This window comes from Paenibacillus sp. P4_E11 (genome assembly GCF_056401635.1).
The window spans coordinates 1-57,671 of the sequence record NZ_JBFUIX010000024.1 but is presented as its reverse complement, the minus strand read 5'-3'; the positions used below and the strand labels follow the sequence as shown (position 1 = coordinate 57,671).

51 protein-coding genes and 1 pseudogene (1 of these 52 running past the window's edge) are annotated in these 57,671 nt (G+C 50.7%); 17 read left to right on the top strand and 35 right to left on the bottom strand.

Translation table 11 applies throughout. The features are described from left to right. Positions 1–1,497, top strand: partial view of a cache domain-containing sensor histidine kinase gene (locus AC1DWB_RS12110; RefSeq protein WP_477541315.1) — the 3' portion only. 387 nt of this gene lie to the left of the window's left edge; the window shows 1,497 of its 1,884 coding nt (coding positions 388–1,884); the start codon falls outside the window, past its left edge; its stop codon occupies positions 1,495–1,497. 27 nt (positions 1,498–1,524) lie between these two features. Beyond that, positions 1,525–2,592, top strand: coding sequence for a response regulator transcription factor (locus AC1DWB_RS12105; RefSeq protein WP_477541314.1), 1,068 nt, complete (start codon positions 1,525–1,527; stop codon positions 2,590–2,592). A gap of 572 nt (positions 2,593–3,164) precedes the next feature. Here the strand turns inward: AC1DWB_RS12105 and AC1DWB_RS12100 are convergent. The 18 genes and pseudogenes from AC1DWB_RS12100 to crcB (AC1DWB_RS12015) all read right to left on the bottom strand — a co-directional run bounded on the left by AC1DWB_RS12100 (position 3,165) and on the right by crcB (AC1DWB_RS12015) (position 26,632). After that, a pseudogene (locus tag AC1DWB_RS12100) lies at positions 3,165–4,444 on the bottom strand (RNA-guided endonuclease InsQ/TnpB family protein). Positions 4,445–4,767: 323 nt separating this feature from the next. After that, complete coding sequence (locus AC1DWB_RS12095) at positions 4,768–7,275, bottom strand: hypothetical protein (protein ID WP_477541313.1); 2,508 nt, start codon at positions 7,273–7,275, stop codon at positions 4,768–4,770. A 6-nt stretch (positions 7,276–7,281) separates the two neighbouring features. Then, complete coding sequence (locus AC1DWB_RS12090) at positions 7,282–9,057, bottom strand: polysaccharide deacetylase family protein (protein ID WP_477541312.1); 1,776 nt, start codon at positions 9,055–9,057, stop codon at positions 7,282–7,284. Beyond that, positions 9,054–10,901, bottom strand: a complete 1,848-nt coding sequence (locus tag AC1DWB_RS12085; protein WP_477541311.1) for a polysaccharide deacetylase family protein — start codon at positions 10,899–10,901, stop codon at positions 9,054–9,056. Before AC1DWB_RS12085 ends, AC1DWB_RS12090 begins: the two co-directional genes overlap by 4 nt. A gap of 24 nt (positions 10,902–10,925) precedes the next feature. Beyond that, on the bottom strand, positions 10,926–12,122 hold the full coding sequence (locus tag AC1DWB_RS12080; RefSeq protein ID WP_477541310.1) for a DegT/DnrJ/EryC1/StrS family aminotransferase: 1,197 nt from the start codon (positions 12,120–12,122) through the stop codon (positions 10,926–10,928). A gap of 34 nt (positions 12,123–12,156) precedes the next feature. Next, positions 12,157–14,694, bottom strand: a complete 2,538-nt coding sequence (locus AC1DWB_RS12075; protein ID WP_477541309.1) for a glycoside hydrolase family 38 N-terminal domain-containing protein — start codon at positions 14,692–14,694, stop codon at positions 12,157–12,159. Between the two features lie 69 nt (positions 14,695–14,763). Beyond that, a complete protein-coding gene (locus AC1DWB_RS12070) occupies positions 14,764–16,335 on the bottom strand; it encodes an extracellular solute-binding protein (protein ID WP_477541336.1) in 1,572 nt (523 codons plus the stop codon). Between the two features lie 43 nt (positions 16,336–16,378). Further along, the gene (locus AC1DWB_RS12065; protein ID WP_477541308.1) at positions 16,379–17,248 is read right to left on the bottom strand and encodes a carbohydrate ABC transporter permease; all 870 of its coding nucleotides are present in this window, start codon (positions 17,246–17,248) and stop codon (positions 16,379–16,381) included. 17 nt (positions 17,249–17,265) lie between these two features. Further along, a complete protein-coding gene (locus AC1DWB_RS12060) occupies positions 17,266–18,237 on the bottom strand; it encodes an ABC transporter permease (protein ID WP_477541307.1) in 972 nt (323 codons plus the stop codon). Positions 18,238–18,736: 499 nt separating this feature from the next. Next, positions 18,737–20,437, bottom strand: a complete 1,701-nt coding sequence (ptsP, locus tag AC1DWB_RS12055) for a phosphoenolpyruvate--protein phosphotransferase (RefSeq protein WP_477541306.1) — start codon at positions 20,435–20,437, stop codon at positions 18,737–18,739. Continuing rightward, positions 20,430–22,313, bottom strand: a complete 1,884-nt coding sequence (locus AC1DWB_RS12050; RefSeq protein WP_477541335.1) for a glucose PTS transporter subunit IIA — start codon at positions 22,311–22,313, stop codon at positions 20,430–20,432. The genes ptsP and AC1DWB_RS12050 overlap by 8 nt, the downstream gene beginning before the upstream one ends. A gap of 215 nt (positions 22,314–22,528) precedes the next feature. Further along, the gene (locus AC1DWB_RS12045; RefSeq protein ID WP_477541305.1) at positions 22,529–22,858 is read right to left on the bottom strand and encodes a spore coat protein; all 330 of its coding nucleotides are present in this window, start codon (positions 22,856–22,858) and stop codon (positions 22,529–22,531) included. Positions 22,859–22,876: 18 nt separating this feature from the next. Continuing rightward, the gene (locus tag AC1DWB_RS12040) at positions 22,877–23,092 is read right to left on the bottom strand and encodes a hypothetical protein (protein ID WP_477541304.1); all 216 of its coding nucleotides are present in this window, start codon (positions 23,090–23,092) and stop codon (positions 22,877–22,879) included. Between the two features lie 168 nt (positions 23,093–23,260). Continuing rightward, positions 23,261–23,689, bottom strand: a complete 429-nt coding sequence (locus AC1DWB_RS12035) for a CoA-binding protein (protein ID WP_477541303.1) — start codon at positions 23,687–23,689, stop codon at positions 23,261–23,263. Positions 23,690–23,710: 21 nt separating this feature from the next. After that, the gene (locus AC1DWB_RS12030) at positions 23,711–24,517 is read right to left on the bottom strand and encodes a C39 family peptidase (protein ID WP_477541302.1); all 807 of its coding nucleotides are present in this window, start codon (positions 24,515–24,517) and stop codon (positions 23,711–23,713) included. Positions 24,518–24,545: 28 nt separating this feature from the next. Beyond that, complete coding sequence (aroA, locus tag AC1DWB_RS12025) at positions 24,546–25,835, bottom strand: 3-phosphoshikimate 1-carboxyvinyltransferase (protein ID WP_477541301.1); 1,290 nt, start codon at positions 25,833–25,835, stop codon at positions 24,546–24,548. Between the two features lie 36 nt (positions 25,836–25,871). Beyond that, positions 25,872–26,240, bottom strand: coding sequence for a fluoride efflux transporter CrcB (gene crcB, locus AC1DWB_RS12020; protein WP_477541300.1), 369 nt, complete (start codon positions 26,238–26,240; stop codon positions 25,872–25,874). Continuing rightward, a complete protein-coding gene (crcB, locus tag AC1DWB_RS12015) occupies positions 26,237–26,632 on the bottom strand; it encodes a fluoride efflux transporter CrcB (RefSeq protein ID WP_477541299.1) in 396 nt (131 codons plus the stop codon). Before crcB (AC1DWB_RS12015) ends, crcB (AC1DWB_RS12020) begins: the two co-directional genes overlap by 4 nt. Positions 26,633–26,753: 121 nt before the next feature. Here crcB (AC1DWB_RS12015) and AC1DWB_RS12010 point away from each other — a divergent pair, with 121 nt between their 5' ends. Then, positions 26,754–27,059, top strand: coding sequence for a rhodanese-like domain-containing protein (locus tag AC1DWB_RS12010; RefSeq protein WP_477541298.1), 306 nt, complete (start codon positions 26,754–26,756; stop codon positions 27,057–27,059). On the opposite strand, the gene AC1DWB_RS12005 is transcribed toward AC1DWB_RS12010, so the two are convergent. Continuing rightward, complete coding sequence (locus AC1DWB_RS12005; protein WP_477541297.1) at positions 27,060–27,584, bottom strand: shikimate kinase; 525 nt, start codon at positions 27,582–27,584, stop codon at positions 27,060–27,062. Positions 27,585–27,746: 162 nt separating this feature from the next. Here AC1DWB_RS12005 and AC1DWB_RS12000 point away from each other — a divergent pair, with 162 nt between their 5' ends. Further along, positions 27,747–28,064 (top strand): hypothetical protein, encoded by a 318-nt coding sequence (locus AC1DWB_RS12000; protein WP_477541296.1) that lies wholly within the window; start codon positions 27,747–27,749, stop codon positions 28,062–28,064. Here the strand turns inward: AC1DWB_RS12000 and gndA are convergent. From gndA to AC1DWB_RS11970, 6 genes are all read right to left on the bottom strand, one after another. After that, positions 28,061–29,476: an NADP-dependent phosphogluconate dehydrogenase gene (gndA, locus tag AC1DWB_RS11995; RefSeq protein WP_477541295.1), complete on the bottom strand. Its 1,416-nt coding sequence runs from the start codon at positions 29,474–29,476 to the stop codon at positions 28,061–28,063. The two genes, AC1DWB_RS12000 and gndA, sit on opposite strands and share 4 nt — an antisense overlap. A gap of 63 nt (positions 29,477–29,539) precedes the next feature. Further along, a complete protein-coding gene (locus tag AC1DWB_RS11990) occupies positions 29,540–30,307 on the bottom strand; it encodes an SDR family oxidoreductase (RefSeq protein WP_477541294.1) in 768 nt (255 codons plus the stop codon). Positions 30,308–30,332: 25 nt separating this feature from the next. Continuing rightward, positions 30,333–31,883: a gluconokinase gene (gene gntK, locus AC1DWB_RS11985; protein WP_477541293.1), complete on the bottom strand. Its 1,551-nt coding sequence runs from the start codon at positions 31,881–31,883 to the stop codon at positions 30,333–30,335. Continuing rightward, positions 31,880–33,151, bottom strand: a complete 1,272-nt coding sequence (locus AC1DWB_RS11980) for a nickel pincer cofactor-dependent isomerase, group 22 (protein ID WP_477541292.1) — start codon at positions 33,149–33,151, stop codon at positions 31,880–31,882. Before AC1DWB_RS11980 ends, gntK begins: the two co-directional genes overlap by 4 nt. A 23-nt stretch (positions 33,152–33,174) precedes the next feature. Further along, a complete protein-coding gene (locus tag AC1DWB_RS11975; protein WP_477541291.1) occupies positions 33,175–34,188 on the bottom strand; it encodes a LacI family DNA-binding transcriptional regulator in 1,014 nt (337 codons plus the stop codon). A 165-nt stretch (positions 34,189–34,353) separates the two neighbouring features. Next, on the bottom strand, positions 34,354–34,950 hold the full coding sequence (locus AC1DWB_RS11970) for a hypothetical protein (RefSeq protein ID WP_477541290.1): 597 nt from the start codon (positions 34,948–34,950) through the stop codon (positions 34,354–34,356). 349 nt (positions 34,951–35,299) lie between these two features. Between AC1DWB_RS11970 and AC1DWB_RS11965 the strand changes: the two genes are divergently transcribed. Beyond that, positions 35,300–35,764: a cysteine dioxygenase gene (locus tag AC1DWB_RS11965; RefSeq protein WP_477541289.1), complete on the top strand. Its 465-nt coding sequence runs from the start codon at positions 35,300–35,302 to the stop codon at positions 35,762–35,764. An 83-nt stretch (positions 35,765–35,847) separates the two neighbouring features. Here the strand turns inward: AC1DWB_RS11965 and AC1DWB_RS11960 are convergent, their stop codons facing one another. After that, positions 35,848–36,657 carry a stalk domain-containing protein gene (locus tag AC1DWB_RS11960; RefSeq protein ID WP_477541288.1) on the bottom strand — a complete coding sequence of 270 codons (810 nt, stop codon included), beginning with the start codon at positions 36,655–36,657 and terminating at the stop codon, positions 35,848–35,850. A 237-nt stretch (positions 36,658–36,894) separates the two neighbouring features. On the opposite strand from AC1DWB_RS11960, the gene AC1DWB_RS11955 reads away from it, so the two are divergent. From AC1DWB_RS11955 to AC1DWB_RS11930, 6 genes are all read left to right on the top strand, one after another. Then, on the top strand, positions 36,895–37,512 hold the full coding sequence (locus tag AC1DWB_RS11955; RefSeq protein ID WP_477541334.1) for a YktB family protein: 618 nt from the start codon (positions 36,895–36,897) through the stop codon (positions 37,510–37,512). A 92-nt stretch (positions 37,513–37,604) separates the two neighbouring features. Then, complete coding sequence (locus AC1DWB_RS11950) at positions 37,605–38,123, top strand: hypothetical protein (RefSeq protein ID WP_477541287.1); 519 nt, start codon at positions 37,605–37,607, stop codon at positions 38,121–38,123. A 142-nt stretch (positions 38,124–38,265) separates the two neighbouring features. Further along, positions 38,266–39,213 carry an S-layer homology domain-containing protein gene (locus tag AC1DWB_RS11945; RefSeq protein WP_477541286.1) on the top strand — a complete coding sequence of 316 codons (948 nt, stop codon included), beginning with the start codon at positions 38,266–38,268 and terminating at the stop codon, positions 39,211–39,213. 125 nt (positions 39,214–39,338) lie between these two features. Continuing rightward, positions 39,339–40,067: an ABC transporter ATP-binding protein gene (locus AC1DWB_RS11940; RefSeq protein ID WP_477541285.1), complete on the top strand. Its 729-nt coding sequence runs from the start codon at positions 39,339–39,341 to the stop codon at positions 40,065–40,067. Beyond that, positions 40,064–41,089 carry an ABC transporter permease gene (locus AC1DWB_RS11935; protein WP_477541284.1) on the top strand — a complete coding sequence of 342 codons (1,026 nt, stop codon included), beginning with the start codon at positions 40,064–40,066 and terminating at the stop codon, positions 41,087–41,089. Before AC1DWB_RS11940 ends, AC1DWB_RS11935 begins: the two co-directional genes overlap by 4 nt. A 33-nt stretch (positions 41,090–41,122) precedes the next feature. Next, positions 41,123–41,791 (top strand): TetR/AcrR family transcriptional regulator, encoded by a 669-nt coding sequence (locus AC1DWB_RS11930; RefSeq protein ID WP_477541283.1) that lies wholly within the window; start codon positions 41,123–41,125, stop codon positions 41,789–41,791. A gap of 15 nt (positions 41,792–41,806) precedes the next feature. Here the strand turns inward: AC1DWB_RS11930 and AC1DWB_RS11925 are convergent, their stop codons facing one another. The 4 genes from AC1DWB_RS11925 to AC1DWB_RS11910 form a co-directional block, all read right to left on the bottom strand. Continuing rightward, positions 41,807–42,418 carry an SGNH/GDSL hydrolase family protein gene (locus AC1DWB_RS11925; RefSeq protein WP_477541282.1) on the bottom strand — a complete coding sequence of 204 codons (612 nt, stop codon included), beginning with the start codon at positions 42,416–42,418 and terminating at the stop codon, positions 41,807–41,809. Between the two features lie 260 nt (positions 42,419–42,678). After that, positions 42,679–44,610: a DUF2334 domain-containing protein gene (locus AC1DWB_RS11920; protein ID WP_477541281.1), complete on the bottom strand. Its 1,932-nt coding sequence runs from the start codon at positions 44,608–44,610 to the stop codon at positions 42,679–42,681. A gap of 175 nt (positions 44,611–44,785) precedes the next feature. Beyond that, positions 44,786–45,952 carry an MFS transporter gene (locus AC1DWB_RS11915; RefSeq protein WP_477541280.1) on the bottom strand — a complete coding sequence of 389 codons (1,167 nt, stop codon included), beginning with the start codon at positions 45,950–45,952 and terminating at the stop codon, positions 44,786–44,788. Between the two features lie 42 nt (positions 45,953–45,994). Continuing rightward, positions 45,995–47,290: an MFS transporter gene (locus AC1DWB_RS11910; RefSeq protein ID WP_477541279.1), complete on the bottom strand. Its 1,296-nt coding sequence runs from the start codon at positions 47,288–47,290 to the stop codon at positions 45,995–45,997. 194 nt (positions 47,291–47,484) lie between these two features. On the opposite strand from AC1DWB_RS11910, the gene AC1DWB_RS11905 reads away from it, so the two are divergent. Together AC1DWB_RS11905 and AC1DWB_RS11900 are read left to right on the top strand one after the other, a co-directional pair. Continuing rightward, on the top strand, positions 47,485–48,954 hold the full coding sequence (locus AC1DWB_RS11905) for an aminotransferase class I/II-fold pyridoxal phosphate-dependent enzyme (RefSeq protein WP_477541278.1): 1,470 nt from the start codon (positions 47,485–47,487) through the stop codon (positions 48,952–48,954). A gap of 106 nt (positions 48,955–49,060) precedes the next feature. Next, complete coding sequence (locus tag AC1DWB_RS11900) at positions 49,061–49,486, top strand: DUF1885 family protein (protein WP_477541333.1); 426 nt, start codon at positions 49,061–49,063, stop codon at positions 49,484–49,486. Positions 49,487–49,663: 177 nt separating this feature from the next. Here AC1DWB_RS11900 and AC1DWB_RS11895 read toward each other — a convergent pair whose 3' ends face one another. Both AC1DWB_RS11895 and AC1DWB_RS11890 read right to left on the bottom strand, forming a co-directional pair. Then, positions 49,664–49,963: a DUF1292 domain-containing protein gene (locus tag AC1DWB_RS11895; protein WP_477541277.1), complete on the bottom strand. Its 300-nt coding sequence runs from the start codon at positions 49,961–49,963 to the stop codon at positions 49,664–49,666. Positions 49,964–50,043: 80 nt separating this feature from the next. Beyond that, positions 50,044–50,652, bottom strand: a complete 609-nt coding sequence (locus AC1DWB_RS11890) for a stalk domain-containing protein (protein WP_477541276.1) — start codon at positions 50,650–50,652, stop codon at positions 50,044–50,046. Between the two features lie 180 nt (positions 50,653–50,832). On the opposite strand from AC1DWB_RS11890, the gene AC1DWB_RS11885 reads away from it, so the two are divergent. Next, on the top strand, positions 50,833–50,997 hold the full coding sequence (locus AC1DWB_RS11885) for an aspartyl-phosphate phosphatase Spo0E family protein (protein ID WP_477541275.1): 165 nt from the start codon (positions 50,833–50,835) through the stop codon (positions 50,995–50,997). Positions 50,998–51,090: 93 nt separating this feature from the next. On the opposite strand, the gene AC1DWB_RS11880 is transcribed toward AC1DWB_RS11885, so the two are convergent. Continuing rightward, on the bottom strand, positions 51,091–53,442 hold the full coding sequence (locus AC1DWB_RS11880) for an FdhF/YdeP family oxidoreductase (RefSeq protein WP_477541274.1): 2,352 nt from the start codon (positions 53,440–53,442) through the stop codon (positions 51,091–51,093). Positions 53,443–53,585: 143 nt separating this feature from the next. On the opposite strand from AC1DWB_RS11880, the gene fdhD reads away from it, so the two are divergent. Then, a complete protein-coding gene (gene fdhD, locus AC1DWB_RS11875) occupies positions 53,586–54,389 on the top strand; it encodes a formate dehydrogenase accessory sulfurtransferase FdhD (protein WP_477541273.1) in 804 nt (267 codons plus the stop codon). Between the two features lie 56 nt (positions 54,390–54,445). Here the strand turns inward: fdhD and AC1DWB_RS11870 are convergent, their stop codons facing one another. Then, positions 54,446–54,640 carry a hypothetical protein gene (locus AC1DWB_RS11870; protein WP_477541272.1) on the bottom strand — a complete coding sequence of 65 codons (195 nt, stop codon included), beginning with the start codon at positions 54,638–54,640 and terminating at the stop codon, positions 54,446–54,448. A gap of 223 nt (positions 54,641–54,863) precedes the next feature. On the opposite strand from AC1DWB_RS11870, the gene AC1DWB_RS11865 reads away from it, so the two are divergent. Beyond that, entirely contained in the window at positions 54,864–55,619 is a 756-nt protein-coding gene (locus AC1DWB_RS11865; protein WP_477541271.1) for an MBL fold metallo-hydrolase, read from the top strand. 60 nt (positions 55,620–55,679) lie between these two features. Here AC1DWB_RS11865 and AC1DWB_RS11860 read toward each other — a convergent pair whose 3' ends face one another. Then, positions 55,680–55,922, bottom strand: a complete 243-nt coding sequence (locus AC1DWB_RS11860) for a DUF3892 domain-containing protein (protein ID WP_477541270.1) — start codon at positions 55,920–55,922, stop codon at positions 55,680–55,682. Between the two features lie 126 nt (positions 55,923–56,048). Between AC1DWB_RS11860 and AC1DWB_RS11855 the strand changes: the two genes are divergently transcribed. Beyond that, entirely contained in the window at positions 56,049–57,647 is a 1,599-nt protein-coding gene (locus tag AC1DWB_RS11855) for an ATP-binding protein (protein ID WP_477541269.1), read from the top strand. Positions 57,648–57,671: the final 24 nt, after the last annotated feature.

Sequence of the window (57,671 nt, the reverse complement as noted above, 5' to 3'; positions counted from 1 at the left end):
TCCCGCAACGGGGTATTCGCCAATTATGGGAACACCGACCGTGAACGAGCCGCCAAACTGCTAACGATGGACGAATTGTCCGACCAAGTTACGTATAAAGTGATGGGATTGACCTTCGTCGAACAACAGCTGCCGATCATCACGATCATCCGCAAGTTTTGGGACACGCAAAAATACGAGACGGCCGGGTTGATGATGTTCGAATTGAACGTGAACCAGGTGACCCGAATTGTACGCAATATTAAGTTAGGTGAAACAGGAAAAGTATCGTTGATCGATTCCAAAGGATATGTGGTGTACCACTCCAACCCAGAAATGTGGAACAAGCAGATTTCTGATGAAGACCGTGAACAATTTCAGGACAAGCAAGAGGGGTTCTACTTCAAAGGTTCAGGAAGTAATGAGCTGCTAACCGTCTTTCACCGCTCGCCTCTGAACGACTGGATCATGGTGTCGGAAGTACCCCTGAAGGAACTTGTCGGCAGCTTGATCTGGATCCGCAACTTGTCCATTTGGGTCGGGTTGGCACTCATCTTATTCGTACTGGCGGTTCTGAGCGGCTTCACCTATTACTTGTCGCGTTCCCTCCTGCTATTACAGCAACTTATGCAACGCGCAGAGAATGGTGACCTGAACGTGCAAGCGCCAGAGCGACGTAATGATGAAATCGGCAAGCTGAACCGCAGCTTTAACAACATGGTCAGTGAGATCAGACGGCTCATTGAAGTCGTGCACACATCCCAATTGAAAGAAAAGGAGCTCCAGCTCAAGCAACGGGAAGCGGTTATGATGGCGATGCAGTCGCAAATAAACCCGCATTTCCTATACAACACGTTGGAAGTGATCAATTCCTACGCTCTCGTCGAAGGGGTTATTCCGATCAGCAATATGACTACGGCTCTATCCGACTTGTTTCGTTACAGCGTGGGAAGTCCGAACGAGATTGTGACGCTTAAGGAAGAAATTGAGCATCTGCGAAGTTACTTCGAAATTCAAAAGGAGCGCTACCTGTCTCTGACAATCGAGCTTGATACGAAGGATACGGAAACAACCCGGGTGAAGGCCATTCGTCTGCTTATCCAACCGATCGTCGAGAATGCGTTCATACACGGGTATGAGCGGAAGAAGTTACGCCCTGATTATATCGCTATAACTGGCAAGCTTCGTGATCATGTCTATGTCCTTACAATCGCCGATCATGGAGGTGGAATGACACCGGAGCAAGTCGATGCTTACAATCAGTTGTTCGCCAGCGGCGTTTCGGAAATKGATACGGACGGGGATGCGGCCAATCAGATGGAGAAGGCAGATAATCAAGACAAGTCAGGTCCTTTAGCTCATAATGGAGCTTCCGTGTCTGCAAGGAAAGGAATTGGACTGTGGAACGTACATCAGCGTATTCGTCTTGTATTCGGTGACGCCTACGGCCTGCATATCGTGAAATCCGACTCGACAGGAACGATCATTCAGATCAAGCTTCCACACGAGAACAAATAACGCACAACTTGCAGGAGGAGTGGGCACATGTACAAGGTCGTACTGGCAGATGATGAACATATGATCAAGCGGAGCATGAGTAAGCTAATCGAACAGAGCGGCGAACCGTTCCAAGTCGTAGGGGAAGCCGAAGACGGACAGCAGGCTCTGACACTCGTCGAGCAACAATCACCAGATCTGCTCATTACAGACATCCGTATGCCCGTGATGGACGGTCTGGAGCTAATCGAAGCTGTCACATCAGGCAAGCTGACTACAYGCATTGTGATCATATCCGGCTATGACGATTTCGGCTATGCCCAGAAAGCACTGCAGATGGGAGCTTTCGATTATTTGCTGAAACCGATCAAGCCGGGATTATTCCAGGATATGCTTCACCGATTGGCGACACAACTGAACGAATCACAACAGGCCGCATCGAAACGAAGCGAATGGCTATTGCTTAGCAACAGCTATCAAAACACCCTGGCCGATCAAATCTGGTTGTTGAACCGCGAGGTCGCGTTCGAGATGATGGAACAGCTACACAGTCAGTTCACCTCTGATCAGCCCACTCCTTCACAATTGAAAGAGCGTTATACGGATCTGTTCACCCTGCTTACGGGTGAGCTCGAGAATCGTAACCAGGAGCCTTTGCGCGCATCATCAGCACTTCTTGACAGTTCTGCAGTTGGATGGCCGGATGGCGCACCTGAACAGTTGCAGGCTGTCTGCCGGTTGATGGACGATTGGATGGAGGAGCTTCGTTCCACGAGGAAGTGGGGGACTCATCATCATTTGCATCGTGCTGTCGAATATATGAAGGAGCATTATGCCGACCCTGATCTGGATTTGCTTCGGGTCGCGGATGTTGCTGAAGTGTCTCCTTCTTACTTCAGCCGTGTATTCAAACAGGAGATAGGTGTGAGCTTCGTATCCTACTTAACCCAATTGCGATTGGAGAAGGCTAAGGCGATGCTGGCCGATGCCCGCTGCAAAACGTACGAGGTCGCTCTTCAGGTCGGCTACGAAGACTATCCGCACTTCGCCAAGCTGTTCAAAAAGCATTCCGGCGTAACGCCTACCGATTATCGCAAGCGGCTTGGAATTAAGTAGCAGGTTGCTAAGGGGGCTGGCGACTTTTTCTGCATTTATCCGAGTGAGAGATCAACTTAATACTTACTGAAATACAGTCTGGATATTCTACCAACAATTGCTAATCCATTCATGACGAAGCTCCTGTCTTTATTCGGACCGTAGATCCGTTAAATCGGTCCCGGAATGCCATTTGGAGGCTTACCGGACACAGGTTCCGCTATTCTACGAAATGGAGCCGATTTTTGTGGTTTTCCCGGCAATAGCGGATCGTGAGTCCGCAAGCGAGTGAAATATAGCGTTTTGGAAACGAATAGCGTATCCTACGTCCGTTTCAAAAAATCTCCCACCTCTGGAGAAAGAGGATGAGAGATCTTTGCAGTAGATTTTTGCAGGTAATGGTTCTGATGAACCTCCCCTATTTACGCTTCGCTAAGAAGTAGGGGTTTCTTACYAYTACTTGCCGTAACTTTCTGCAAGACAGCAGGTTGGCTACTATCTCTCGCTACACATGTAGCGGAAACCGAACAGCAAGCTATCGTAAGCAACACTTTTGCAAGTGGGTGGGAACTCACCATCTACTACTTCTAACTCTAGGCTATCCGTAGATACTTGACTTCTTTCGTTTTGCCCAAATCGCGTATATCTCCATGTAGATACTTGGACAAAATCCCCTTGCTACCGTGAACATCTCGATGTTCTTCATAGCCACAGAAACATTTGTAATTTCTTGTAGACGTCTTTTTCCTTCTACCGCAACAAGACATTGTTGACTTGTATAGCTTTCATCCATCGTCTTCATCGTTGTTCCATGTTCTTCGAGCTTGTATTCGAGTTGCTTTTGAATTTTACCAAAACTCCAATTGGATAACTTTTGATTTACGATTTTTCTTCTTTTCTTTTTCGTGTTCCTCTGTACGCCTTCCACTTTGCCAACTACTATCGTTTTTACATCATTTTCCGTACACCACTGTACGAATTGTCTTGTTGTTTTGTGGATGGTATCGTTTAGTTGGCGGTCACTTTTGCTTAGCACGTACATTTTCGCTTTTTTGTACTTTTTCCATTGACGACTGCCTTTTTTGCACCTGCTCATGAGTTTTTGCAGCTCGGCTACCTTCTTGTTTCTAAGCCTGTGTATGCTCCTTACTTTTCTTCCTGTGATGATGACAGCTTTGTTTTCTGTGGTCGTCGCTGTGATGGAATGAATTTCACCCAAATCCACACCAACAACTTGATTTCCTTGGTTTTCCGTTGCTGCTTTCCCATCTTCATAGCTCATGGCTACCATCAGTTTCCGGTCAAACACAAGTTCAATTTCTTTGATTTCTGCATTAGGCAAGTGAGGTACGGTGATTCGGATCGGTCGTTGTCGTTTCCCGTCTTGAATACCTAAACTCAGTTCAATCACATTGCCTTCTATCTTGAACGATTTGTCTACCCATTTCGTATTGAAATACTTTTTATTCTTGTAGGGGTACTTGTTATTCAACCCTTTGCTTTTACTCTGTTTTGCGCTGTCTCGGGCAAATACAAATTTATGGCTAACCGCCTGTATGGACTGTGAATGCAAGGGAAATCGATGTTTCAATGTTGCTTGAAGTTCTGTTTTTCCAATCCATTTTCCGTTGTGTTGGGTGGCAAAGTCTTTGGCAAGAGATAGGCACTCGTTCCAAATTTGTGCTGAAATGCGGTTGCACTCAAATAGTCGATCCAGATTGGCTTTTGAAGTTTGAAACGCTGTTTTCACACATCGGATCACTTCGTTTTCTCCTCCTTTCCTGATTCTCGATAGGGTTGAAATGGTAACAAATGATCCTGCCGCTTCTGAACATGGAATCAGATTTATCGGCTCTTGCTTGGCTTCCCACATCAAAAAAAATAAGAACGTTTGTTTGAATTGATTATACCAAACAAATGTTCTCATTGACAGCGCTTTCTGAGCTAATGATAGGATCCAATCTGTCATTATGCAATTTCGATAGTTCCATGTTAGGATGCTCTGAATAGAACATGATCGTTGTTATAACCCCATTTCCTTATTGGAAAATGTTGTAGTTTTTTCGACTTCGTTCAAAAAAGTCATTAGCGATTGTACTAGGCAATTGTTTAGTTCAAAATCAATAGCCTCTAGGCTTCGCCTAGCCGAAATTCATCCCCTCCTTGAAGAGGAAGGGGACTTCTCTCGGAAAGCAGTTAAATCACCCAGTGGGCACCGTTCATCAACACGACTCTTTCGCGATGGCCTGTCTTAGTATCTATAATATATATCACCGAATCGACCCTGCTTTTGTTCAATATGATCGTGCGTGAAGAGGTCGAGATCACTTCCAAATTCATTTCCGTGATGTCCTCCAACTCCAATCTATACCGACTCTTCCTATATCCGCTGCTATAAGCTTCAATCCGGCCAGTCCATACACAGGTACCCGATTTGATGATATAACTGCCCTCATATATAGGAATCGTTCTCTCCTCGATGACAGGCACTTGCGCCGTAACTTCCGTATCCTGCTTGGCAAATGATGCGACTGCGAGCGTACCATCTACATCGATCAACTCGATCTCTGCACGGCCGGTGCTCCATCTCTTCGTATACTTCTGGCTAGCTGCCGTTTGTTCCGCTGTCTGGTTAGGCATCGTTACGATCAGGAAGGGTTCCAGCTGTTGCGGCGTATCGAACACCAATTCCCCCCTGTCATTCAACGTTAAAATATCCTCGACACCTTTCCATTTCGGATAAACATGACGGTTGCAATACTTGACCCCTTGTGTTCCGAATAGCAAATAGCCGATCTTGTTGTCTACGTTCACATAAGGCTGACTACCAAACGTCGCGATCCGGTCCGGCTCGCGACCGTAGAAACCTTGAAACGCAGTTGACTCGTTCTCCATATAAAGGATCCGTTGACCCGGTGCGAGATTAGGCATTCCGCTATAGAGCTCATTGCGAATACCAATCGTGCCCGATTGCCACTCATGTACCCGACATGGCTTTTCAACACTATACCGTTCCACATACACACTTTTGCCATCAGGAAGCGCAATTAGAGCCACATCCTGCTTGAGCTCACGCTCTTGTCCGCGGAATAGTGTCACACTGGCTCCGAAGCCGTCAGCATACTCACTGATCTTCTCCTGATCCGAACTGCGGATAATCGATTCATTAGATAATGCCTGAGGTAGTGAACTTCCTTCAGATGTTGTGCCGGACGGTTGAATCGACTCCACTTGCACCGTACCCGTGTAACTGGCGTACAGCGGCGTAACATTCCATAACCCTGCTTCAGGAAGGGTCAACGCCATTACATTGTTCCGCCAAGTAAAGCTAGTGAACGTATTGGGCGTTCGTTGAATGATGGATCCTCCGAATGGATAGTTGTATACGCCGGAAAGCCGCTCCTTCATCTCTTGCTCGTCGCTTGGCTCGACACCCGGACCACCAAACACGTGGAGTAAATACGAGACAACCAGGTCATAAGCTGAGCCATGCTCCAAGTCTTTGGCGAATTGAGCATGGGCACGGTTAATGACACACTCTTCCCCATTCTCCTCTAACAAAGCGCCTTTCGTATTACTCGCTTGAACCTCTTCTATACTAGTTAAGGCATTTCTCGCGAACCGTGCGGCGTCTGGATGTCCATGAAGCACATTCAATATCGTATGTGTAAGCTGACGCTCATGCTGGCGGTTATACCACCAGTCTTGACCTTGCACAGGGATATTCAGACCATCGAATTGTGACCAGATCTTAATCGTCCGCTCATACAAAGTCATGTTGTTGTGGACAGCGCAATCCATAACGGGMTGACCGCTCATCAATGACAAGACACCGTGGATGGCCCTCAAGTTCGTCCCGGCTGAGTAATAACTAGGATGCACAAAAGCATGATTCTCGGATGTGAAATCCGGGTGGAACGTTACGGTGCTAACCTTCATCCCTTCATTCATGTCGACTAAACCAGACGGGAATGCTAACCGGTCCTTGAACGTAGAGATCGTGTTCATCGACCAATCGACGAAGCCCTTCTTCCAAGCCGTGTGATGAGGATGGTCCGGGAACATCGCCAGAGCTGCCGAAATACCAGCGGCTGTCCATGCATTCTCTTCGCATTGCGTGTCGTAATACACGCCGTTGCGCGGTTCCTCATCACACCAGCGGTCTGCATAACTCACCGTTACATCTTGAACGAGCAGCTTCGTTTCTTCATCTAGATCGTCCCACAGCAGCCATGCTGCGCATGCCATAGCGGCTACACAGCGGCCGTTTTGACTAGCCATGAAGAAGTTATCGCCTTGTCCGCCCCATTTTTTCTCGCTCGTATAGGGCAGCACTCCGGCAGCGCGGACACAATCTGCTGGACCCGTATCATGGGTAAAGCCCATGTAGCGAATCGCGGAAATCGCCATCCTCTTCAAGTCGGCCTGAGTAACGCCTCCTGTGACCGACTCGTCATATTCGCCAAGTTTGGATAATGCTGCAAATACAGCCGATACGTTCGCCGAATCCGCTTGATACCAGAAGGTGCCCCCGAAGAAATGACCGCAGTTCGCACGGCCCTCCCAACGCCCATACTGCTGAACGGCGAATGGGACCCAGCGCAGCAGAATTCCGTAAACCCGCCGCGACATTTCATTGTCCGAAGCTTGCTCCCATCGCACAGGCGGGACATTCCATTTGTGTGTAGAGTTCGTAAATTGCATCCTGCGTCACTTCCTATTCGTAATCAGCTGTTTGCGGCAAGCAACGCCAAAAATGTGTTCTGTGTGCACCTGTTGGACTTCGGCCGGCGAACACGGAATCCAGACCACTACATCTTCAGGCTTTTCTAGCTGTACCGCTACCGTTGAAATTGTAGCACCTTGTTCATTCAGACCGGTTACGCGTATACTTCGTCTTGCCCGTTGCCATTCGTTGATCCGTTCTCCAGTCCAGAACGTGAAACCCATCTTTTTCGCGGTACTTACATACTCCCGGAGAAATGCTCGGATCGGCTCTTTACGGTGAATATGAATTTGATGAAAGACGAAGTGCGCCGTACCGTGTACCCTTACTACTTGTTCTAATAGTGAGCGAATGATGCTGGGATCACATTGTAAGAAATCACCATAATGAAAACCGATCTGCAAAACGTCGTAAATCCGGTTATGTTCATCTGTCCAGGCTATTGGGAAATAAGGGTGTGCGGTACCGTATAGGAAGCCGACGCTGCCCTTCTTACTGTTGCCGCGGGACTGTTCGGACGCAATACCGTTGTCCTCGCACCAACGAAACAGCTCGCCCCAGCCCTCGATTCGAGTTAGATGATTTTTGTTCGAGATAATCCGGTCGAGTTGCGCTGAAGCCTTCATCGCCTCTGCTTGATCATGGAACGCCTCTTCTGACCAAGTCCCCTGATCCACTGGAACCGCATTGTAGTGCAGCGCCAATTCGTGCCCGTTCTGCGTGATTTGCTCATACATCGCCTTGCTGTACCAGGGTGCCATCATACACCAGGTAGCTGGGATGCCGCACTCTTGTAGCAAATCCAGCGTAGTACGTGCTTCCTCGTCCTGCGTATGATCACTATCGAGCGACAGGAGTGCGACTTGCGATACACCATTCGGCCAGTAATCGATGAACGGCAATGTCAGATTGAGCGATAAGGCAGTCTGCAGTAAGTGGGAGACAAGTACTTCCTTCCACAAATCGGCATACGGATGGGCAAAATAAGGTTCTCCCGCCTCGGTCACACAGCGGTCCCATTTCCAGTCCATCTCCGCGACGTCGTCCGCCTTCAGGACGCCGTCATTCACAGCAGCGGTACCGTCTGGAGCGGGAACGCCGTCTTCAAGCACCGGCCGCGAGCCCTGCTGCAGGCCGACGATCGTCTGCAGCGCGGCGACCGACCAGCGCTCCAGCCGGCCGCGGCCGATCGCGAAGCGCTGCAGCGCCGGCCCGGACGGCTCACCGTCCGGACGCTCGCGGTGCAGTTCGCCGATAGCGGCGGGCAACGGTGCTGCGGCCGGCAAGCTGGGCGTCGCGGGCAGAGGTGCGGCGGCGGCGGGCGGCGATGCGGCGGCGGCAGCACCTAGCTGCGCGATCCACGGCTCGGCGCTTAGGAAGCGCAGCGGTCGGTCAGCGGTGTACAGCCCGTCCGGCAAGCTCACATAGCCTTTGCCCACGTCACCTGCGCGCATATAGCCGAGCTTAACCGCAAGTGCGTTCAGACCGCCATAGGCGATAAGCGTCCCACCCTGCTCGGCGTACGCCAACAGCTGATCTGTTGTGCCGCGGTCACTATTCGCAACTGCCACGATCAGAATGTCTGGTGCAGCAACAACGGCCTCAGATGTATTGTGATACGTATCATGCGGAACTCCCGCATGCATCAGCAGTTCCGTTACAAAGCGTTCGAAGACGTTCAACCCGAGTGCCCAACGTTTGTAGCAAGCTTGCTCATCCAGCAGCACGCCGACTCTGGCCATCTTGAGCCGTTCATTCATGAATGCAAACCTCCGATCGGCACTAGCATTTTCCGGCAGGGGACACCGTATTTCATCAACATATCAGATGAAGCTGAAGCCGAAGTCGGAGCTGTACATGACGGCATCGACGAAGATGAATCCGGCTGAGGCACCCAGATGACTGCATGTTGACCACCACTCTGATACGTGTGTGTTCCTGATTCTACATCCGTCTGAGCAAAGGTCTTGGTCTTGATGCCCTGATCATCGGCAATTGTAACCCGGCAAGCCCCATCTGCCATTAGATTGACAACCTTAATCGTTCTCCGCGACCGCTCCCAGTCATTAATTTGCTCGCACGTCCAGAAGACGAAGCTTCTCTTCTGCGCTTCTTCGGCAAGCAGCCGCATCGATTGACGAACTTCTTCGCGATTATGAATATGAATCTGATGGAACAAAAAGTGCGCTACACCCTCGACCTTCCGCACCTGTTCCAGAAACGGAACGATCACGCTGCTGTCCGACCATTTCCCGATGTCCAGATCTTGCGTCAGAAAGCCGACCTCCAGTACGTCGTAGCTACGATTGTGCTCATCCGCCCAAGCGATCGGGAAATAAGGATGGCAAGTGCCGAATATGAACCCAACGTTGCCTTTTTTGCTAGGTCCGCGTGTTTGGTCGGAGGCTATACCATTTGCCTCGTACCAGCGGAACAGTTCGCCCCAGCCTTCGAAGCGGGTCAGGTGATTTTTGTTGGAGACGATGCGCGGTAAACCAGTCGCATCCTTAAGCCAGCCCAACTGTCGGGCGAATTCAGCTCCATCCCAGAAACCATCGTCCGCTTCCACTGCATTATAGTGAAAAGCGAGCTCATGTCCTTCTGCCACAATACGTTCGTAGATTTCAGCCGAGTAACCTGATTCGAGCATGCACCATGTCGAGTGCATGCCACATTCGGCCAGTGTCTGCAATGTAGACTCGGCATGTACGTCCTGGTTGCCGTCGCTGTCATGCGAGACGAGCGCGACCTGCTCCACACCCTCAGGCCAATAACCGATGAACGGCAGCGTCAAGCCTAGCTCACTCGCCGATCTGACCAAATGGCCAACGAACACTTCGCGCCACAGATCCGCGTACGGATGTGCGAAGTAAGGTGCGCCCGTCTCCGTCTGCAGTCGGTCCCACGTCCAGTGCTGCTCGACGACGTCGTCAGCCTTCAACACGCCGTCGTCGACGGCCGCCGTGCCGTCCGGCGCCGGGACGCCGTCCTCCAGCACCGGCGCCAGCCCTTGCTGCAGCCCGACGATCGTCCCGGGCACATCGACCGTCCAGCGGTCGATGTGCCCCAGGCCGATCGCGAAGCGCTGCAGCGCAGGGCCGAGCCGCGGCCCGTCAGGCCGCCCGCCGGCCGCGTCGCCGAAGTCCTCGGCGACCACGACTGGCGCAGCGGCCTCTGCCGCGGCGGCAGCCGGCCCTGGCAGGCGCACCCACGGGTTCGCCTGCAGGAAGCGCAGCGGCCGATCGGCGCCGAACGACTCTGGCAGCTGCGCGTAGCCAACGCCCCACGCCTCGCCGCGTACATAGCCGAGGCGTGGCGCAAGAGAGTTCAGGCCGCCGCAGGCAACGAGGCGGCCGCCCGCTTCGGCGTACCGCCACAGCCGATCCGCCGCGTCACGAGTCTCCGGCGCAACGGCAACCAAGAGCATGTCGAAGTGCTCCGCATCGGAACCATCCAATTCCTCGAGCGAGGACAGAATCGTATAAGGAACACCACGATGCGATAACATCTCCTGCACATACAGCTCGAAGGCGTTCATCCGGAACGCCCAGCGACGATCCACGGTCGTCTGATCGATTAATACCCCAAGCTTAGCCAGTCTCATTCCTCATTCACTCCTACACTCTTTTTATAAACTGGCCTGAATCACTTTCGTCAACGCCCGAACAATATCGTCCATATCCTGCTCAGTACCTAGCAACACGTTCTGATGCAGCCAGAGTCCGTCCTGCTCCGCGAACCTTTCGCTTACTGGGCAGCTCATCTCCCGCTTCTCGCCCGTCCATTTCTCAATTTCCTTCAATATTGCCGTATTCTTGTTCAGTGTAATGTAACCGGGATGCACCGGAATCCCCTCAGCGTTCATCTGTCTGATGAATTCCTCTTTACCAATTCGGCCATCTACTGCATCCAGGTCCAGTGCAAACATGAACATATGGTGGGCATGCTGAGTCACGCGCGGATCAAGCTGAAGCGTGCGTAAGCCATCGATGGCAGCCACGCGCTCGTTCAGCAGTCTCGCATTGCGGTCGCGCAGCTTCAATTGCTCATCATACCGTGTTAGCTGTGCAAGCAGAATCGCCGCCTGGAACTCCGTCATCCTCAGATTCCAGCCGATGTGTTCGTGCTGGTACCAAGCTCCCTTGCGGATTCGGCCCACATTCGAGAGCGACCAGGCCATGTCAGCCAGCTCCTCGTTGTTAGTCAACAGGATACCGCCTTCACCAGCTGTGACATTCTTGCCGGACTGGAAGCTGAAGGAACCGAAGTCGCCAAGCGCGCCTACTGACTTCCCATCCCAGGAAGCCCCAACGCCTTGCGCCGAATCTTCAATCAAGCGGAGCCCGTGCTTGTCAGCAATCTCCTTCAACCGAGTCATGTTGGCTGGTGCGCCCGCAATATGCACTGCAATAATAGCCTTGGTCTTCGATGTAATGGCTGCTTCGACCCGCTCTGGATCGAGAAGCAGTGAATTCGGCTCCACGTCCACGAACACAGGGATCGCACCGAATAGTAAAGCGCAAGAAGCCGTTGCAATAAACGTGTACGGCGGCATGATGACTTCATCGCCGGGCTGAACGCCGCTAGCCTGCAGGGCGATCGTCAAGCCGATTGTGCCGTTGACAACTGTGACCGCATGAGCGGCTTCGTGCATGGCGGCGAACTGCGCCTCGAATTCGGGCAGCTTGTTGCGGTTGGAGCCGCCCCACTTACCGGAACGAACCACCTCCACTACTAGACGTTCTTCTTCTTCTCCGAATATCGGCCAAGCCGGAAACGGTGCAGTACGTACCGGGGTTCCCCCATGAATCGCCAAATGTGTCATGATGTCATCTCTCTCCCTTTGTCATAGCTTTTTCTTACATCGATTCCATAAGCGTCTCTTCTGTAATCGTTCTTGCAGACGCATTCACGCGCAGTGTCTTAATCTCAAATGCTCCCAAGCTCACTCGCTCAGTAATACCCAATAGCGGTATCGTCAGTAAGGTCTCGCGATCCATACCCGTAGGTTCAAACAACCGGACGATATACTCCCAAGCAATACCCGCTCTCGCTTCCGATTTCTCCGCCAGCTTAAATGCAGTAACTTGTACGGCATCATCATCCACCGCTATTAGAGGCAATGATTGCTCCCCCGCACCTGATGGAAAATACGACAGTGTATACGGCTTTTCGTTGTAGGCTAGTGCCTCACGGTCGATAGCCGCCAAACGCTCCGTACTTGGTCCGCCGCTCAACCAGAACGTATATCGCCGCTCACCTTGATCGATTCGGTTCGARTGTCGGTCGTTCGGCATCGTGTGCTTCAACTTCCCGCCCGGCAAGGCTGAGTACCCCGGAGACCGCAATAACGTCAGACGAATTTCACCTTCAGACATATCAGACCCATAAATGCCATCATTCACACAAGTGAGGGCATTCCCTGCTCCTGCTTTCGCATTTGATGCTGTGCCTGCACCTGCACCACTAACTGCCGCGACCCACTTCTGGGTCACAACCTCGCGTCCATTGGTCGGCAACCGCTCTACACCATATGCTACCTGTCCCAAGTACGAAGCGTCCTGCCACATCGTCGGAATCGCAAGCTTGAGCATTTTGCGAGTTTCGTTCCAGTTCACGAGAACATCAACGCGGATATCCGTCCCATGCTTCGGCAAATAATACCGTTGCACAAGTGTCGATTTCCCATATTCCATCACGGCTTCGATCACTGTACGAGCTTCACCGTCCTCAATAATACGAACCGAAGGGATTGGTTTGCCACGAACGCCCGACAGCCGGGATCCGCTAGTCTTCGTCATCAGCTTAAAAGTGCTGATCTGTTTCGGAAAGCTCTGCACTTGGCTCCCCCAAGCATCGTCGTTATCTTCCATTACAATCGGTCGAATTGCCCCAGGCTGCACATACGATACACCATCCACAATCATCTTATCGATTAGCCCAGTAGAAGTATTAACCTCAACTTGCAGCCGATCTGTAACGAATGGGATGGTCCCCTCTGCCTCACGCAAAGCTATCTCAGGTTTCTTCGGCAAAAACTTCACCATAGCATCAAATCGGTTCATCTGCCCCGGCTCCAGTTCCGCATAGAACACGACACGTTTACGCCAATCGATGTACAAATTGCTGATTTCTTTCTCGACCTGACTCGGTACTAGTACGCCAGCCTGTTGCATGACGATATCCGCATATTGACCTTTGGATGATTGAGGCAGCTGAAACTCGCATTCGAACAAACCTTTCACTTTATATGGATGCGGATTGTACAGGAAGACCGGAACCTCGCCCTCTTCCGCCTTGCGCTCTCCTGCCGTTAAAGCAAAAAACGCCCGTGCCCGCAGCCGCGCCAATATTTCCCGACCGTGGTCCATTAGCCTTAGACCGTATTCTTCAACAGGGAGTACGGATGATCCCGGCAAAATATCGTGGAATTGTGCCATCATCATGTCTTCCTGCGCCTCAGCAATCGAATCGACCGGATAAGCAACCAAGCCTGCCAATGCGGCATGAGACATCATTTTCTCCGTCATATACAGTTCATTTTCCAACATACGGTGCTTCTGCTTGATGCGGATTTGCGACGTGTAACAACCGACCGCCCAAGCGTTCAAATCCCCCTCGTGCCGAGGTAACTCGACCCCTGTCTCGCGCAGTTGCTGGAAATAGGCTTCCGGTGTAGAATGCGTCAACTGATAACTCGACGTCTGTTCCTTCAATTCCTGCAAATTCGTCAAATCGATGCGTGATGGCCCTCCACCGTGATTACCGATTCCCCATAACACAAGCCCGGTCTGGCGATCTGGATGATCGTTAAGCCAATCCTGCACTTTCAGATGCGCTTTTCCTTTTCCAGACAAATAAGCTTTATAAGCCCGATGAACGATTACTTCGGAGCCATCATAACCAATCCACTTCACTTCCTCGGCTGGCAGCGGGCAATCGTCATTGCCCGGCCGACATACGATATAGGAATCGAATCCAGCCTTAGCCATAATCTGCACAAGTCCTCTTGTGTGGCCGAATGGATCGAAGTTAATCGCCGTTGTCGGACGAACACCGAACTTCTCTGTGAAATACTGTCGCCCTACCAGCATCTGCCRTACGAAGGATTCACCACTCGGCATATTGCAATCCGGCTGCAAATACCAACCGCCCATAATTTGCCATTTGCCTTCACGGACCAGCTTCTGAATGCGGACGAACAGTGCAGGGTCGTATTCCTCAATCCATTGATACAAAATCACTTCATTATGATTGAATACAAACCCGTCAAACTGTTCACAAAATTCAGCCGCGATGCGGAACGTCGATAGCGCCTCTCCGGCACCCTCCTCGATTTCCCATAACCAAGCCGGGTCCAAGTGCGCGTTGCAAATCAAGTGCAAGTTCTTGTCCATATCCAGTCTCCTCCCTATGTTCAAAGAAACCCCCGATGAAACATCGGGGGTGGTGGGTTACACAGCACATTACTTCTTCTGTGTCGATTTGTACCAGTCCGTTGCTTCCTTGATCAGTTGATCCCCGCCGCGCTTCTTCCAATCGGCTACAAAATCATTGAACTTGTCAACAGACTCTTTTCCTGTAATTACTTTGGATGCGAATTCCAGCCACAGACCGTCATATTTCAATTCAGGACGAGCTTGCAGTGTTGGCATGGAAGGCATACCCAGTCCGTCGTTTTTCGCACCTTCAACTTGTGCTACTTTCAATGCGGCGAGAATTTTATCGCCACCCGGCTTGTTCTTAATGAATGTTTCGTCGGTCAAATATTTCTTGGGTCCCGTAAATGCCAACCACCCTTGGTGCATGAATTCAGCACCGATCTCGTCAGCGTTTTTAGGATAATTATACTTGATCTTACCATTCTCTACGGTATAATCTGTGCCTTCAATACCGTATAGCAGGAAGTTGTCTTTATCCGTTTTATCTGGATTGTAGTACCAGTCCAGGAATTTGATGACTTCAATCGCATTTTTCGTGTTCTTCGGGATGACCCATACATAGTCGGATACAGACGACCCGATCTCGTCTACTGCACCAGCTTTACCACTTGGGCCAACCGGAGAAGGAATGACAGCTACTTTGGCATTAGGATCGCCTGCTTGTACGTCTGATTGCCATTTATCCGGATATGATGCCGCGTGGGACCACATTCCAGCTACAGCCGCACCTTTAATCTTGGCATCCCAGTCTTTTCCTGCTTGAACAAGGAATTCATTGTCGAGCAGCTTTTGCTCATACAACTGACGGTATACTTTCAACGCGTCTACCATCTCTGGACGAATGAAGTTCGGCACGAGTTGATCGTTTTGGAATTTCCAAAGTCCAGGAATGACATCATATGCCCCGAAGAACGCATTACCGAAGGAGAACTTGGCGCGGGCCGTGAACGGAACTTCATCGTTCTTGCCATTGCCGTTCGGATCTTTCTCTTTGAACGTTTTCAACACCGTGATGTACTCATCCACTGTTTTGGGCACACTCAAATTCAGCTTGTCCAGCCAATCTTGACGAATATAGGTGACTGTGCCGTTTCGAATCGGGTTTTCTTGCGGAATTCCATATATTTTGCCGTCTTTGCTTACACGTGCGGAATCCCATGATTCTTGCGGAATGAATTTCTTCAAGTTCGGGCCGTATTTATCAATAAGTTCGTTCAGCGGTGTCAAGTTCCCGGAATCTACTGCAGGCGCTACTTCCGGTGTATTGATTCCTTTCGTTTGAAGCAGGTCTGGCATTTCTCCACTTGCGAACATAAGCGTAATGTTCTGCGAATAGTTTTCGTGAGGGATGAGCTGCAAATCTAGATCGGAGTTGGACAATTGCTCCAGCTTCGTTACATACTTGTCGCTGTTAATGTCGCGCGAACCGGTTACATAAGGAAGATTCCCTGTTCCTAATGCTACTTTAATCTTGGTAGGCGCTGCTGCACCGGAACCATTCGACGTATCGACCTTGCCCTCTTCTTTGGAGGCACAGCCAGCCAGTGTGGAACCGATCAGCACCGAGCTCAACAGGACGGAAAACGTTTTCTTCATCTTCACTTGAAACCCTCTCCTTTATCTGGTTGTCATATATAATTTACCCTTTTACGGAACCGAGCATCGAGCCTTTGACAAAATGCTTCTGAATCCAGGGATAAATCACGAGAATCGGAAGTGTAGCGAACATGATGGAAGCCATCTTGATACCTTCAACTGACTGCATGGAAGCTACGGTGCTTTGCATCATCGAATCTACATCGCTCTCGACGATCAACTGCCTGAGCTTGACCTGCAACGGATGGAGATTCGGATTGCGAACATACATCAGCGCAGAGAAATAGCTGTTCCAATGCCCGACGGCATAGAACAATCCGATAGTCAGGAGTGAAGGTAACGATAACGGAAGTACGATCTGGAACAAGGTTCTGTACTCCCCGCAGCCGTCAATCCTGGCCGAATCGAGCAACCCATCCGGGATATTCCGGAAGAAAGAGATCATAATAATTAGATTAAAAGCGCTGATCGCACCCGGAATCATAATCGCCCATACCGTATTCAGCATGCCTAACGATTTGACTAGCAGGTAGGTTGGAATAAGCGGCGCCTGAAAAATCATCGTGAACAGGACGAGCAACAACAGGAATGAACGTCCTCTTAATTCACTCTTGGACAGCCCGTATGCCATTAAACAAGTAAGGATCAAATTGATTGTGGTACCGACAACGGTGATGAATACCGTTATGCCGAACGATTTCCAAATCGACGCGTCTGCTAATACGACTGCATAGTTCGAAAATGTGAAGTCCACCGGCCAAATGCCGACCCTGCCCTCTATCAATGCTCGGTTACCACTGAATGACCCGGCGAGTATGTGGAAGAACGGGACAAGCATCGTAATGCTGAACAGCGACAGAAACAAGTAATTGAACACTTTGAAAGACCGCTGAGGAACGGTTGCCTTGATCATGGTATCACATCCTCCGCTTAATAAATGGAATTGCCTGTCGTCTTGCGGCTCAAGAAGTTAGCGCCTACTAGCAGCACGAACCCGATCACCGATTTGAATAGCCCAATTGCCGTCGTATAGCTATATTGGCCGCCTAACAGACCAATTCGGTAAATGTAAGTGTCGAACACTTCGCCAGTCTCTGTAACGAGCGGATTGAGGAAGATGTAGATTTGCTCAAAGCCAAGGTCCAATACATTACCTATCCGTAGAAGCAGCAGCACCATGATTGTAGGTAAAATGCTCGGCAATGTTATGTTGAATACTTGGCGCATCTTCCCCGCCCCATCCACTTCTGCCGCTTCGTATAGATCCGGGTTAATCCCAGCCAGTGCTGCCAAGTAAATAATCGTACTCCACCCGATCTCCTTCCACAACCCCGAAGACACGATAATCGTTCTGAAGTAGCCTGGCTCCTGCATGAAGAAGATCGGCTCACCGCCGAACCACTTGATAATGTCGTTGAGCATCCCCACGCTTGGGGACAAGAAGTTGATGACCAAACCCCCTACGATAACCCAAGACAGGAAATGGGGCAAATATAAAATCGTTTGCACCGTTCGCTTGAATACCGCTTTTCCGATCTCATTCAGCAGAAGTGCCAGAATAATCGGTGCCGGGAAGCCAAATACGAGCTGATATAGACTGATGAGCAGCGTGTTCTTGAAGATCCGGTAAAACTCCGGATAGGCGAACAAATTCTCGAAATGCTTCAAGCCGACAAATTTGCTGCCAAATACCCCGTCGAATATGTTGTAGTCCTGGAAAGCGATGATGCTTCCCCCGAGCGGAATGTACTTGAAGATAATGAAGAACAGTAAACCCGGCAAGATCATGGAGTATAAAGGCCAGTTTCTCACGAAATAACTTTTCTTCTTGGGCACATTCTGGTACTGATTCGGGTCAATATGTGATGTGGTACCGTTTACTACTGATGGATTGGAAGCCATCTGGTTCCCTCCCTTCCATGATGGTTGTTTGCTTTTGTCTAGCGGACTTGCTTATGTCTTTATGATAGCGGATAGCTGGAGACGCTTACATGTGATTTTTTATTAAAGCTTGTTATTCCTTTACATGATCTTCATATTGTTACGTCCTGTTGCCATGCAGCCAGCAGCCGGGTCCATGGTCGTTGAGTTCAGTTATGTGCGCAGGGAGGGCAGTCAGAGGGGTTACGACCGCTGTTGAAATCTCGGCCCTTGAATTGTAGTTTTGTCGTAGTTGCGCCAAGATTTCAAAGGCGGACGCTACCGCTTCTCCACTCCCTCTGCCTGCCCTCTATGCAAACAGATTAAAAATCATGTACTTTTGCAGGATTCGTGCGAATGAGCCCCAACCTCCGAACTCCCCCAGAACCCCAACAGCTAAACTTCCCGAAATAAAAATAAGACGGAACCGCGGTTCCGTCTTCAAAGCTACATTTAGTTGACCTCAACACTACTACCTCAGTTACTCCTGCACACGAAGCAGCGTACGAATCTCCTCGCTAGTACGACAAGCCATTACTCGTTCCATGATCTCGCGACACTCTTGCTCTGTAGACTCGATCAGCCGATTCTTGATCGGCAGGATCGAATGCGCGGACATACTCAGATCGTGTACGCCGAGGCCAAGCCAGATCGGCAGGGCATACACATCACCAGCCAGCTCGCCGCACACTCCGACCGCGATTCCCTGATTCCGGGCCGCATCAACCGTATGTTTCAACATCCGGATCACGGCAGGATGATACGGGTTATACAAGTGGGAGATATGCTCATTCATCCGATCAACCGCCAGCACATACTGCACCAGATCATTAGTGCCGATGCTGAAAAACTGCACTTCCTGCGCCAGCAGATCGGCAATGGCCACAGCAGCTGGCACCTCGATCATAATACCTACGTCTATCGATTCGTGGAACGCGACTTTCGCTTCCCGCAGCTCCCGCTTCGCCAACTCCAACACCTCGCCGGCACGACGCAGCTCCTCAATGGAGGATATCATCGGGTACATGATCTTTACATCCCCGTAGCAGCCTGCGCGAAGAATGGCCTTCAGCTGGGTCTTGAACAAGTCCCTGCGGTCCAGCAGAATTCGAATCGCCCGGTAACCGAGGGCAGGATTGTCTTCATCCGGCAGTGGCAAGTAATCCAACTGTTTGTCACCGCCTATATCCAACGTGCGGATAATGAGTGACTTCCCCTGTAACTGCTCGGCCACTTGACGATACACTTCGAATTGTTCTTCTTCTCTCGGCAAGTTATGACGATCCATATATAGAAATTCTGTGCGGAACAATCCGACTCCCGACGCACCATTGCTCAAGGCAAGCTCTAAATCCTTGAAGGAGTTAATATTCGCGCCTAATCGGACACACCTGCCATCCCGCGTGACTGGAGGCAAGCTAACAATTTGTTGCAGCTTCTGCCGATACTCGAGCCAGCTCCGCTTCTTGTCCCGATACTCCTCAATCGTAGTGCTCTCGGGGTTCACCAGAACAATTCCTTCATCGCCATCGATAATAACGCCGTCTCCGGTCTGAATCGTCGAATCGATCCCGAAGACGAACGGAATGCCCATCGCTCGCGCCATAATCGCGGTATGTGAGGTAGTCCCACCAAACTGTGTGACGACACCCAACAGTTGGGAGGGATTCAGATGCGCGAGTTGTGAAGGCGTCAGCTCCTTGGCAATGACGATGAACGGCTGATCCTGTGGAGGCTGCGACGTTTCGACGGACCCTAGCAGATGCTTGAGCAATCGGGTCCCGACGTCCTTAATATCGAGTGCCCGTTCCTTCATATAGTCGTCATCCAACAGGTCGAACATGTTGACGAATTTGTCGACCACTTCTTTCACCGCAACTTCGGCCGCCTTGTACTGTCGTTGAATGATGCCCGACACTTCGTTCATGAATACAGGGTCCTCCAGAATGGCGAGGTGGGCGTCGAATATGTTCGATTCCTCCGTACCTAGAACTTCAGCAATGTCATACTTGATCGCCTGGATCTCTGTCTTGGACGTACGAATGCCTTCATACAACTTTTCAAACTCATAAGCAAGGTCGTTCACATCGATGATGTCCTCAGGAAGGTCCCATTCCCAGTCAGGCAGGACGAACGCTTTGCCAATTGCGATACCGGATGCCGCTCTGCTGCCCTTAATCATGTGTCTGATCCCCTCCTGTGACGTCCTCTTTCATGATAACCGACATTACGGATGCTTGACCTTTCTTAACGTGCTTGTACGGGGCGAACGCCCATGACTTTACAATATCCATATTCGTGATTACCATCGGTGTAGCTAGTGATTTGGCATGCTTCTTAATCTTCTGAAGATCGAACTTGATCAATAACTGACCAGGCATGACCATATCTCCGACTTGGACGACCGACTGAAACCATTTTCCCTGCAGATGAGACGTATCAATCCCGATGTGCAGGAGCACTTCAAGCCCGTCTTCCGTCTTCAATCCGATCGCATGCATCGTAGGATATAAGATAATAACTGTGCCTGCCACCGGAGAAACTAATTCCCCCCGATCTGGATAAAAAGCGACCCCATCCCCAACGAGCTTCTGCGCGAATATGGTGTCTGGCACTTCTTCAATCGGGATCATATTCCCTTGTACGGGCGCATGAAAATGGACCTGACGAATGTCACGATGCAACACCTTAACGATCTGCTCGCGGATCAGCTCGGAGAAGGTACCGAATACGACCTGCACATTCCCGCCGCCTAACCGGATCACACCTGCCGCCCCCAGATGTTTCAGCGCATTCGTGTCCATCACCTTATCGTTAGCGAGCGTAAGCCTCAGTCTCGTGATACATGCTTCAATCTGCACAACATTGTTTTTGCCGCCTAACGCCTGAAGTATTAATGGAGCCCGGTACCGAATATCTCCCGCCCATTCCTCAAGCTGCGATCCTTCCTCCCGACCTGGAGTTGGAATTCGGAAGCGGCGGATTGCCCAACGGAACAGCACATAATAGACGATACCGAATACGATACCGATCGGAATCAACAGCAGTCCGTTGCGAGCCAGATGCTCGTTAATCAAATAATCAATCGCTCCCGCCGAAAATGAGAATCCGTGATGGATGTCCAGGATATATGCCAACCACATCGCTACACCCGATAATATCGCATGAACTACGAACAAATAAGGGGCGACGAACAAGAAAGCGAATTCGATCGGTTCGGTAACACCGGTTAGGAAAGAGGTCAACGCTGCTGTAAGGAACGTAGCTTTCACTTGCGGCTTCAAATCTTCCCGCGCTTCATGGATAATAGCGAACGCGATTGCGGGCAGCGCAAACATCATGATCGGGTATAAGCCCGCCATGAAAATACCTGCCTCCGGATCTCCAGCGAAGAACCTTGGCAAATCACCGTACAGTACCGTACCGTCCTCCAATGGGTAGGAACCGACTTGGAACCATACCACATTGTTCAATATATGATGCAGCCCAGACGGCACTAGCAATCGATAGGCTACCCCATATACAAATGTTCCCCAAGCTCCATGAGACAAGATCCAATCACCGAACCGATCCATGACCGCTTGTGCGGAAGGACCGACCTGAATCGTTATGTAAGAGAGCAAGATCGACACAAAGCACATGAACAAAGGAACGAACCGCGGACCGCCAAAAAACTGTATGTACTCCGGTAATTGGATCGACTTGAATCGGTGGTACGACAACGCGGCTAATACTCCGATAACGATACCGCCCGCTACCCCCATCTCGAAATTCGAACCTGTAAAATATTGGGTAGCCGATACGAATATGAAGTACCCGAGCAGCGCCGCAAGTCCAGCAATACCGGCATTCTGTGTCAATCCAAGGGCAACGCCGACAGAAAATAGAAAGGGTAAGTATGTGAAGATGGAGCTGCCGGAAAACACGAGGATGTCTCCGAACTGTCCCAATCCTAGTGCGTTCCAAGGTAAATTCCCCAGGAAAAGCAATATCGCAGCAGCTGGCAAAGCGATCGTCGGTATCATCAGCGATCTGCCGAATTGCTGCAAGTTGCCCATCCAGTTCCAGTTTACGTTCACAAGCAGCCTCCTAGAGATAAAATACATTTCAAAAGCACAAGCTTCCCGACTGCTTCTACTATCTTATTCCAATGTACTGGCTGCGTCCTTTTTTGTCAAAGGATGATAGGTTGACTTCCTGTAACACAAGAAGAACACCTTGAATGCGGAGCCATTCATGGTGTTCTTCCTGTTCCCGTCAGGCAAAAAAAAGATTACTGTCCGCCAGGAAACTGTGACTTGTAGCCGTTGAATTGTGTATAGGCTTGAGTCATTTCCTGCTGGTCAGCGGCTTTCATCTTATACCAGCCCTTTTGGAACATCAGGTTGAATAGTTGCACCTGTGAGCTATGGGCATCGTTCAGGATCGTCTGAACCGTTTGATGAAGCTGTGGATTTTGCGCTTCGTTCAGACCCGTATTATAGCCATAGGTCAAATATTTCTCGTAAGAGAGAATATCATTGATCCAATCCCGGTCGTTCATCTCGGGGCCTTTCACGGTTGGCAGCTCACCTGTCTGCGGCATTGCAATTGTAACGGGCATGCGTCGATATTCCTCCTCTTATTGTAGATGGGTTAATAGTTGGTTGTAATGCTGCTGATGTTTGCTACCGGTCTGCTGAATCAAGCTTTGAATTTGCGGGTCAGTGCAAGCTTTCGCCGCATCTTCACACTTCTTGACGGCAAGAAGTTCCCATGACAAGAAATCCTTAATGTAATTCAACTCTTTGTCCGTGATCATGTTGCGGTCCGGGGTTGTCGTATTCGTATTCTGCATAAACGGATTCCTCCTTCTCTTCGAGTATGGTGGTTTGGTTTGGGTTAAGCATACAAAAAAGAAAGGTCTTCAGTTTGCGATCCACTTCACAGTGGAACTCATCCCAAAGCCTTTCTTAGTGTTCACCCTATGTACAACATTTATGGCTGGAACCTATTTACTGTATCCTTACTTCCGAGGCAACAGAATAGAATCCTCCACCTTGATACACCGATCCATAATAACTTGAATGCCCTGCTCAGCAACAAGCTGTCCGGCTTCCTCATTTACAATACCAAGCTGCAACCAGAACGCCTTGGGTTTCGTCTTCATTTGAACGGTCTGCTCTGCAATCGGTCCAATATCCTCACTGCGGCGGAATACATTGACGATATCTACAGGCTCTTCAATATCGAGCAGCGATGCGTACACTTTCTCTCCCAAGATTTCCTTCGCATTCGGATTGACCGGAATAATCCGGTAGCCCTTCGCCTGCATAGCTTCTGATACCATGTAGGAAGTACGGTCCGGCTTATCGGATAAGCCAACAACGGCAATTGTCTTGGTCGCTAACAACAATTGCTTAATCTCTTCCCGAGTAGGGTTTTCCAATGCCATGATAATTCCACCTTTCGCCGATCATTTGGTATAAGATAAAGCCTGCTTGCCCATCGCTTCCCATACTTTCACGAAAGCTTGCTTGTTGATTGGAATGCTCTTGGTTCCTTTGAGAGGATCGTTCACATACACATTCGTCTCATCATACCCCACAAGCAGTACTGCATGCTCCATGAAAGTGGTGACCACCTTGCCCTGTGCCGTGTTCCATTCCACCCATTGCGTCGGGACAGCATAGTCAATTGTAGTCCAGACCACGGACGGAATTCCATCCGCAAGTTGCTTCTCCAGCGCGTCGAACGTTCCACCAGTCAGATCAACGGCCTTCGGAACGTAACTCTTGAGCAGTTCCATCAAGGGACCATGAAATATCCCGAAGCCTTTTCCTTTACCCGTAACCTCTCCTACGAACCCCACATTCGGGTTGCCCCACGATTGGATGCCGTTGTCGCCCCATACGATCGGCGTCGGGTCTTTCTTCATCTCTGGCACCAGGTCCATCTTGCCTTTGTCCACTCCATAAAATTGTAGCAGCATCGTTAAGCTCGTAATTTCGCAGCCGGACGGAAGCTCTGGCAGCTGCCGAACATGGGGCGCATCGATCAGCACCGACTTCGGCTTCTCTTGTATAACCGGAGTCGGAACAGGCGTGATCGAAGCGATCGTTGCCGGCAACGGTACAAGTGGAGCGGACTGAGCAAACCATTCCACGTCTTTCCCTGTTATCTTGGCATAAAGAAGGACGCTGAATACACCACTTGAGAATAACAGTCCAGCAATTAATAGCAAAGTGAATGAGTATTTGGCGACATTCCATACCTGAACCATCTAGGCATCACTCGATTTCCAACATGATTTACTTCAGTTCCACACGAGCTCCGATCGATTGCAAATGGTCGAAGTACTGCGGGTAAGACTTGGCCACATGATGCGCATCCTTGATCGTCAGCCCTAGCTTGGAGCGCAAGCCAACGACTGTCAGTGCCATAATGACACGATGGTCGTAATGAGCATCAATCTCGACGCCACCCTCGACACCTTCCGGCCGACCGTGAACGATGATCTCGCTCTGCCGCTCTTCTACGTTCGCCCCGGCTTTGCGAAGTTCGTTCAAATAGTCGGTAATGCGGTCACATTCCTTGTAGCGCAAGTTCTCTACATTGTAGAAGCGGGATGTTCCTTCTGCGAACACGGCAGCGGCTACCATTGCCAATACGCCGTCTGTGAAGTGATCCCCGTCGAACTCGACGGCTTTCAGTTTGCCGTTGCCTTGCACGTGTACGACTCCATCCTTGTGTGTGAGAGGCACTTGCATGGCCTTCAGCACATCGACGACCGCGCGCTCGCCTTGCTTGCTATTCTCTTCCAAGCGCAGTAGGCGCACATTGGAGTTTGTTACCGCCGCTGCTGCTAATACAGCTGCCGATCCCGGATAATCCCCCTGTACAACATACTCCTTGGCGGCATAGCGCTGACGCCCCGGTATACGGTAGTGCATAAGATCCTCGCTCGCTTCCACTTGGATGCCTGCTTGGCGAAGCACCTCAAGCGTTTGGCCGACGACTACTTTGGACTTCAAGTCGTGCAACACTTCGATTTCACTGTCTTCCTCGAGCAGAGGTGTCATGAATAGCAGCGAACTGAGATACTGCGAGCTGACCGACCCGGACACCTGGATTCGTCCACCCACTGGACGTCCACCCCGAATAGTGATCGGCAGACGACCGTTGTTATGCTCGACTTGAACGTTCATATGCTGCAGGGCGTCGATCAAGTCGTTATGCGGCCGCTTGCCGAGTGAATCGGGGTACGTATTGACAAACGTCACGTCCGGACAGAAGGCAGCCGTTGACATGAGGAACCGTAACACGGCACCTGCATTGCCCACATTCAACTCTTTCACAGGTAAGGGGCGGTTGCCGAACCCCTTAATAATGATACGTTCTTCATTCTCATCCAGCTCTGCACCCAAATCGCGGATACAGCGTCTCATGGCATCGCTATCTTCGCTATGTGCTGGATAATGAATCGTGCTTGTCCCTTCCGCAAGTGCGCCGATCAGCATATAGCGTGTCGTATAATTTTTGGAGGATAGCGCGTTGATTTCACCTTGTAATGTAAGTGTAGGTTGTACGATGGCTTTCATGAGTGCAATCCCTCTTCCTGTTCATGGTCAAGCATGTTATCCGTTACTCATATAAAATGCCGCTGCCGCAAATCCTAGCCCCACTCCGTATGTGAGCAATAAGTATATGACTAGCAACGCGAACTTGCGATTACGTAACAATCTCAGGCAATCAACTTTCAAGCTGGAGAACGTGGTGAATGCTCCCAGAAACCCAGTTCCGAGCAACAAGCGCATAGATTCGCTCCATCCGTCTCCTACTATCCAACCTAACGCGAAGCTGCCCATCAGGTTTACAACCAGTGTACCATACGGAAAATCGTTTTGGAATCGGTTGTTGATCCAGCGGGTCAAGAAATACCGGGCATTCGCCCCTGCAAAACCACCTGCTGCTACCGCCATCATATGGGAGAATGTTAGGATCATAAGGTTCCGTCCTCACTCTGTAGCCGATGGGCAATCCTCTCTCCAAGCCAGGCGAACAACAAGCCTCCGCAAGCACTTAGTCCGACATACAGCACCGCTGTCAACCAGCGCTGCTCATTAATCAGGGAGACGGTCTCGACGCTGAATGCCGAGAAGGTCGTGAACGAACCGATCAACCCCGAACCGAGCGTAGTCCGCCATCTATCCGACAAGCGGCGCTTAGCCACTGGAGAATGCAGCAGCCAAGCTAACGCCATACAGCCTAGCCAGTTGATGAGAAGTGTTGCAAGCGGAAATGAACCGGACCGATATAGGGGCTCCATGGTTAGTCCACAAGCATATCGCAGCAGTGCGCCGACCATTCCGGCTACGCCGATGTACAACGCAATCAAGGGTACGCACTTCCTAACGTGGTGATGTCTATGTAAATGTTGATTCATTGACTTCATACGCTGATTCTACTAATATCGGAAGCAAGATACACCCACATTAAAAAGGAGGTTTTTTCCCGATATGAGTAACGCGATTCTGAACATTTCCCCGGCTGAAATCAAGCAACGGCTCACGAATGGCGAACGTCTTAACATGATCGATGTCCGCGAAGATGATGAGGTTGCAGCAGGCATGATCCCTGGTGCCAAACATATTCGCTTGGGCGAGCTACCGGATCGTCATGAAGAGATCGAACGGTCTGACGAAATCATTATGATATGCCGCAGCGGTAACCGCAGTTCGAAGGCTTGTCAATACTTGCAATCGCTCGGTATCCCGAACCTGAAGAATATGACAGGCGGTATGATGGAATGGGATAACCTGTAACTAATTGAAAGAGCTGCTTGCTCTAGATCGCTCGACAATCAACCCGACAATCTCGTCTACGCTCTTCTCCGTCGTATCGATATGCATATGCGCGAAGTCGTAGGCATGCTTACGGGATTCCAACAGCTTGGGTACAGATTCCGCGGCATTTCCTTGCAATAAGGGACGATTCGGATCGTTCTGTACCCGGCTCAGTATAGACTCCACAGTTGCCGTCAACGCTACGACCAACCCAGAGGCCAGCATCGTCTTGCGGTTCGCTTCAGCCAGCACTGCTCCTCCTCCAGTAGCAACGACAATACCTTCCGATCCTTCTAATGTTTGCTTAAGCACATCTGTTTCTAATTGGCGAAAGTAGGGCTCTCCCCGGCTCGTGAACAATTCAGGAATGCTGCAGCCCTGATTTTCTTCTATCGCCAGATCGAGATCTACTTTTCGCCAACCGAGTCGAGCGGCCAACTGCTGCGCGACCGTAGATTTCCCCGTCCCCATAAATCCTACCAAGATAATAGCTTTTTCTGACATTCCGTCTTCCCTCCTTCTGTTTTTGGAATATCATATCATGTGCGATATGTGCGGACAATGAACGGAATTGTCTGCAATATCCAAAATTTCGTGAATAATTCGCAAAATGAATAGTAATGATGAATAGTACAAGTACAAGAAGTATAAAGGAGTGAACACTTCATGCAGCATGCCCTCGCGGGACAGCCGTCCCCACGAAACGATCGGTTAGAGCAAATTCTAAGCTCCGATCACGCTTTGTGTAAAGAAGATGTAATCTGGGTATTGGAAGTTGTCAAAAAAAAGGTGGCTGATGGAGATCCTCGATTGCTGGATCTGGATCAACCACGCCTGCTTAGAAACTTCCAACATTACGCCGAAGCGGCCTCCATGCTCATGAACCGCAGACCTTGTTACGGTCAAGAGGCCGACCGCCTCCGCATCTGTTTGCGAGAAGCGGCATACGGCTTATATGCCCCCGGAAATACCGGAAAACCTTAGTTCTTCATCCACTCGAAGTGGAACGATCCCTCTTTGTCCACCCGTTGGAACGTATGTGCTCCGAAGTAGTCGCGCTGCGCCTGCAGCAAGTTCGCCGGAAGACGTTCCGTCCGGTAGCTGTCATAGTAAGCCAGCGCGGAAGCGAAACCGGGTGCCGGAATTCCGTTAGCAACAGCAGTCGTTACTACACTTCTCCACGCATCCTGATAATTTTCTACGATGTCTTTGAAGTACGTGTCCAACAGCAGGTTGCGAAGCTCCGGATTGTGGTCATAAGCGTCCTTGATGTTCTGTAGGAAACGTGCGCGAATGATGCAGCCGCCGCGGAATATCATCGCGATGTTCCCATACTTCAAGTTCCAGCCGTATTCCTCGGATGCGGCACGCATTTGGGCGAAGCCTTGTGCATACGAGCAAATTTTGCTAGCGTATAATGCCTTGCGCACCGATTCGATGAATGCTTGCTTGTCCACGCCCGTAAGACTCGCCTTCGGACCTTTCAACAGCTTGCTCGCCTCAACACGCTCATCCTTCATAGCTGACAGCATCCGCGAGAAGACGGATTCGGTGATGATCGACAATGGTACGCCCAAGTCCAAGGCGCTTTGGCTTGTCCACTTGCCTGTTCCCTTCTGTCCAGCCTTATCCAGAATAACATCGACCATCGGCTTGCCGGTTTCTGGATCGATCTTCGTGAATATATCAGCCGTAATCTCGATCAAGTAGCTATCCAGCTCCCCGTTATTCCATTCCGAGAACGTCTCATGCAGTTCCTGAGCGGACAAGCCCAGAACGTCCTTCAACAGTTGGTAAGCTTCACAGATCAACTGCATGTCGCCATATTCAATCCCGTTATGCACCATCTTCACATAGTGCCCTGCTCCATCAGGTCCAATATATGTACAACAGGCGTCGTCGCCTACTTTCGCAGAGATAGCCTTGAGAATCGGCTCAACCAGCTTGTACGCATCCTCTTGGCCGCCTGGCATAATCGATGGACCTTTCAACGCGCCCTCTTCGCCGCCAGATACGCCGGTTCCGATGAAGCGAATGTTCTTGGCGGACAGTTCCTTGTTGCGGCGCTGTGTGTCCGGGAAGTAGGCGTTCCCTCCGTCGATCAGAATATCACCTTCATCCAAATGCGGCAACAGTTGGTTGATCGTATCGTCAGTTGGCTTGCCAGCCATAACCATCAGCAATATTTTGCGCGGCGTTTCCAGCGATTGAACGAATTCTTCGACACTGTATGTCCCTACGAGGTTCTTACCTTTCGCTTCGTTGTTCAGCATATCGTCCGTCTTCTCGCGGGAACGATTGAATACGGATACTGTGAACCCGCGGCTTTCAATGTTAAGCGCCAGGTTTTTGCCCATGACGGCTAGTCCGACTACACCGATTTGTTGCTTGGTCATAGTTCTGATTCCACCCTTTATCTTCAGTATGTTTGTGTCTCTCGCTATATTATAACAAATTGATTAAATTGTCATAGCCCCAAATCCGCCATCCACTCGCAACAACGTCCCGGTCACGAAGCCGGAAGCCTTGTCAGCTGCCAAATACACTGCCGCACCTTGCAGCTCCTGCGGATCGCCGAAGCGGTTCATCGGAGTATGGCCGAGAATCGAAGCGGTACGTTCCGGCGACAAAATCTTGCGGTTCTGCTCTGCCGGGAAGAATCCAGGAATAATCGCATTGACGCGTACACGAGCAGGTGCGAATTCGCGAGCAAGAAACTTCGTAACGCTGTTGACAGCCGCTTTCGACGCCGAATACGTGAATACTTTGGAAAGCGGCGGGTCTGAGGAAACGGACGAAATGTTGATGATGCTGCCGCCTTCTCCTTGATCGACCATATGTTTACCGAATATTTGACAAGCCAGCACAACACCCTTGAGATTCACATCCATGATCGAATCCCATTCTTCCATAGTGATCTCGAAGAACGGAGTTGGGCTATTCTTGCCCGGACAGTTCATCAAGATGTCCACACGGCCGGTCCAGGCCAACACTTCGGACAATACCCGCTTCAAGTCATCGGCACTAGTCGTATCCGCTGAGAAGCTTTGCGCCCGCGCTCCGGATTCCGTAACCTGGCGTACCACTTCCTCGCTCTTCTCCGCATTGCGGCCCACAATCGCGACATCTGCTCCATAGCCGCCCAACGCTTGCGCCATCCAACCGCCCAGTGTGCTGTTACCCCCGATAATAACGGCTGTTTTCCCCGATAGATCGAATAAATTCATCGTTGATTTCCCCCCACATGACTGTTTACTTGCTTGTACCGCTATTAACGTGTTTTTTCTGAAAAGCAGCAATTGCGTCGAACGGCTCCTTCAACTGCTTGTACACCTGCATATAGATCGCGGTCAGTTCCTGGTACACTTCATGATTGGCTTTGTTCGGCTCATAATACGCTGCACCGCTCACCCAGTCGTGAATCGAGGAGAAGTCGCGGATCTCCCCGGTCGCAAGCAGCCCGAGCTGTGCGGCGCCAAGCCCTGAACTCTCGATAGAGGGCGGAACAGACACCGTCGAGCCGAGTACATCGGCCATCATGTTCAGCCAGAACGGAGAGCGGGCGAAGCCGCCGGAAGCACGAATTTCTCTAGTCGGGCCGCCAACTTCCTCAAGTGCACTTACAACGGAATGAATGCGGTACATGACCCCTTCGAGCACCGCTCGGATCATGTGCTTCTTCTCGTGGAACAGCGACAGTCCGAAGAACATCCCGCGAGCATTGGCGTTCCAATATGGAGCGCGTTCGCCAGCCAAGAGCGGGTGGAAGATCAACCCGTCTGAGCCCGGTGCGACCTGAGCCGCGATGTCGGTCAAATAATCATACGGGTCCATCCCACGCCGCCGGCCTTCCTCAGCTTCAAGTGTGGCTAGCTGGTCGCGAACCCAGCGGAACATAATACCGCCGTTATTGATCGCTCCGCCAATGACCCAGAAATCTTCCTTGAGCGCATAACAGAACAGCCGCCCCTCCGGATCAGTCAGCGGTTCGCGGACCGTACCACGCACCGCACCGCTCGTCCCGATCGTCACCGAGTAGACGCCGGGTTCGAAGGCGCCGCCGCCAAGATTGGCGAGTACACCGTCCGAAGCTCCGATGACGAATGGCGTGTCCGCCGACAAGCCGGTCTCGGCCGCATAATCGGCTGACAAGCCCTGCATGATGTGTGTCGTCGAGACCGGCTCTGAGAGCTGTTCTCTGGCGATTCCTGCAACGCGGAGCGCTTCCTCATCCCAATCGAGTGCACGCAGATTGAAAAGGCCTGTCGCACTCGCCAGCGAATAATCGATGACGAAGCGGCCGAACAGCTTGGCGAAGACGAATTCCTTAATGCCAATGAACTTGTATGTCCGGCTGACCAACTCCGGCTCGTTGCGCGTGAACCACATGAGCTTCAGGAGCGGCGACATCGGGTGAATCGGCGTTCCGGTGTTGCGGTATATCTCGTGGCCATTCAGCTCGCGCTTCAGTATATCCACGTAGCCAACGCTGCGGTTGTCCGCCCAAGTGATGCAAGCTGTAAGCGGCGTCACATCCCGGTCGACGGCTATGAGACTATGCATCGCCGAACTGAACGAAACACACAACACTTCGCTGCTGGCAATACCGGCCTTGCGGATCACTTCTCCGATTCCGCGGACAGCCGCGTGGAATATTTCCAACGGATCCTGCTCCGCACGATCGGGACTTGGTGTATGGAGCGGGTACTCAATCGCGTGTGAAGCCAGTACACGGCCATTGCGGTCGATGACAAGTGTCTTCGCGCTTGTCGTGCCCAGGTCCACGGCAATCACATAACTCATGTTGTCAAATTCCCTTCCTCGTTAAACTTCAATTCGTAAGGTTCGCTTAAGATTTCGATATCTGGATTAAGACGTGCTTCCTCAAGCAAATTAACGGAAATCTCTATTTCTCCCAAATGCAGTGTGTCCTTAATTCTCACAAGACGGCATTTCGTATAATCGAGAATATTGCAAGTTTTGACCGCAGCCTTAATCGCGTAAAAGTCGTTCTCGAGTGTGGTGGCGATCTTCGTCGGCGCACACACGGTGGACGTCAATCCATTGGCGTATGTGGCATCACGATCCATCTGATCCACTAGCCGTTGCGTCGTGAAGTCAGCTGTCCCCACGCCGTTGGCATTGCCCTTCGTCTCATAAGTTAGGTCAAGCACGACCATCTTCGAGACGTCCGGACCCCCATGTGCATAAGGAGTAGGGTAACGCCCGGTCACGTTCGGGTCCATTCCGTCTCCGCTGATGTTCTTGCCAATATAGTCGATCACGAGCACATCGATCTGCTCGAACAATATCTTAGGCAGACGAGACTTCGCTTCCTCCAGCAACACAATCTCACGTTGTTCAATCTCGGCAGCTGGCAGCACTTCAATGCGGCAAGTCTGGTCATAGGCGTTCTCAACAAGCGCGATGCCGAACAAGATGGGCAGCTTATCTATCATGATACGGGCCATCGCCGGCACGTTCTCCGCCATGTACTTGAAGCCAAGCTGGTGGCATGCTTCCGCACCCTTCTGCTTGCCGAGTCCAATCGCGATCATCTTCATAATGCCGCTCTCGATCGCCCCGCGGAACGCGGTGTGGGGTTTAACCCGGTTGATGACGACAATGGCGTCAGCCTCCGAAGCCAATTGATCCACATACACCGGCAATCCATTCGGCAGCTCGTCAATCTTCACCACTTCCATCGAAGAACGGATCGGGGCCCCCATCGCTTCCTCCGTCACGCCAAGATGGTGGAGTACATCGCGCTGGCCTGCCGCCGTAGCTCCGCCGTGACTGCCCATGCAGGGCACAATGAACGGCTCTCCGCCTGCAGCGCGAATCGCCTCGATCGTAACGCGGGTGAAGTCGGCAATATTCGCGACCCCGCGGCTGCCAACCGCAACAGCAACCGATTGGCCGGGCTGGATCAGATCAACTGTCCCGGGCTTCTGCAGCTCACGGCGCAGAACGCCAACATGATCTTCGATGATCGCTCCGTCAAACTTCTGGCGGATACGCACCATCGGAGGGATCGGGATGTCACTCAGCAAAGAACGTAAAATACTCATTGGTTGTATAAGCCTCCCTATTTCTATTCTGTGTGTTGCCTACGGCCCACAGACTCGCGTACGACTAGCTCCGTCTGAACCGAGATCGATTCGGGTGCTTGCAGCCGCTGTTCGATGACACGCAGCAGACTCTCCGCTGCAATCGTCCCCATCGTCTCAACCGATCGCTTCACCGTCGTAAGTGCTGGCGTTAGGAACGCCGAGAACACATTATCGTCGAAGCCCGCGATCGAGATATCGTCCGGGACGCACAAGCCTCGTTCCAGCACCGCCTTCATCGCGCCGACGGCCAACTCATCACCGGAGCAGAATACTGCGGTCGGCAGCGGATCGCAGCTTAGCAGTGATTGCATCCCGGTATAACCGCTCTCTAGATCATAATTACCCTTCACCTGATAAGCGAATGGAACGTCGAGGCCATGCTTCTTCATAGCCAGCAGGAAGCCGTTCTTGCGAACTTCAGCCGACTGAAAGCCGCTCTTCCCTTCAATGATGGCGATACGCCGATGTCCGTACTCGATCATGTGCTCCACTGCATTGAACACACCAGTCTCGTCATCAGACAGCACATTGACGATGGGCAGTGATTCCGTGCTGCGGTTAATGACGACTAGCGGAATCCCCTTATCCCATACATAGCGAATGAATGCCTGATCATCATGACTCTGACTCATCACCATAATACCGTCGAAACTCTGTGCGGTCACGGAGGAATAGGACCCCTCGTAGCTGTCTATGGCGTTCACAATCAAATGATAGCGATGTTTGAGCACATGAAGCGCGCCGCTTACCGTCTCATGAAAAAATCCAGCCGTTGTCCCCTGATCAATCGTGGAGAAGAACAGCCCGATATGAAAAGAACGCGCAAGAACAAGGCTCTTGGCACTGTAATTGGGCGTATAATTCAAGCTCTCGGCAATATCCCGTATGCGGCGTTTCGTCACGGCATGAATAAGCGGACTGTCATTCAAGGCGCGAGATACGGTCGTATGCGAGACGCCTGCAAGCTTGGCAATATCTTTTATTGTAACCGACATGCTACCACCTCTATCGCCTCGATCATAGCATATCATGCACACGTTAACAAGATGTCAAGAGAACGCTCTATCTCCCTTTGCAAGCGCGGCCAAAAACGCCCACTGTCACATACAGGACAGGGGCGTCTCATCGGTTAGGTTCTCTATCTCCGCACATGGTCAACTTTACAGCTCCAGCAGCAGCATTTCTTCTCGCAGCACCATGAGCCGCTCCTTGCTTGCCGATACAGCTTCCTCCTCGCCAACCGACAAGGCGTCATGCAGCACGGAAAGTTCATAGTCCAGCTCCAGTCTTACGACTGCCGCACGTTCTTCCGCACGCTTCGACTTGAAGGCTTGAATGATTTCGTCAATCGTCACGACGGGCTCTTTTTGAAACAACACTTTATGCTCTACACCCGAAATCTCTACCATCCTGATAATTTCCCCGAACATAATATTTTCGATCAAAATTTGACGATCCTTGAATCGTTTCACGATGGCATGACCCCGCGTATCCCCGATCATCTTCTCCATCAGCTCAGCCAGCTTTTCATCCTTGAACGAATAATCGCCTACGATCTTGTAGCGGTCCCCGAGTCGTTGAAACTTTAACTTAATGAGTTTCCGGCCTGATCGAATCGAAATAATGAAATGCTGCTCGTTCTCATTCCAGTACAAGGAATACCCGACCTGAATCAAAGCTTTAATGAAATTGCGGATTTGCCGACGATCGAAACGCAACTCCAAGTTGCAATACTCCACCTCATAACTCTTGTTCACGGCAATCCCCTCCAAACATGATTCCAACCCCTGAAGTAAAAGAAACGTCTCTGAAGCTCTGTAAAAGATGACTCGCACTGATGCAGCATAAGGGGGAGTTTTTGACAGAATGTTCAGACAATTTGTTTCTTATCATTATCTTATTATGAATTTTATGTTTTAGCAACTTGGATTATTGATTATTTTTTATGTGGACAAGCAAAAAATAAGCCCGACTTTGTCAGGCCTATCCAGATAGCCGCTTAGGCATTCGCCCTTTTTCCATAAAGACTAGGTACCGTTTCATTCGAATAATCATAAGTTATTCTTATGACTTCCATATATTTTGATAATGAATAGGAGGCAGAAGATGACTCTATTAACAGACTGTATTTCACCCGTCATCCAATCGATTCGTGAGCCGTCATGCGAGCAACTGATCGACGCCTTGATGCGACTGAAAGCGCACAGGGAACTGCTTGCGGGGGATCTCCCTCAACCTGACGAGCTGCCATACGGCAGGAAGGTACTGTACACAAGTGATGATGTGGAAGTGATCTTGGTTCACTTGCCCGCTCATGCCGCGACGAGAATCCACGACCATGGACAATCGATCGGCGCCGCACTTGTGCTGGAGGGGCAGCTTCTCAACGTCATCTATCGTCTTGTGGAAAGCGGCGACGCTCTGGAGAACGAAGTACATTACACCCGCAGCGAGGAGCTGTTCCTGGCGGAGCGCAGCCAGATTCACCAGATGCGTAATCCGTATTCGGAGCGGGTCGTCTCTCTGCACATGTACACGCCTCCACTGTGCGGCGTACAAGTATACGAATGATTCTGGCCCCTGATCTGCCATATGGCGATTCAGGGGCCGGTCTGTGTTCAAACTGCTACTCGTGAGTCGCCACGATCCGCCGGTCAATCGGTCAGATACGATTGCTTCACATTCTGGACGCTCCATGTATCACCGTTGTTAAAGGACTGCAACTGAATACTGTAGCCTATGAATTTATTATCCCCCAATTGCTGAGATAGCACGAAGAACTCCTTCTCCGCAAGCTGTGTAACAGTAAGCGCATTATTGAACGTATAAGGTTCGAGCGCTTTCTTCTGCCCCTCTGAAAATTTACCCACGTAGATCGGGGTCGTACGCAGCTTCATCGACACTTTACCTTCCCATTTACCTAATATCTGGTCAACGGATACGTACGAATCGCCGGTTAACTTCTCCGTTATCAACTTCACACCCGACATGTCGAAGGGCATGGATTGGATGTCCATCCAGCGTAAATAAGACGTATCGTTAGCCATAACTGCTAAAGCCGGATACGTATTGGACTCAAAAACCAGATCATAACGGAACGCATATTTCAGTTTCAGCCCCGCTGACCCTGTTGGTGTAGTCCCCCCCGGCTGCCCTGGAACTTGGCCCGGCGTACCGACGTTAGATCGGCTCTGTGTTATAAGTATCGACTTGGTGCGCTCATCCCAACTGACTTGGGCGTTGAGCAGCTCCCCTGTTAATTTAAGTGGTAAGTAGCTGCTTCCATTATAGATGAGGGGCGACTCGGGCATCGGCACCGGATCCCCGTTCAGTCTCACAGTAAAATCAGGCCTTAAATAAGCCTCCACTTTCTGCAACGTATCTTGGGCATAGGCTCCTGCTGTAAAGCAAGCTCCCATTACTAGCACTGCCGCAACACTTCTCACTACTTGCTTCTTCCCCATCTTATATCCATCTCCTTTGCCCGAAGCTTTATTTTAATAGGTCTCATAAGTCTTGTCCGGTCTAATCCTAGTATAACTTACCAAGTCTATCCAAGTATAGATTCTGAAGTCACATTCCTCTGTTCCTTCGAGCTCCATCGACACCGTTTGCCAACGATCGTCTTTTCGTGTACGGTTAGGTTACGTTACATAGGACTGCGTTAACTTTGTGTTTCAGGAGGATATTCAATCGTGACGATGCCTACTTTCACCGCACAAGACTTTGATGTGTTTACTATTCCAGGCTTAGAGCCCCGCATGAGCGCTTTAATTGAACGGGTGCGTCCGAAGCTGCAGCAGATCGGCGAACAAACCGCGCCATGGTTGTCGGCTGCTTGCGGGGAGCCGATGTTTCCTCACGTAGCCCGACATGCCAGACGGACGATCAATGCGCCAGACGATACTTGGGTAGCGTGGTCGAGCAGCAAGAAAGGCTACAAGGGGTTTCCCCACTTCCAAGTTGGCTTATGGTCGACCCACCTGTTCATCCAATTCGCCATCATCTATGAATGCGACAATAAAACCCGCTTCGCCGAACGTGTGCTGGGACGTCTTGTGGAAATTCGCAAACTCATTCCGGATACATTCTTCTGGTCCGGCGATCATATGGATCCGGCATTTACATTAGATCGGGACTTGTCGAACGAAGATCTGGCCCGCTTGATCGAACGATTGGGAACCGTGAAGAAAGCTGAAATCTTATGCGGTCTCATCGTGAAGCGTGATGACTCGCGCTTATCTGATCCGGAAGCACTCACAGCTGTTATTGAGCAAACATTCAACGCTGTAATGCCCCTATACGCTATTTCCTTATAACCCCAATTTTCGAAAACCGCCTATATTATGGATTGAAGCTGCACATACTACTGTCGAGCTTCACAATTCTATTAGAGGTGGTGTGTTCGAAGATGTACCTATTGGGAACCGAGAAAGCAATACGTTACTTTGTATCGCTTACTCTCACAATCGGGTTGAGTGTTGCAGGGCTTGGCACGTATGCAACGGCTGGAGTCATTACAGACGAGCCTGCTGTAAGTGCTCCAACCAAGCAGCCTGACGCGGAGAAGGAAGAACAGAACCAGGAGCAGGATCAGCCAGGTCGCAAGCATGCCCATATGCATAAACAGAGCATGCATCTCATTACCGATGCCGCTTCTATAATTGGAATCGAGCCAGATGCGCTGAAGAAAGAACTGAAGGCAGGCAAGAGTATTGCTGAGGTCGCGAAGGCCAAAGGAATCGAGGAAGCAGTCTTAACCGATCGCTTAATCGCCATGAAGATGAAGAAGATCGACGAAGCTGTGAAATCAGGTAAATGGACGGCTGAGAAAGCTGACAAGATGAAAGAGCGTCTACCTGATCATGTTCGCCATATGCTGAGTCACAAAGGCTTCCACAAAAAGCAAGAAGCGGAAAAGAAACAATAACAGTAAACGTCAATTGAACACGTTCCGACTCGAAAATAAGGAGCAGCCCACTTTGGCTGCTCCTTTTCCAAGTTTCGTCATGAAATTGTAACAGCCTTGCGCTATAGTTTAGACTAGATTCAAGGATCAGGGAGAATGATGTATGAACATTAACCGTCGGTCTTATCTTATTCTTCATTCCGTTGTTTGCCTGGCTGTACTAGGTTCAGTAGGAATATTACTCGGACTGTTCAGCAAAGCGGCTTCCCCTTCTACCGTTTTCCTGCAAGCCCTCGCGCTTCAATCCGGCGCAACGGTTCCCGCCATGGATACAGGGGAAGAGCTGTATAAGCAATCCTGCTTATCGTGTCATGCGGCTGATGGGCATGGCAGTAGGAAGTACCCTGACATTGCCGGAGACAAGTTCAAGCGTAATTATGGTACATATGACAAGGCTTATGACTTCATTAGCACGAACATGCCTGAGAACGCCCCGGGTTCTCTTCATGATGAGGAGTACAAAGCCATCGTCCGCTACGTACTTGGCCTGAACGGTATTCCATCTGAATTCGCCGATATACAAGGGCACTGGGCCTATCAGAGTATCGTAGGTTTACAAGATAAGGGCTATATCGACGGGTTCACTGAACAAGGCAAGCTGCTGTACAAGCCCGATCAAGCGATAACGCGAGAACAATTTATTACATATCTCGTGAAGGCCAAGGAACTGTTCCTATCGAATCATTCGACTTCCTCGATGACCGATATTAGCCAATCCAACCGGAAGACATACCTCATCACCGCAATTGAATACGGCTTGATCGACGGTTATCCGGATGCGACGTTTCGGCCTGACAAGCCGATCAACCGAGCCGAGATCGCCACTGTTCTCACCCGTAGTGAAGCACTTACCGCAGCAGAAGATGCCGGCAAGTCTCAAGTGTCATTCAAAGACGTTTCTGTTTCACATTGGGCTTCGGCTACGATTCAGGCGGCTTCTGCCTCTGGCTTGTTCAACGGTTATGAAGACGGTACGTTCCGGCCAGATAACCCGATTACACGTGCAGAAGCAGCAGCCGTCATATACCGCATCGTACGCCTCGATCCATAATGATTGGTCAGAGGAAATAAATCTCTACGGCATGGTTAAGATCTATTTACACGTGCTGAAGGATTTTGTATACTGCAAATATGAGTGATTACTCACTTTTTTTGATCAAAAAAGGAGTTGATCTAATGTCCGCATCAGTCTGCATTCAGCTCAATCATGTAAGCAAACGTTTCGGCAGCAAGGAAGTGCTCCACGATATTCAACTGTCCATTCCGTCATCGGAAATATTCGGCCTGCTCGGTCCTTCCGGCTCTGGCAAGACAACACTTGTCAAGATGATCGCCGGTATTGAAGGAGCAAGCTCTGGTGAAGTGATCTTGTTAGATCAGCGCATGCCTCACCTATCTATGCTTGGCCGTATCGGATATATGGCCCAGGCTGACGCACTCTACAACGAATTGTCCGCTCGGGAAAACCTCGAGTTCTTCGCTGCGCTATACGGCCTCAAGGGGAAGTTTATGCGAGAACGCATCGGGGTTGTTATGAATCTGGTGAACTTGTCCGAGGATCTGAATCGACGCACAAGCAGCTATTCCGGGGGGATGAGAAGACGGCTTTCCTTGGCAATCGCGCTGTTGCACGAACCCGACGTCCTTATCCTGGATGAACCCACGGTTGGTATTGATCCAGTACTGCGCAAGTCGATCTGGCATGAGCTGGAATCGCTCAGCCGAAACGGCACAACGATTCTAGTCACTACACACGTTATGGACGAAGCTGATCGTTGTCACMGACTGGGCATGATCCGTGACGGTAAGTTAATCGCCTCTGGTTCTTCGGAACAACTGAAGCAAGCCACGCACACGAATACGCTTGAAGAAGCGTTTCTTGTGTATGGAGGTGCATCGGTATGAGAGTTCAAGCTTTGGTCATTCGCATCATCCGTCAGTTCTGGCACGACAAGCGTACACTCGCCCTAATGATCGTAGCTCCAATGCTAATCCTGTTCCTGATGTCTCTCGTGTTTAACGGGGATACCTACTCCCCTAAGCTCGCGGTCATTCAAGTACCGGAGCCTGTCGTTCATATGCTGGAAACCAAGGGAGCTACGATATTCCGGTATTCGGTCGATGAAGCGAAGGTCGCTCTTGAAGCCGCTGACATCGATGCTATCCTGCAATTCAACAACAATCAACCTAGTCTTCAACTGGAAGGGAGTGATCCTTCTGCTAATAAGTCTGTGATGCTCTTGTTACAAAATACGCTGCAGGAGATGAACCCGGCCAGTCAAGCGTTGAAACCGGCCATCACGTACTTGCACGGTTCCGTGACGATGGCCGCCTTCGATAACTTCGGTCCGGTGCTCATCGGCTTCTTCTCGTTCTTCTTCGTCTTCCTTATCTCGGGCGTTTCGTTTCTTCGCGAACGAACGGGCGGCACGCTGGAGCGACTGCTCGCCACCCCTCTTCGCCGCTGGGAGATCGTAACCGGATACATCGGCGGATTCGGTGTGTTCACGATGATCCAGGCTTTACTGATCGCCTGGTTCGCTATCGATGTCCTTGACATCATGATGGCAGGCTCGTTCGGATACGTCTTGCTCGTTACCTTGCTCTTATCCATGTCCGCTTTAACACTGGGCACTTTCTTATCTGCATTTGCCAACAACGAATTTCAGATGATACAATTTATTCCGTTAATCATAGTACCGCAAGTTTTTTTCTCAGGATTGTTCAGTATGGACACGATGTCGGAATGGCTTCGCTGGTTGGGGGTCATCATGCCGTTAACATACGGCGCTGACGCCTTGCGAGACGTGATGATTCGCGGTAAGGGCTGGTCGGATATTGCAGGGGATGTGTATGTTCTGCTGGCCTTCTCCACAGCCTTTATGGTTCTGAATGTATTCGCCCTCAAGAAGCATCGCCGAATATAACGGACAACTATCTTATAAAGCAAGGTGATTCGAATGTCACAATCGACTGAGCCGTGGATAGAGGAACTGCTGCTAGCCTACGACACGGATGAGAAAATGACCGAGAAGCAGCGAAAGATTGTCACTGCGGCGGTAGAAGTGTTCGCGGAGAAAGGTTTTTCCGGGTCTTCAACTAGTGAAATCGCCCAAAAAGCCGGAGTCGCCGAAGGAACGATCTTCCGTCATTATAAGACGAAGAAGGAGTTGCTGCTGTCGATCGTCTCTCCGTTGATGGTGAAGCTGATCGCTCCGTTCTTCCTGAAAGACTTTACCAAAGTACTGGATGCGTCATACCCCCGGTACGAAGACTTCTTACGCTCGGTTATTCGCAATCGAATGGCGTTCGTCCAATCCCACATGCCCTTGGTCAAGATCATGCTGCAAGAAATTCCGTTCCAGCCAGAGCTCCGGGAGCAGCTCAAGGGCATCGTAGCCAAGGAAGTGGTGGTACGCATGCAACGGGTTGTCGAACGATACCAATCCGATGGCCTGATCACTACAACCATCCCGCCTCTGTCTGTCGTACGGGTCACGGCTACGACAGTGATCGGCTTTCTAATCGCACGTTACTTGCTAGCGCCGGAATATAAGTGGGATGATGAAGCCGAGCTCGAGATTACGGTGCAGTTCATTATGAGAGGACTATCGGCCGGCCAGCCGTAGTCCTCTTCTCTTGTCTTACAGTCGCAACAGGAAAGCTGTGGCCATCCCGGCAATTCTCTGATGCCCCGCATCATTCGGGTGCAGCCGGTCATTTGTGAAGGTATCCAACGTAAGTATGTTGAAACCCGACTCCGCGTACAAATCCAGCACAGGTAAGGCGTATTCCCGTCCAATGACTTTGACCGCATCTACATAATCAACCAAACGATGCCCCACGTCATTGAGGCGAATCGTATCATAACCGTCTTTATCCCGCTGAAGAGGTGTCCATAAGTTAATCCTGCACGTGGGGTTATGGGTCAAAATATGTTCAATCAATGACTTATAAGCTCCATAATACGTATTAATGTCGTCGGTACCCCACACGCCGATAGGCTTGTCCAAGCGATAATCGTTCACTCCGGCGAATATCGTCACACAATCGAGCGTAGGATCGATTGTCTTCCCCACATGCGTAGTAGCCCCATAGTCTCGGTCTCCACCCGCTGTCATCGTACAGCCGCCCTTGCCGTAGTTCATCACTTCCGAGAACCCGAGAGCTGATTGAACGTACGGCTGGTAACCACCAGCGGCGGTGATGCTGTCTCCTAGCGTTCCCCAAGTTTTCCCTTGCCATCTTGTATTCACTACCCGTCACTTCTCCCATCTGTTGTGATGTATTTATAGTAGCCCTCTTCTTCAATCAGGACAATGCCTTTAACGAAAAAAAGGAAGGCCAAAGACCTCCTCCCTCCCATCCTTCATTACTTCTTCTTCGTTGCGTACCAATCGTTAACTCCCTTGACGCTTGAGGTCCACTCCCCCTTCTATCTATACTAGTATAGGGTCAGGAGTACCCTAGGTAGAGGTCAAAACATGAAAAACTGGTTCATCTCTATACAGTTGGGTTAACGGCTAGTCTTCAAAAAATTACGGGACTCCCAGGACAATGCGGTGTCCAAATACGGTTCCTCGCCATTCGCGACGGCGATATCTTTCCGTCCATCTCCATTCAAATCAGCGATCATGAGCTTCCCTTTCTTAGGTCCCCATGGGCCCATGCGGGACATATATTGGAACTTCATTGGTTCCACCTGCAAATAAACCGTAAAAGATTGCTGAGCCCGGTTCCAGAAAAGAACATCTTGCATCCCGTCTCCATTGTAGTCGCCGATCTTGACTGTACCGCCTTCCCCGGTGGCCAGTTCAAGCGTTGGTGCATTGCGATCCCACTTCAACGTTGAGACGTTCGGAGTCAACTGCAACCAACGTGAAGAACGAGTGAAAGGAACGATCAGCTCCTCCTTGCCGTTGCCATCCAAATCACCGACAACCAATTGAGGAGGCTTCCTCTCCCACATCAAGGGTGCTAACGGCTGGAATCCGTTTCCCGATATTGCGATTGCTTCCAAGCGAGCACGATCGATGGATTGGCCGGCCAACACCCAGCCGTCATTACCTTGATGAATCGCATACAGATCGATCCACCCGGATTTGCCAACCTTCCATGACTTATAAGGCTTGAACGAATTGTCATCGGCATGATAACCGTCCAATTGCCCATCTGAGTGCATGATCCACAGGTCACTGCGACCGTCCCCGTTATCGTCGAACATCTTCCACACATCACCAGCCTTGAAAGGTACACGCGCCCAGACCGATGTTTCTCCGATGGGTTCGTTTCGGTAGCCGGTGAATATTCCCTTCTTAACGCGAATTTCTCCCTTCGCTTCATCCCATTGGACAATATCGGTCTGACCGTCTCCATTCACGTCGGCAACTTGTACGCTTCCCTCCACCGTGTCCTCCAAGCGAACGCTTTTGCCTGGTACGAATGGGATGTAGTCGGTTAAGCTAATAAACTGATAGGCCTTCTGTTCCAGCTGTGGAAGCAGCCTTTGCATGATGCTTTTGGCCTTATAAGGGTATTGGTACAAGGGGAGCCCATCCTTCATGACAGGATCACCTAACTCATCAGTGACAGGAGTCAAATACTTGAACTCCAAGAACGGATGAAAGAAAAATGAGGGTAAGCGTTCCGACTTATCCAATTGATTCATGATAATATCTATATCGCGGTTGTAAGGAATATAGGAGAACGGAGTCGGTACATTCACGGCACCTAATGAAGCAGCACCATGACCCGTATTGCGGCCAGCCGAATATTGAGGGCGTACAGCATTGCGGTCTTTACCCATATCTGCCTGGTAATTCAACCCGAAGTAACAACGGAATACGGCATCCTGCTCAGGCGTCGTATGATAGTGCGGAGCTTCCCAGAACTTCGGTTGCATTCCGATTCCGGTGAACACCTTGATGCCTTCATCTACTCGCGCTTGCGCATAGGTGGTCGTTAACGTCTCGGCAACATCGGACACGTTGAATTCATTGCCGATCCCCGACTCATGCTGGCCGTCATTCCGTCGCACATCGCCGACCTGATGCGTATATCCATGCATGCCGATCACAGCGCCGCTCGATTCCGCTTGCTTCAGCATATCCACGAACGACTTTACGTATGAGTCCTCTTGACGATCCAACGATACATCATATCGCTTGCCGTCCTTTTCAATCTGAATCCATCTAGGGATTACCGCCATCTGGTAGCGGACATTATGCTCCTTGAGCAACTCCAATACGGCTCTAAGCTTACCCAATTGCTCAGGACCTTCATATTGTCCGCCAGGGCCGATATCCTCCAGCCTGAGCAAGATATACTTGGGATGATTGTCGTTACCGACAGCAGATATGTAAGGCACACTGCATAAAGAAACGATAATGACACAGGAAGTGATGAGGAAGCGGAGCCGCTTCGAGAAGTGTGGGACGAACTTGAACAAGGATGTATTCCCCCTGGTGTCGAGTGTGTGCAAGTAGTCAATAATGCCTTTAACATGTGAGATTTGTGTTCATTATATGATAAAGCGTTTTCAAAGTCATCAAGAAAAAAAATACTTTGATTCGTTTATTTTGCACCGGCAAAATACGATTCAAAGTATTCGTTTCGGATTATTCCTAGACGGTCGAGTGGATTCCACGATTACGTCTGTCTGCGGCGAGGAAACCGACCAATAACGTGATGGCCGCCAAGCATAACACACCGCCGATTAAGAAGGGGAGATTGATATTCAAGTGAAAGGCCCCCATCCCCATCAATGGCCCTGCAATCCGTCCAAGGCTGTCCATGGAAGAGCTGAGACCGGACGCTACTCCTTGCCCTACCTTCGTCCTCTGCGTGATGAGCGACGTTACGCACGGACGGATCAAGGCGTTCCCGGAAGCAAATACCGTCATATAGATCGTAGCCGTAAGCAGATTGCTCGACAGCAGGATCAGGAAGAAGCCAATCGCCGATAGAACAAGCCCGATACCGATTACTTTCGTCTCATCACCTGATTTGATATACCTACGAACGACACCGCCCTGAATACCTGCTCCTACAATTCCGCTAACCAAGAACAGGATCCCCATATCCATAGCAGTAGCCTCAAAGCGTCGTATCTCAAAATATTGCAGCGTCGCTTCCATTCCCGCCAGTGTAAATGTTACGAAAAACGACAAGACGTATAAATATTTAAGCGGTCCAGAAAATGCAGTCCAGCGCGATACTCGCTTGTCGGTACGAGACGTGCGCTTCTCCTTCGGTAACGACTCTTTCAACACAACTGCCGCGAAACAAAGCGTAATGACAGAAAGTGCCGAAGCAGCAAAGAAAGGAACTTGGTGACCGTAATCGCCACCACTAAGCAATCCGCCAATCGCCGGTCCGAATATAAAGCCTAATCCGATTGACATCCCGACAAGTCCCATGCCCTTAGTTCGTTCTTCATTGGTCGTGATGTCCGCTACATATGCCACCGCACAAGCCGTTGCTGCTCCAGAGAACAGACCGCCCAACAGCCTGGATACGTACATCAACCATAGATGACCGTCCGCTAATCCGAATATAAGGAAGCTAATCGCAAACCCGGCAAGTCCCATGAGTAAGATCGGCCTGCGCCCGATTCGATCGGACAGCCAGCCCCATAATGGGGACATCAGGAACGAAACCGCTGAGTATAATGCGAGCATCATACTTAGATGAAACGGTGTCACCAGCACTGGCATGATGGGAATAATGATTCCGAATCCGATAAAGATCGTCACGAGGATGAGCATGATCGTTAACATTGGTTTATTCATATGAATCCTCCTACAGAAATGCCTGAATGACAGCAAGCGACCTTATCTTACCATAACTTTTCGGTCAATAAAAATGAACAATTGCAAAACAAACAGGGCAAGCAAGACGATACCACTCGTAATAAATGGGGCATGGTAGCCTATATGATCGGACAGCACCCCTGACACAATCGGGCCTATTACGGTCCCGGAGCCTTCAATCGTCAGAAAAAATCCCCATACCGCCCCTCTCTTGTCTTTCGGGATGACCGAAGCAATCAAGGCGTTCCACGACGGGATCAAGAGCGCATAGCCTATTCCCAGGGCACACACCATGACGAACAGCATCATGATGCCGTCCACTAATGTGAACAATAGCAATGTAACGGCGCTTACGATAAGCCCTGCATTTACGAACCACTTCGCCCCCCAGCGATCCACGAGCTTCCCGACAGGGATGAGGAACAATACCGTGATCGCGCCTCCGACAACGAGGAGTAGGCTGTATTGCGCAGGTGTAAGTTCAAGAACGCTGCGAGCATATATGGTCAGAACCGGCGTTAAAAGTCCTAATGCGAACGTTTGCGCGAACAAAGCGGGGTAGAACACCCAGCTGACGTGCAGGGAAGCTTTAACTTCCGAGATGTACCGACGGGACCGATCGATCCGGTCAGCCATCCACGCTTCCATTCGCGTCGAGAATGGTTGCTGATTCGATTCATGCGGACGGGCTTTCCACAGCTGGACGAGAATTCGCACACCTCCGCCATTTTTCTGTCCAGGCAGGAACATAGCGATGACAACGCTCAAGCCCGTCAAGACGAGGAGAATGCGGAAGGCATTCGAGTATGTATCGCCGACGAAGAAGTTGATGACTACGGGTCCCATCCCAACCCCGCTCAACCAAGCCATATACACGACACTCATGATCGTGCCATTCGCTTCGTGGCCGCCTGATTCGGTGGCACCGGTTATAACGCAAGGCCATAGTGGCGACGTGCCAATACCGAGCAATGCGCAAGCCACAATGATCCATGAATAGTGCGAGAAGGTATACATTAACAGGACAGAGAGAAAAGTCAGGATGACACCGGTGAGCATGACCGGTCTATAGCCTATCTTATCAATCATCCATCCGATTGGGCCGCGGAACGCATTATCGCCAATATATTGAACAGCCAACGTCCAACCGATGATAAAGGCCGAGATACCGAGCGATGACTGCATGTACACGGGAAGGATGGAGATGAGAATGGCTCCCTTTACAAACTCTACAAGAAACATAATAACTAGTAGCTGTGTAACGAACGGAGTAAACAATTGCTTTTGTTTGCTCCAAAATGCTTGGACAAAATTCACAGTTTTCACCTCGAAGTCGCTTCTTAACTCAACTTTCGCAGATAACTAGCCGCGAAAGTTGAGTTCTTAATAACAGTCTATCCGTTTCTTCTCAGGCAAAACCTGAATCTGCCCTTGCATCCACGTTTGTTTTTGATATACTCAAGCTTGTTAACTTACTACTACGACTCCTATTGAAGGGYAGGGATGACCAGATGGACCACCGTCGCACTCCCCTTTTTACCGCACTAACTGAACATGCAGCCAAAAATCCGGTGCAGTTCCATATTCCGGGGCACAAGAAAGGTATCGGAACCGATGTGGAATTTCGTACCTTTATTGGAGATCGCGCCCTCTCCATTGACTTAATCAATATAGCACCTTTGGATGACCTGCATCAACCGACCGGTGTCATTGAAGAAGCTCAGAAGCTGGCCGCCGATGCATTCGGCGCCGATTATACTTACTTCTCCGTGCAAGGTACGAGTGGTATGATCATGACGATGATCATGTCCGTATGCGGCGAAGGCGATAAAATAATCGTTCCACGCAATGTGCACAAATCGATTATGTCCGCCATCATATTCGCAGGTGCCAAGCCGGTGTTCATCTCGCCAGCGAGTGACCCGAATCTCGGCATCGATCATGGCATTACGACACGTTCCGTGAAACGTGCTCTAGAACGCCATCCGGACGCAAAGGCCGTGCTTGTGATCAATCCAACCTACTTCGGTATATGTGCGGATTTGCAAGAAATTGTGGAACTCGTGCACAGCTACGACATTCCTGTGTTAGTGGATGAGGCACATGGGGTGTTGATGCAATTCCATGAAGACTTGCCGCTGTCCGCTATGCAGGCTGGCGCAGATATGGCGGCTACAAGTGTACACAAGCTGGGCGGCTCCATGACGCAAAGCTCGGTGCTGAACTTGAAGGGCAATCGCATTAATCCGAAACGGGTGCAGACCATCATCAGCATGCTGACGACAACCTCCACCTCGTATTTGCTGCTCGGATCGCTCGACACCTCTCGCCGGAATTTGGCACTCAATGGCCGTGCCATGATCGAGCAAGCCATCGAACTGGCGCAGTTTGCACGCGAATCGATTAATGAAATGCCAGGCTTGTACTGCTTCGGCAGAGAAATATTAGGCGGCGAAGCTACATTCGATTGCGATCCGATGAAGTTAACGATTCATGTTCGCCATCTGGGTCTGACCGGCTACGATGTGGAAAACTGGTTGCGCGAGCATGCCAACATCGAGATCGAACTCAGCGATATGTACAATATCCTGTGCCTGGTAACGCCGGGTGATACACGCGAGACCATTGATTGTCTCCTTGAAGCATTGGCTGAGCTTGCTAAGGGTTACGATCCGAGCAACCCACCACCTGAGCTGAATGTGAAGATTCCCGAGGTCCCTCATTTGTCGTTGTCACCAAGAGATGCATTCTATGGAGATACCGAGGTCCTTCCATTCAAGGAATCGGCAGGTCGCATCATAGCCGAATTCATCTATGTGTATCCTCCGGGAATCCCGATCCTGCTCCCAGGTGAAGTCATTTCCCAAGAACAGATCAATTATATCGTTGATCACGTGGAAGTCGGACTACCGGTCAAAGGGCCCGAGGATCGATCCGTTCAACAGGTGAAAGTAATCGTGGAGACTACGCCGATCTCTTAATGAGATCGGGTAGTTTGGCCTCCGTACGCGTTTTCCTGCCTTGTATTAGGTAAAGTGAAATGCTATGATGGTCATGAACTTGTATGCATATAAGGTAGGTGTCCTCATGGCGCAAAGCGCTTACATGTATTTGACTGACGGCTCCGCTGTCCCTTCGGTTACGGTTGATGAATTGAAAGAACGTCTGTTGCATTACAAAGATCAGTTGAAGAAGACGGGCCAGCAGCTCGGTTGGGATTATTCGGACTCGGCATTCCCTTATTCGATCGAGACGAAACCCGAAGGCCAAGATCAATGGTTTTATCTCAAAGGCACGGACCCCCTTTACAAACATATTATTCTTGGGATCGGCAGCAAGGCGTCCGAAGAAACAGAAACAGAACGTCCCTTCGTCCAAGTCGTTCTCCCATCTGGCTCGACTCATGGTGACAAGGCCAAAGGAAATGAGCTTTGTAAATACTTGGCGAAGACACTGAAGGCTGAGCTGCATCTGTTCAACGGCAGGGTCATGTACTTCAACCCGCGCAAATAAAGCAACTACCGGCCCCTAACAGCAAAATTCCTTACATAGCAGGAACATAGAAAAACCAGACAGCGTCTTGATGCGTTATCTGGTTTTTCTATGTTCTTTAACAAATCTGGGGCTATACTATCTAATCCGTTCATACCAAAGCCCCGCTGCGTATACGCAACAGGGCTTTGGTAACACTTATTCCTTCGATTCTTCTTCCACAATCTGATTGTAGATGGCCGATACACGATCCCATTCTTCATCGTCCTCTATGTTCACCAGGAAAGCCTCATCTTCTTGCTCTTCGACCCGGAATATCATGCCGTCTGCTTCTGGATCGTTACGGTCGATCATGACAGCGTAGGCTTGATTCTGAGATTCGAATGTGTATACGATGACCATCTCATGCTCTTGGCCTTCTTCGTCGGTGACCAGGAACACATCCTCTTCGTGATCGTCTCCATGCGCGCAGTTCTCATCGTGCTGGTGGTCGCTCATGTTAAGTCCTCTTTTCATCGGTGATTTAATTAACCTAGCCTATAGTATCACTTTGGGCTGAGTGGGTCAATTCGAACCGACTACTCGGATTTGATCACTTTCTCGGAAACTACCGTGTAGCTGTCCTTCTCCTCAAGCTTCATGAGGAAGCGCACTTTGTAATCGCCATACGCATCGAATGTTACGCCTGTGAAAGGCCATTTGTACCAAAAGCTGTCGTTATCGGCGCTTAATGGATCACTGGTACGCAGCACGCTGCCATCCGGGTGCAGAATCTCGATCTTGAAGTAGGAGATCGGAGTCTTCAAGCTATCCACTTGGGCAAATACGACGAAATTCATCTTGTCGCCGCGCTTCACCTTGCCGAACGGCTGTTTAATGACGTCATCCTTGCTAACATCTAACGCTACGAACATGTGAACGTTCGGTTTGTAAATTTCTGCGGTCTTGTTCGATTCGTCCCATCTCACAAGAGCCTGCAAAGAATCCGTTAAATCCCGCAGAGGAAGCACCGCGCGGCCCGCTATGACGAAACCAGGAACTTCGCCGCTTACCGCCTCATTGTTATTGACGGTCACCTTCACCTTCGTGAAGCCTTGATAATCGCCCCAGGGGGAGCCCGCATATACGATTCCCGCGCCGAGTACCGTGAATAGGAGGGTCAGGACAACCAGTCGTTTCCCTTTCATGTAATCATAACCTCCATCTCAATTTCATCTGCTAGATTATACTCCCCATATGACAAAGAGTTGCGATCACTCCTAAAAAAACAACGAAAAGGCTGACTATATTTGCAGTACCCTTTTTTATGTTTTTATAGTAAAATAATACCAGAGGACCAAACTCGCAGCGAGAAAGCAGGAGTACTCATGCACAGCGGTCATGATCTACAAAAGGAAATTTACCGGTTGCAACAACATCTTCATGCCACAGCCAAGCACTACAAGTTCGACATGGGACACCCGCGCGTGTTGAAAGTGAGCCAACAACTCGATCGGCTGATCTTGCAATTCATGAGTAGAAACAATAGATAACACATATCCCACATTACGACCCTTAATCCCTGCAATACCAGGACTTTCAGCCCTGATGTTGCAGGGATTGTTCATCTAGCAGGAGACTTTCACTCAGCTTGGTTCCATCTCAAGCTCTGCGATACGCCGCTCGGCATAACGGGTATCCTTATGAGCAATATACGTATCTGCTTTCTCTACTACAACCGTCGTATTATACTCCGGAATACCAGCGTACGGTTCATAGACGCCCTTAGGCAGCAGCACATTGCCCTCCGGCCAGTATACCTCGATATTGCCTGCCTTGATCTCGGCAAACTTCGCTCGGCCGATGAACGTACCGTGTGCATTGTATACCGCAATCGCTTCCCCTTCGCGAATATCCAGGGAGGCCGCATCTGATTGCTGGATGAGTACGTCTTCGCGCATGGCATTATTGAACGGATCTTTCTCACTATACACCATCGAATTGAACTGCTTGCCACGTCGAGTTGTGACGTAGAAGTGCCCTTCCGGCTTACGCAGCTCCGGCAATTGAATCGGCAACAGCGTTCCACGGCCATCCTCGGTCGGACATACGCCCTGCTCGCATAACCAAGCGCCCCCCCACTGGAACACATCCCCTTTACGGCGCAAATGCTGTACCCCATCGTAGTAAGGGACGGCAGCAGCGATTTCGTCGCGTATGTGCTGCGCGGATTGGAATTCGATCAGATGCTTACGTTCGGGGAATACCCGCTGCGCCAAATCCACATAGATTTCCCACTCGGCGCGGGCTTCCTCCACGCGGGGGCCTTCGATTTCCGGGCTGAAATACACCATGCGCTCCGTGCTCGTGGATGTACCGCCGCCCGGCTGCTCATAGCGGGTCATCGCCGGCAACAGAATGACCTCTTCCTTCGCTTCGGCGAGTGCGGACGTGTTCAAGATAATATCTTGATGCACGCGCAGCTCCACCGCCTCCAGACACTGACGGACGAATTCCGGATCCGGCATCGTCTCCAAGAAATTGCCGCCGGACGTAAAGAACAGGCGGGTGCGCCGTTCATGCGTCTCGGGCAAGAGCGCGTTCTCCAGCGTCAGGCCGACGATGTCCCCCTCCCACGTAGGCAGCTCGAATCCCCACAAGCGCTCGAACCGTTCCCGGTTCGATGCGACGTTGGAGATGCCGCCCGGGAGGGACATCGGCTCCGCGCCCATCTCGCCGGAGCCCTGGACGCCGCTGTGGCCGCGGATCGGCATGACGCCGCAATGCTCGCGGCCAACAAACCCGCGGAGCATGGCCAAGTTGGCCACCTGGGACACGTTGTCGGTCCCGAAGCGGTGCTGCGTCAGCCCCATGCTCCACACGAACACCCCGCTCTTCGCCCGCGCCAGCATCTGGGCGAAGTCCACCATCTCCGTCCGCGACAGGCCGGACGATCGCTCCAGCACGTCCCACGGCAACGCCTGGACGTGTTCCCGCAGTTCGTCCCAGCCCTTCGCGTGGGCTTCGACGAACCGCCAATCGATGGCGGAGCCGCGCTCCTCCGCCTCCATCTCGAACCATACCTTCATGACGCCATTCATGAAGGCGATATCCCCGCCGATGTTCACCTGCACGAACGAGTCGACGATCTTCGTCCCGAACAGCGCGCTCTCGGCGATTGATGGAATCCAGTAGTTCTCCATCGACGGCTCCCGATACGGATTAATGACGATGATCTTCGTCCCGGCCTTCTTGGCCGCATACATATACTTCGTCGAGACCGGTTGATTGTTGGCGGCAACCGAACCCCAGAAGACGAGCACGTCAGTGCCGATCCAATCTTTATAACTGCAGCTAGACGCTGAGATGCCGAGGGAACGCTTGAGCGCGGTCTTGCTCGGGGAGTGGCATATACGGGAAGCGTTATCAACATTGTTCGTACCAAGGAAACGGGCTACTTTGGCACCCGTATAGTACACTTCGTTCGTAATGCCCCGTGCGGTCAGATAGAACGCCAACTGCTTCGGATCGATATCGCGAATCTTCGTCGCGATCCGGTTCAGCGCCTCATCCCAGGTGAGGCGGGTGAACTTCGTTTCCCCTTTCCGTCTGGACATCGGATAAGGGATGCGCCCGAGCTTGCGCAGGGCGGTACTGTCCATCGCGCTGAGCCGTGCGGTATCCTCGAACCAGTGCGATTCGATCGCCGGCATCGTGTTCAGGCGCAGCACGTTCAACCGGGTCGTGCACAAGTGCGGCCCCGACAACGTCTGATCGCGCAGGCCGGATACGCCCAACGCACAGCCGTCACAGACGCCTTGGGTTAGAATACGATAAGCATACGGCAGGTTATCACGATTGTCATAGACCACTTTCAACGTATCCAGAATATGATGAGGCTTTACTTTTCCAAGACCAAGCGGGATACGGCTCGCCCAGAGGGAAGGTTTCGGTGACTTGTTCAGCTTCATTGGGCCGGTATGCTTCGTTTTCCCCATATGTACACTTCCTTAATTGGATTAAGATGGCTGTAACTTTCCAGAAACTTGGTATATGCTTATCATAGCACGGGTGCAACTCTCGTTCACCCCTTCTCGCAAAAAACTTTGAATCTGGTAAAGCAAGGGAGGTATCCGCGAACATGAATGACCAACTCCCCATCACAACCCCCTGGCCGATCCGCCGATATAAGGCCGACCACTGGGAGCCGTTCGACGACATTGTGGTCGCCGAATATCCGTTAACGGTCTATGTGAACGACCGTGAATTCGCGACGATTGTATGTACCCCGGCCGATCTGGAGCAGCTTGTCATAGGCTTCCTTGCCTCCGAAGGCGCGATCCGCCAGGCGGCGGACATCGCTAGTCTGCTAATCGACACGGAAGCAGGTCGTGCCTTCGTGGATCTACATCACCGCTCGGCGCTTGATCCAGCACTCTTCTCCAAACGTAGAATTGCTTCGTGCTGCGGCAAAGGGCGGCAGTCCTTCTACTTCCACGCGGATGCGCAGACGGCCAAGCCACTCGACACTGAATGTGGATTGACGCTTTCTCCGGAGACGTGTTACACATTAATGAAATTGCTGCACGCTTCATCTGACGTGCACCGGGATACCGGTGGCGTCCACCAAGCCGCATTGTCCGATGGACGATCACTCTTGGCCACATTCGCTGATATCGGCCGTCATAACGCGCTCGACAAGCTGTATGGCCACATCTTGCAGACAGGCATGACGACGACGGACAAGGTTATCGTATTCAGTGGTCGACTCGCTTCCGAGGTCGTACTGAAGGCGGTTAAGATCGGAGCCCCCACCTTGTTGTCCAAGTCAGCGCCGACCGATCTTGCCTTGCAGCTGGCCGATGAGCTCGGCTTGACCGCAGTCGGATTCCTGCGAGGCGCCGGGATGAATGTGTATACGCACGCACACCGCATCGAGCACTAATGCATCCCATACGTCCAATAGGACGGCTCCCTGCTGGGATCCGTCCTGCCGGTTCACTAGGCTTTATACCGGGTCAGAATGCACGGCACTCCCCTGCCAGTCGCTCCAGGGCGACTCATCTGTTCCAGATAGCGTAATCCTCGTGCACACTGCTTCTTGCAAACGAAGCAAACGTCCGAGGTGACGATTTTCATCTGGTACGATTGGCTGGAGCTCGGTGTCGGCTGCTTTTTTTTCGCTTTCGTGGCCATTTCGCTGTCTGCTCCCTTCACATGGGTGGGCTCCGGGAACTGGGGTCCCTACCCTTCACATGCAATGTATGGCTTCAGCGCGATTCGGGCCTCCGCGAATGCCCGGATGGCGACAATTTTTTGCTCCACTTGCGAAAATTGTCGACAGAACAATTCTTTTTTTTTCCAAATAAACGTGTTAAATTAATACTAATGCGTACAAGCGCCCGTAAGGAGGTTCATCATGCAGTTGCAGCTCCAAATGATCGGTACAGGATCAGCTTTTGCCAAGAAGTACTTTAACAACAACGCGCTGATTACGTGTAACGGTTATACGTTCATGATCGATTGCGGCATTACAGCTCCGTGGTCGCTTCATCAGATGAACGTACCTTTAAGCAGCATCCAGGGTGTGCTTATAACCCACCTGCATGCTGATCATATCGGAGGGCTGGAGGAATATGCACTTCGGATGAAATATGTGTATCAGATTCGACCCACTTTATATATAGAAGCCGGATTAATCGAGCCCTTATGGGAGCACTCCTTGAAGGCAGGGTTGAACAATACAGTGGAAGGACCGTGCGACCTGGATAACTACTTTGATATCGTTCTGTTGAAAGCAGGTCACCGATCTGAAATCCAACCTGGACTTACCATTGAGCTCCTACGCACACATCATTATCCGAACATGGAAAGCTACTCTATTATTATGAACGACCATCTTTTTTATAGCGGGGACGTTACGTTCGACGAATCTATGCTGCTACACATTGCGAACAATCGTAATTGTGCGCATATTCTTCACGACTGCCAGTTGGAAGGATCGGGAATCGTACACACTACACTGTCTCAGTTGCTTACTTTACCGAATGAAATTCAACGCAGGACGTGGCTTATGCACTACGGCGATACCATGCCAACGTTCATCGGGAAGACCGGTGACATGACGTTTCTGGAGCAGCATCGCATTTATACATTCTCGGGTTCTGCCACATAGAATATGACAAAAAGCCAGACATCGTCAGATGCCTGGCCTGGAACTTACTATTCTCTTAGCTCAGAAACCTGGGAGATTGTCCAAGTTGTTTGTTGGATCGCCGTCGGCGTCGCCCCGGATGTACATTTCGCCATCCCGACCTTTGAACATATTCACACCTTGAATCTTGCCCATATTCACTTCCTGGAGTGCTTGGGTGTAATCCAGCACACGGCCCGAAGACGTTTTGAACGCGGTCAGATCCCCGTCGCCGTTCTTCTGTGCGGCAACGAATGATTCTCGCTCTATTCCTTGTGAGTCCATGGTATCGACCTCCTCTTTTCTCAAATTCGACTTAGTGTTCCCGTAATACGGCACTTTATGAGTTCCTGCTAATAGCAAGAGCTTGCAAGATTCGTAGAACTTGATTATGGGTGGAGGTTCAGGTCAATGGTCTCACGTCTTCTCGTACCGATGTACGCTGTATGGGTTATTCTCTCCTCATTATTCCTCGGACTTTCTCCGCATCCTTGGCTTATGCTTGTGAGCGGTATTTCGTTCTTGACTGTCTACGTTCTGGAACTGCGCTATCCCCGGCTGATGCCCGTCCGGTTCCTGCTGCTTGCCCTACTTCATGGGTATGTGCAGATTAACTGGGTTCATCCCTTGTATTTACTACTACTTGGTCGCGACTGTTATCCTGTCAAATCCACGCTCAACAATATCACACTCTGGTTCATCTACACAGCCACCTATTCCTTCATCCGTCTGACCTACAATGCAGTGACCGATTACAATCTTCTTGTCATTGGGTATGACGCCTTCTCTTTCGCACTCGCTATCTACCTCAGCAACTATTTGTTCAAATCCGAGAAAAACAAGGAAAATCTCGATACGCAAAATCGCATCTTATCGATGCATGATGCCTTGACCGGCTTATTCAACTACGAAGAGTATCACCGCCAAGTGGAGAAGCTCATCCGCAACAAAACGCCACTCATCCTCATCATTATCGATTGCACGAATCTCAAGTCCATGAACAATGTGCAAGGTTTTGCGGGTGGGGACCGGATCCTGAAAGATATCGCCGAACGATTGAAGGTCGTATTCTCCGACGCCTATATGATAGCCAGGTACGGAGGAGATGAGTTCGCTCTCGCCATACATGGCAACAACGCCGAGCAGCGAGTGACGAACATCCATCAACTGCTGGAATCGGAAATCCCTAAGCTTACAGGGATGCAAATCACATACGGATACGCCTTGTACCCAGCAGATGGAGCGAATAGGGAAGAATTGATACATGCCGCAGAGAAGATGCTGTTCAACATGAAGAGCGAGATTTGGTTGAAACGGGAGAATCTGATGGTGCGTTCGGAGAAACTGCGCGTAGTGGGAGAATTAGCTTCGGGTATGGCTCATGAGATCCGCAATCCACTCACGACAGTCAAGGGCTTTCTGCAAATCTCGAGATCCAATCACTACAATATCGAGCCCTGGTATGAGCTCATCATGGACGAGATTAATCGGATGAGTGAGCTGACGGCTGAGTTTCTGCAGTTTTCCAAGCCGCATGTGGCTCATTTCAAGGTCAGGCCGATTCACCAATGCATCCATCGAGTTATTTCGTTAATGGAGTCTGAGTCACTGCGGCTAGGTCATCTTATCGTATATGAACCGGCAAATCCCGAGTTGGAGATGCTGATGGATCAAGACAAGCTGGTGCAGCTGTTCCTGAATCTGGTCAAAAATGCATTCGAAGCCATGCCGGATGAAGGTACCGTTACGATTCGGCTCTATGCAAGTGAGGATGATGCGGTTATCGAAATCGAGGATACGGGTAAGGGTATTCCGGAAGCGGAGATGGACAAGGTGTTTCATCCGTTCTATACGACCAAGGATAATGGAACAGGCCTTGGATTATCGATCTGTCACAAGATCGTGATGGACCATGGCGGCAGGATGGAAGTGGAGAGCAAGTTAATGGTCGGTACGACATTTCGCCTAACCCTCCCCCAGTCCAAACTGCCAGTCCAAGCTACTAACTAAATAGCTTTTTTCGCATCCTTACAT

What these genes read in the sequence shown, in the direction of transcription:
- AC1DWB_RS12090 (WP_477541312.1), bottom strand. Translation starts at nt 9,057, where the DNA reads ATGAATGAACGGCTCAAGATGGCCAGAGTCGGCGTGCTGCTGGATGAG.
- AC1DWB_RS12085 (WP_477541311.1), bottom strand. Translation starts at nt 10,901, where the DNA reads ATGAGACTGGCTAAGCTTGGGGTATTAATCGATCAGACGACCGTGGAT.
- AC1DWB_RS12080 (WP_477541310.1), bottom strand. Translation starts at nt 12,122, where the DNA reads ATGACACATTTGGCGATTCATGGGGGAACCCCGGTACGTACTGCACCG.
- AC1DWB_RS12070 (WP_477541336.1), bottom strand. Translation starts at nt 16,335, where the DNA reads ATGAAGAAAACGTTTTCCGTCCTGTTGAGCTCGGTGCTGATCGGTTCC.
- AC1DWB_RS12065 (WP_477541308.1), bottom strand. Translation starts at nt 17,248, where the DNA reads ATGATCAAGGCAACCGTTCCTCAGCGGTCTTTCAAAGTGTTCAATTAC.
- AC1DWB_RS12060 (WP_477541307.1), bottom strand. Translation starts at nt 18,237, where the DNA reads ATGGCTTCCAATCCATCAGTAGTAAACGGTACCACATCACATATTGAC.
- ptsP (WP_477541306.1), bottom strand. Translation starts at nt 20,437, where the DNA reads ATGATTAAGGGCAGCAGAGCGGCATCCGGTATCGCAATTGGCAAAGCG.
- AC1DWB_RS12050 (WP_477541335.1), bottom strand. Translation starts at nt 22,313, where the DNA reads ATGGGCAACTTGCAGCAATTCGGCAGATCGCTGATGATACCGACGATC.
- AC1DWB_RS12045 (WP_477541305.1), bottom strand. Translation starts at nt 22,858, where the DNA reads ATGCCCGTTACAATTGCAATGCCGCAGACAGGTGAGCTGCCAACCGTG.
- AC1DWB_RS12040 (WP_477541304.1), bottom strand. Translation starts at nt 23,092, where the DNA reads ATGCAGAATACGAATACGACAACCCCGGACCGCAACATGATCACGGAC.
- AC1DWB_RS12035 (WP_477541303.1), bottom strand. Translation starts at nt 23,689, where the DNA reads ATGGCATTGGAAAACCCTACTCGGGAAGAGATTAAGCAATTGTTGTTA.
- AC1DWB_RS12030 (WP_477541302.1), bottom strand. Translation starts at nt 24,517, where the DNA reads ATGGTTCAGGTATGGAATGTCGCCAAATACTCATTCACTTTGCTATTA.
- aroA (WP_477541301.1), bottom strand. Translation starts at nt 25,835, where the DNA reads ATGAAAGCCATCGTACAACCTACACTTACATTACAAGGTGAAATCAAC.
- crcB (WP_477541300.1), bottom strand. Translation starts at nt 26,240, where the DNA reads ATGATCCTAACATTCTCCCATATGATGGCGGTAGCAGCAGGTGGTTTT.
- AC1DWB_RS12010 (WP_477541298.1), top strand. Translation starts at nt 26,754, where the DNA reads ATGAGTAACGCGATTCTGAACATTTCCCCGGCTGAAATCAAGCAACGG.
- AC1DWB_RS12005 (WP_477541297.1), bottom strand. Translation starts at nt 27,584, where the DNA reads ATGTCAGAAAAAGCTATTATCTTGGTAGGATTTATGGGGACGGGGAAA.
- AC1DWB_RS12000 (WP_477541296.1), top strand. Translation starts at nt 27,747, where the DNA reads ATGCAGCATGCCCTCGCGGGACAGCCGTCCCCACGAAACGATCGGTTA.
- gndA (WP_477541295.1), bottom strand. Translation starts at nt 29,476, where the DNA reads ATGACCAAGCAACAAATCGGTGTAGTCGGACTAGCCGTCATGGGCAAA.
- AC1DWB_RS11990 (WP_477541294.1), bottom strand. Translation starts at nt 30,307, where the DNA reads ATGAATTTATTCGATCTATCGGGGAAAACAGCCGTTATTATCGGGGGT.
- gntK (WP_477541293.1), bottom strand. Translation starts at nt 31,883, where the DNA reads ATGAGTTATGTGATTGCCGTGGACCTGGGCACGACAAGCGCGAAGACA.
- AC1DWB_RS11980 (WP_477541292.1), bottom strand. Translation starts at nt 33,151, where the DNA reads ATGAGTATTTTACGTTCTTTGCTGAGTGACATCCCGATCCCTCCGATG.
- AC1DWB_RS11975 (WP_477541291.1), bottom strand. Translation starts at nt 34,188, where the DNA reads ATGTCGGTTACAATAAAAGATATTGCCAAGCTTGCAGGCGTCTCGCAT.
- AC1DWB_RS11965 (WP_477541289.1), top strand. Translation starts at nt 35,300, where the DNA reads ATGACTCTATTAACAGACTGTATTTCACCCGTCATCCAATCGATTCGT.
- AC1DWB_RS11960 (WP_477541288.1), bottom strand. Translation starts at nt 36,657, where the DNA reads ATGGGGAAGAAGCAAGTAGTGAGAAGTGTTGCGGCAGTGCTAGTAATG.
- AC1DWB_RS11955 (WP_477541334.1), top strand. Translation starts at nt 36,895, where the DNA reads ATGCCTACTTTCACCGCACAAGACTTTGATGTGTTTACTATTCCAGGC.
- AC1DWB_RS11950 (WP_477541287.1), top strand. Translation starts at nt 37,605, where the DNA reads ATGTACCTATTGGGAACCGAGAAAGCAATACGTTACTTTGTATCGCTT.
- AC1DWB_RS11945 (WP_477541286.1), top strand. Translation starts at nt 38,266, where the DNA reads ATGAACATTAACCGTCGGTCTTATCTTATTCTTCATTCCGTTGTTTGC.
- AC1DWB_RS11935 (WP_477541284.1), top strand. Translation starts at nt 40,064, where the DNA reads ATGAGAGTTCAAGCTTTGGTCATTCGCATCATCCGTCAGTTCTGGCAC.
- AC1DWB_RS11930 (WP_477541283.1), top strand. Translation starts at nt 41,123, where the DNA reads ATGTCACAATCGACTGAGCCGTGGATAGAGGAACTGCTGCTAGCCTAC.
- AC1DWB_RS11915 (WP_477541280.1), bottom strand. Translation starts at nt 45,952, where the DNA reads ATGAATAAACCAATGTTAACGATCATGCTCATCCTCGTGACGATCTTT.
- AC1DWB_RS11905 (WP_477541278.1), top strand. Translation starts at nt 47,485, where the DNA reads ATGGACCACCGTCGCACTCCCCTTTTTACCGCACTAACTGAACATGCA.
- AC1DWB_RS11900 (WP_477541333.1), top strand. Translation starts at nt 49,061, where the DNA reads ATGGCGCAAAGCGCTTACATGTATTTGACTGACGGCTCCGCTGTCCCT.
- AC1DWB_RS11895 (WP_477541277.1), bottom strand. Translation starts at nt 49,963, where the DNA reads ATGAGCGACCACCAGCACGATGAGAACTGCGCGCATGGAGACGATCAC.
- AC1DWB_RS11890 (WP_477541276.1), bottom strand. Translation starts at nt 50,652, where the DNA reads ATGAAAGGGAAACGACTGGTTGTCCTGACCCTCCTATTCACGGTACTC.
- AC1DWB_RS11885 (WP_477541275.1), top strand. Translation starts at nt 50,833, where the DNA reads ATGCACAGCGGTCATGATCTACAAAAGGAAATTTACCGGTTGCAACAA.
- AC1DWB_RS11880 (WP_477541274.1), bottom strand. Translation starts at nt 53,442, where the DNA reads ATGGGGAAAACGAAGCATACCGGCCCAATGAAGCTGAACAAGTCACCG.
- fdhD (WP_477541273.1), top strand. Translation starts at nt 53,586, where the DNA reads ATGAATGACCAACTCCCCATCACAACCCCCTGGCCGATCCGCCGATAT.
- AC1DWB_RS11870 (WP_477541272.1), bottom strand. Translation starts at nt 54,640, where the DNA reads ATGGCCACGAAAGCGAAAAAAAAGCAGCCGACACCGAGCTCCAGCCAA.
- AC1DWB_RS11865 (WP_477541271.1), top strand. Translation starts at nt 54,864, where the DNA reads ATGCAGTTGCAGCTCCAAATGATCGGTACAGGATCAGCTTTTGCCAAG.
- AC1DWB_RS11860 (WP_477541270.1), bottom strand. Translation starts at nt 55,922, where the DNA reads ATGGACTCACAAGGAATAGAGCGAGAATCATTCGTTGCCGCACAGAAG.
- AC1DWB_RS11855 (WP_477541269.1), top strand. Translation starts at nt 56,049, where the DNA reads ATGGTCTCACGTCTTCTCGTACCGATGTACGCTGTATGGGTTATTCTC.